General features: G+C 64.5%; 54 protein-coding genes (2 of these 54 cut by a window edge). 22 read left to right on the forward strand and 32 right to left on the reverse strand.

Going from position 1 to position 56,655, the window contains the following annotated elements:
- Window positions 1-470: the final stretch of a glycosyltransferase family 4 protein gene (locus tag ACQR1I_RS20520; RefSeq protein ID WP_434866361.1), read on the forward strand. The gene continues 715 nt to the left of window position 1, outside the view; 470 of the gene's 1,185 nt are visible here — the last part of the coding sequence; the start codon falls outside the window, past its left edge; the stop codon is at window positions 468-470.
- 3 nt (window positions 471-473) lie between these two features.
- Here ACQR1I_RS20520 and ACQR1I_RS20525 read toward each other — a convergent pair whose 3' ends face one another.
- From ACQR1I_RS20525 to ACQR1I_RS20565, 9 genes are all read right to left on the reverse strand, one after another.
- Window positions 474-1,649, reverse strand: a complete 1,176-nt coding sequence (locus ACQR1I_RS20525; protein WP_434866362.1) for a glycosyltransferase — start codon at window positions 1,647-1,649, stop codon at window positions 474-476.
- The gene (locus ACQR1I_RS20530) at window positions 1,642-2,664 is read right to left on the reverse strand and encodes a polysaccharide deacetylase family protein (RefSeq protein ID WP_434866363.1); all 1,023 of its coding nucleotides are present in this window, start codon (window positions 2,662-2,664) and stop codon (window positions 1,642-1,644) included. The genes ACQR1I_RS20525 and ACQR1I_RS20530 overlap by 8 nt, the downstream gene beginning before the upstream one ends.
- On the reverse strand, window positions 2,661-4,181 hold the full coding sequence (locus tag ACQR1I_RS20535) for a lipid II flippase MurJ (RefSeq protein WP_434866364.1): 1,521 nt from the start codon (window positions 4,179-4,181) through the stop codon (window positions 2,661-2,663). The genes ACQR1I_RS20530 and ACQR1I_RS20535 overlap by 4 nt, the downstream gene beginning before the upstream one ends.
- On the reverse strand, window positions 4,178-5,557 hold the full coding sequence (locus tag ACQR1I_RS20540; protein ID WP_434866365.1) for an O-antigen ligase family protein: 1,380 nt from the start codon (window positions 5,555-5,557) through the stop codon (window positions 4,178-4,180). Before ACQR1I_RS20540 ends, ACQR1I_RS20535 begins: the two co-directional genes overlap by 4 nt.
- A complete protein-coding gene (locus ACQR1I_RS20545) occupies window positions 5,554-6,711 on the reverse strand; it encodes a glycosyltransferase family 4 protein (RefSeq protein WP_434866366.1) in 1,158 nt (385 codons plus the stop codon). Before ACQR1I_RS20545 ends, ACQR1I_RS20540 begins: the two co-directional genes overlap by 4 nt.
- On the reverse strand, window positions 6,708-8,990 hold the full coding sequence (locus ACQR1I_RS20550) for an exopolysaccharide transport family protein (protein ID WP_434866367.1): 2,283 nt from the start codon (window positions 8,988-8,990) through the stop codon (window positions 6,708-6,710). Before ACQR1I_RS20550 ends, ACQR1I_RS20545 begins: the two co-directional genes overlap by 4 nt.
- A gap of 27 nt (window positions 8,991-9,017) precedes the next feature.
- Window positions 9,018-10,172: a glycosyltransferase gene (locus tag ACQR1I_RS20555; RefSeq protein ID WP_434866368.1), complete on the reverse strand. Its 1,155-nt coding sequence runs from the start codon at window positions 10,170-10,172 to the stop codon at window positions 9,018-9,020.
- 379 nt (window positions 10,173-10,551) lie between these two features.
- The gene (locus ACQR1I_RS20560; RefSeq protein WP_434866369.1) at window positions 10,552-11,244 is read right to left on the reverse strand and encodes a DUF2848 domain-containing protein; all 693 of its coding nucleotides are present in this window, start codon (window positions 11,242-11,244) and stop codon (window positions 10,552-10,554) included.
- Window positions 11,245-11,314: 70 nt separating this feature from the next.
- The gene (locus tag ACQR1I_RS20565) at window positions 11,315-12,640 is read right to left on the reverse strand and encodes a DUF3422 domain-containing protein (protein WP_434866370.1); all 1,326 of its coding nucleotides are present in this window, start codon (window positions 12,638-12,640) and stop codon (window positions 11,315-11,317) included.
- Between the two features lie 1,426 nt (window positions 12,641-14,066).
- Here ACQR1I_RS20565 and ACQR1I_RS20570 point away from each other — a divergent pair.
- A complete protein-coding gene (locus ACQR1I_RS20570; RefSeq protein WP_434866371.1) occupies window positions 14,067-15,371 on the forward strand; it encodes a PQQ-dependent sugar dehydrogenase in 1,305 nt (434 codons plus the stop codon).
- A gap of 252 nt (window positions 15,372-15,623) precedes the next feature.
- Here the strand turns inward: ACQR1I_RS20570 and ACQR1I_RS20575 are convergent, their stop codons facing one another.
- A complete protein-coding gene (locus tag ACQR1I_RS20575) occupies window positions 15,624-15,869 on the reverse strand; it encodes a hypothetical protein (protein WP_434866372.1) in 246 nt (81 codons plus the stop codon).
- 196 nt (window positions 15,870-16,065) lie between these two features.
- Here ACQR1I_RS20575 and ACQR1I_RS20580 point away from each other — a divergent pair, with 196 nt between their 5' ends.
- A complete protein-coding gene (locus ACQR1I_RS20580; RefSeq protein ID WP_434866373.1) occupies window positions 16,066-16,239 on the forward strand; it encodes a hypothetical protein in 174 nt (57 codons plus the stop codon).
- Window positions 16,240-16,352: 113 nt separating this feature from the next.
- Here ACQR1I_RS20580 and ACQR1I_RS20585 read toward each other — a convergent pair whose 3' ends face one another.
- A complete protein-coding gene (locus ACQR1I_RS20585; RefSeq protein ID WP_434866374.1) occupies window positions 16,353-17,168 on the reverse strand; it encodes an NAD-dependent protein deacetylase in 816 nt (271 codons plus the stop codon).
- Between the two features lie 110 nt (window positions 17,169-17,278).
- Between ACQR1I_RS20585 and ACQR1I_RS20590 the strand changes: the two genes are divergently transcribed.
- On the forward strand, window positions 17,279-17,425 hold the full coding sequence (locus tag ACQR1I_RS20590) for a hypothetical protein (protein WP_434866375.1): 147 nt from the start codon (window positions 17,279-17,281) through the stop codon (window positions 17,423-17,425).
- Between the two features lie 6 nt (window positions 17,426-17,431).
- Here the strand turns inward: ACQR1I_RS20590 and ACQR1I_RS20595 are convergent, their stop codons facing one another.
- The 5 genes from ACQR1I_RS20595 to ACQR1I_RS20615 are packed head-to-tail and all read right to left on the reverse strand — an operon-like array spanning window position 17,432 to window position 22,112.
- The gene (locus ACQR1I_RS20595; RefSeq protein ID WP_434866376.1) at window positions 17,432-18,337 is read right to left on the reverse strand and encodes a polysaccharide deacetylase family protein; all 906 of its coding nucleotides are present in this window, start codon (window positions 18,335-18,337) and stop codon (window positions 17,432-17,434) included.
- Between the two features lie 4 nt (window positions 18,338-18,341).
- Complete coding sequence (locus tag ACQR1I_RS20600; protein ID WP_434866377.1) at window positions 18,342-19,142, reverse strand: ABC transporter permease; 801 nt, start codon at window positions 19,140-19,142, stop codon at window positions 18,342-18,344.
- A complete protein-coding gene (locus ACQR1I_RS20605; RefSeq protein WP_434866378.1) occupies window positions 19,139-20,008 on the reverse strand; it encodes an ABC transporter permease in 870 nt (289 codons plus the stop codon). The genes ACQR1I_RS20600 and ACQR1I_RS20605 overlap by 4 nt, the downstream gene beginning before the upstream one ends.
- Window positions 20,005-21,081, reverse strand: coding sequence for an ABC transporter ATP-binding protein (locus ACQR1I_RS20610; protein WP_434866379.1), 1,077 nt, complete (start codon window positions 21,079-21,081; stop codon window positions 20,005-20,007). Before ACQR1I_RS20610 ends, ACQR1I_RS20605 begins: the two co-directional genes overlap by 4 nt.
- Window positions 21,078-22,112, reverse strand: a complete 1,035-nt coding sequence (locus ACQR1I_RS20615) for an extracellular solute-binding protein (RefSeq protein ID WP_434866380.1) — start codon at window positions 22,110-22,112, stop codon at window positions 21,078-21,080. Before ACQR1I_RS20615 ends, ACQR1I_RS20610 begins: the two co-directional genes overlap by 4 nt.
- Window positions 22,113-22,306: 194 nt before the next feature.
- Here ACQR1I_RS20615 and ACQR1I_RS20620 point away from each other — a divergent pair, with 194 nt between their 5' ends.
- A complete protein-coding gene (locus ACQR1I_RS20620; RefSeq protein WP_434866381.1) occupies window positions 22,307-23,041 on the forward strand; it encodes a GntR family transcriptional regulator in 735 nt (244 codons plus the stop codon).
- A gap of 15 nt (window positions 23,042-23,056) precedes the next feature.
- Here ACQR1I_RS20620 and ACQR1I_RS20625 read toward each other — a convergent pair whose 3' ends face one another.
- On the reverse strand, window positions 23,057-25,129 hold the full coding sequence (locus ACQR1I_RS20625) for an adenylate/guanylate cyclase domain-containing protein (RefSeq protein ID WP_434866382.1): 2,073 nt from the start codon (window positions 25,127-25,129) through the stop codon (window positions 23,057-23,059).
- Between the two features lie 273 nt (window positions 25,130-25,402).
- Between ACQR1I_RS20625 and ACQR1I_RS20630 the strand changes: the two genes are divergently transcribed.
- The 4 genes from ACQR1I_RS20630 to ACQR1I_RS20645 are packed head-to-tail and all read left to right on the forward strand — an operon-like array spanning window position 25,403 to window position 27,963.
- On the forward strand, window positions 25,403-25,708 hold the full coding sequence (locus tag ACQR1I_RS20630) for a BufA1 family periplasmic bufferin-type metallophore (protein ID WP_434866383.1): 306 nt from the start codon (window positions 25,403-25,405) through the stop codon (window positions 25,706-25,708).
- A gap of 35 nt (window positions 25,709-25,743) precedes the next feature.
- Window positions 25,744-26,664 carry an MNIO family bufferin maturase gene (bufB, locus tag ACQR1I_RS20635; protein ID WP_434866384.1) on the forward strand — a complete coding sequence of 307 codons (921 nt, stop codon included), beginning with the start codon at window positions 25,744-25,746 and terminating at the stop codon, window positions 26,662-26,664.
- Window positions 26,651-27,433: an HvfC/BufC family peptide modification chaperone gene (locus tag ACQR1I_RS20640; RefSeq protein WP_434866385.1), complete on the forward strand. Its 783-nt coding sequence runs from the start codon at window positions 26,651-26,653 to the stop codon at window positions 27,431-27,433. The genes bufB and ACQR1I_RS20640 overlap by 14 nt, the downstream gene beginning before the upstream one ends.
- Entirely contained in the window at window positions 27,430-27,963 is a 534-nt protein-coding gene (locus tag ACQR1I_RS20645) for a DoxX family protein (protein WP_434866386.1), read from the forward strand. Before ACQR1I_RS20640 ends, ACQR1I_RS20645 begins: the two co-directional genes overlap by 4 nt.
- Here the strand turns inward: ACQR1I_RS20645 and ACQR1I_RS20650 are convergent.
- Entirely contained in the window at window positions 27,903-29,501 is a 1,599-nt protein-coding gene (locus tag ACQR1I_RS20650) for a hypothetical protein (protein WP_434866387.1), read from the reverse strand. The genes ACQR1I_RS20645 and ACQR1I_RS20650 overlap by 61 nt on opposite strands.
- A 259-nt stretch (window positions 29,502-29,760) precedes the next feature.
- The gene (locus ACQR1I_RS20655) at window positions 29,761-31,284 is read right to left on the reverse strand and encodes a glycosyltransferase (protein ID WP_434866388.1); all 1,524 of its coding nucleotides are present in this window, start codon (window positions 31,282-31,284) and stop codon (window positions 29,761-29,763) included.
- Between the two features lie 290 nt (window positions 31,285-31,574).
- Here ACQR1I_RS20655 and ACQR1I_RS20660 point away from each other — a divergent pair, with 290 nt between their 5' ends.
- Window positions 31,575-31,856 (forward strand): type II toxin-antitoxin system Phd/YefM family antitoxin, encoded by a 282-nt coding sequence (locus ACQR1I_RS20660; protein ID WP_434866389.1) that lies wholly within the window; start codon window positions 31,575-31,577, stop codon window positions 31,854-31,856.
- Window positions 31,853-32,284, forward strand: coding sequence for a type II toxin-antitoxin system VapC family toxin (locus ACQR1I_RS20665; RefSeq protein ID WP_434866390.1), 432 nt, complete (start codon window positions 31,853-31,855; stop codon window positions 32,282-32,284). Before ACQR1I_RS20660 ends, ACQR1I_RS20665 begins: the two co-directional genes overlap by 4 nt.
- Window positions 32,285-32,308: 24 nt before the next feature.
- Here the strand turns inward: ACQR1I_RS20665 and ACQR1I_RS20670 are convergent, their stop codons facing one another.
- Window positions 32,309-32,806, reverse strand: coding sequence for a YchJ family protein (locus tag ACQR1I_RS20670; protein ID WP_434866391.1), 498 nt, complete (start codon window positions 32,804-32,806; stop codon window positions 32,309-32,311).
- A 26-nt stretch (window positions 32,807-32,832) separates the two neighbouring features.
- Here ACQR1I_RS20670 and ACQR1I_RS20675 point away from each other — a divergent pair, with 26 nt between their 5' ends.
- Together ACQR1I_RS20675 and ACQR1I_RS20680 are read left to right on the forward strand one after the other, a co-directional pair.
- Entirely contained in the window at window positions 32,833-33,117 is a 285-nt protein-coding gene (locus tag ACQR1I_RS20675; RefSeq protein ID WP_434866392.1) for a hypothetical protein, read from the forward strand.
- Between the two features lie 506 nt (window positions 33,118-33,623).
- Window positions 33,624-34,697 carry a hypothetical protein gene (locus tag ACQR1I_RS20680; protein ID WP_434866393.1) on the forward strand — a complete coding sequence of 358 codons (1,074 nt, stop codon included), beginning with the start codon at window positions 33,624-33,626 and terminating at the stop codon, window positions 34,695-34,697.
- Between the two features lie 43 nt (window positions 34,698-34,740).
- Here the strand turns inward: ACQR1I_RS20680 and ACQR1I_RS20685 are convergent, their stop codons facing one another.
- The 4 genes from ACQR1I_RS20685 to ACQR1I_RS20700 form a co-directional block, all read right to left on the reverse strand.
- Complete coding sequence (locus ACQR1I_RS20685) at window positions 34,741-35,088, reverse strand: MmcQ/YjbR family DNA-binding protein (protein WP_434866394.1); 348 nt, start codon at window positions 35,086-35,088, stop codon at window positions 34,741-34,743.
- A 50-nt stretch (window positions 35,089-35,138) separates the two neighbouring features.
- Window positions 35,139-36,089 (reverse strand): hypothetical protein, encoded by a 951-nt coding sequence (locus ACQR1I_RS20690; RefSeq protein ID WP_434866395.1) that lies wholly within the window; start codon window positions 36,087-36,089, stop codon window positions 35,139-35,141.
- A gap of 56 nt (window positions 36,090-36,145) precedes the next feature.
- Window positions 36,146-36,586 (reverse strand): hypothetical protein, encoded by a 441-nt coding sequence (locus ACQR1I_RS20695; protein ID WP_434866396.1) that lies wholly within the window; start codon window positions 36,584-36,586, stop codon window positions 36,146-36,148.
- Window positions 36,587-37,071: 485 nt separating this feature from the next.
- Complete coding sequence (locus ACQR1I_RS20700) at window positions 37,072-37,830, reverse strand: DUF7168 domain-containing protein (protein ID WP_434866397.1); 759 nt, start codon at window positions 37,828-37,830, stop codon at window positions 37,072-37,074.
- Between the two features lie 461 nt (window positions 37,831-38,291).
- Between ACQR1I_RS20700 and ACQR1I_RS20705 the strand changes: the two genes are divergently transcribed.
- Window positions 38,292-38,510, forward strand: coding sequence for a hypothetical protein (locus tag ACQR1I_RS20705; RefSeq protein WP_434866398.1), 219 nt, complete (start codon window positions 38,292-38,294; stop codon window positions 38,508-38,510).
- On the opposite strand, the gene ACQR1I_RS20710 is transcribed toward ACQR1I_RS20705, so the two are convergent.
- From ACQR1I_RS20710 to ACQR1I_RS20725, 4 genes are all read right to left on the reverse strand, one after another.
- Window positions 38,496-39,725, reverse strand: coding sequence for an O-antigen ligase family protein (locus ACQR1I_RS20710; protein ID WP_434866399.1), 1,230 nt, complete (start codon window positions 39,723-39,725; stop codon window positions 38,496-38,498). The two genes, ACQR1I_RS20705 and ACQR1I_RS20710, sit on opposite strands and share 15 nt — an antisense overlap.
- Before the next feature lie 157 nt (window positions 39,726-39,882).
- Complete coding sequence (locus ACQR1I_RS20715; RefSeq protein ID WP_434866400.1) at window positions 39,883-41,085, reverse strand: glycosyltransferase family 4 protein; 1,203 nt, start codon at window positions 41,083-41,085, stop codon at window positions 39,883-39,885.
- Between the two features lie 65 nt (window positions 41,086-41,150).
- Window positions 41,151-41,792: a NeuD/PglB/VioB family sugar acetyltransferase gene (locus ACQR1I_RS20720; RefSeq protein ID WP_434866401.1), complete on the reverse strand. Its 642-nt coding sequence runs from the start codon at window positions 41,790-41,792 to the stop codon at window positions 41,151-41,153.
- A gap of 8 nt (window positions 41,793-41,800) precedes the next feature.
- Window positions 41,801-42,883, reverse strand: coding sequence for a DegT/DnrJ/EryC1/StrS family aminotransferase (locus ACQR1I_RS20725; RefSeq protein ID WP_434888838.1), 1,083 nt, complete (start codon window positions 42,881-42,883; stop codon window positions 41,801-41,803).
- A gap of 281 nt (window positions 42,884-43,164) precedes the next feature.
- On the opposite strand from ACQR1I_RS20725, the gene gmd reads away from it, so the two are divergent.
- The 8 genes from gmd (at window position 43,165) to ACQR1I_RS20765 (ending at window position 52,771) form a co-directional block, all read left to right on the forward strand.
- Window positions 43,165-44,250 carry a GDP-mannose 4,6-dehydratase gene (gene gmd, locus ACQR1I_RS20730; protein WP_434866403.1) on the forward strand — a complete coding sequence of 362 codons (1,086 nt, stop codon included), beginning with the start codon at window positions 43,165-43,167 and terminating at the stop codon, window positions 44,248-44,250.
- A 61-nt stretch (window positions 44,251-44,311) separates the two neighbouring features.
- Window positions 44,312-44,725 carry a hypothetical protein gene (locus ACQR1I_RS20735; RefSeq protein ID WP_434866404.1) on the forward strand — a complete coding sequence of 138 codons (414 nt, stop codon included), beginning with the start codon at window positions 44,312-44,314 and terminating at the stop codon, window positions 44,723-44,725.
- Window positions 44,726-44,825: 100 nt separating this feature from the next.
- Window positions 44,826-45,608: an ABC transporter permease gene (locus tag ACQR1I_RS20740; RefSeq protein WP_434866645.1), complete on the forward strand. Its 783-nt coding sequence runs from the start codon at window positions 44,826-44,828 to the stop codon at window positions 45,606-45,608.
- Entirely contained in the window at window positions 45,605-46,348 is a 744-nt protein-coding gene (locus ACQR1I_RS20745) for an ABC transporter ATP-binding protein (RefSeq protein WP_434866646.1), read from the forward strand. Before ACQR1I_RS20740 ends, ACQR1I_RS20745 begins: the two co-directional genes overlap by 4 nt.
- A 117-nt stretch (window positions 46,349-46,465) precedes the next feature.
- A complete protein-coding gene (locus tag ACQR1I_RS20750; protein WP_434866405.1) occupies window positions 46,466-48,688 on the forward strand; it encodes a glycosyltransferase in 2,223 nt (740 codons plus the stop codon).
- Complete coding sequence (locus ACQR1I_RS20755) at window positions 48,685-50,340, forward strand: glycosyltransferase (protein WP_434866406.1); 1,656 nt, start codon at window positions 48,685-48,687, stop codon at window positions 50,338-50,340. Before ACQR1I_RS20750 ends, ACQR1I_RS20755 begins: the two co-directional genes overlap by 4 nt.
- A gap of 893 nt (window positions 50,341-51,233) precedes the next feature.
- Window positions 51,234-51,410 carry a hypothetical protein gene (locus tag ACQR1I_RS20760; protein ID WP_434866407.1) on the forward strand — a complete coding sequence of 59 codons (177 nt, stop codon included), beginning with the start codon at window positions 51,234-51,236 and terminating at the stop codon, window positions 51,408-51,410.
- Window positions 51,411-51,484: 74 nt separating this feature from the next.
- Window positions 51,485-52,771 (forward strand): hypothetical protein, encoded by a 1,287-nt coding sequence (locus ACQR1I_RS20765; protein WP_434866408.1) that lies wholly within the window; start codon window positions 51,485-51,487, stop codon window positions 52,769-52,771.
- Between the two features lie 14 nt (window positions 52,772-52,785).
- On the opposite strand, the gene ACQR1I_RS20770 is transcribed toward ACQR1I_RS20765, so the two are convergent.
- The 4 genes from ACQR1I_RS20770 to ACQR1I_RS20785 all read right to left on the reverse strand — a co-directional run.
- On the reverse strand, window positions 52,786-53,538 hold the full coding sequence (locus tag ACQR1I_RS20770) for an ABC transporter ATP-binding protein (protein WP_434866409.1): 753 nt from the start codon (window positions 53,536-53,538) through the stop codon (window positions 52,786-52,788).
- The gene (locus tag ACQR1I_RS20775; protein WP_434866410.1) at window positions 53,507-55,459 is read right to left on the reverse strand and encodes a branched-chain amino acid ABC transporter ATP-binding protein/permease; all 1,953 of its coding nucleotides are present in this window, start codon (window positions 55,457-55,459) and stop codon (window positions 53,507-53,509) included. The genes ACQR1I_RS20770 and ACQR1I_RS20775 overlap by 32 nt, the downstream gene beginning before the upstream one ends.
- A gap of 72 nt (window positions 55,460-55,531) precedes the next feature.
- Window positions 55,532-56,461 carry a branched-chain amino acid ABC transporter permease gene (locus ACQR1I_RS20780; protein WP_434866411.1) on the reverse strand — a complete coding sequence of 310 codons (930 nt, stop codon included), beginning with the start codon at window positions 56,459-56,461 and terminating at the stop codon, window positions 55,532-55,534.
- Between the two features lie 25 nt (window positions 56,462-56,486).
- A protein-coding gene (locus ACQR1I_RS20785; protein ID WP_434866412.1) for a branched-chain amino acid ABC transporter substrate-binding protein crosses the window boundary here: on the reverse strand, window positions 56,487-56,655 show its final stretch. Its footprint extends 1,058 nt past the window's final position; the window shows 169 of its 1,227 coding nt (coding positions 1,059-1,227); its start codon lies off the right edge, out of view; the stop codon is at window positions 56,487-56,489.

The following is a 56,655-nucleotide window of genomic DNA, read 5'->3' on the forward strand; positions in this document are numbered from 1 at the left end:
GGCTGCTGGTGGTGGGCTCCGACAATCCCGCGCCCTACCGCAAGCTGGCGCATAACGCCCAGGACCGCCTGGTCTTCGCGGGGGCGCGTTCGGACATGCCGGCGTTCTACGCCGCGGCAGACGGCTTCGTTCTGCCAACGAGCTACGAGACCTTCTCGCTGGTCTGCATGGAGGCGATGGCCTGCGCGGTGCCGGTGTTCGCCACGCCGGTCGGCGGCATCGAGGACTATCTTCACGACGGCATCAACGGCTTCCGCATCGACATGGATGCGGAGGACATCGCGAGCAAGATCGCGGCCGCCTTCGCCAATCCTGCGCTGATGCAGCGTCTCCGGGACGGCGCGCGGGCGACGGCGCAGAGCTATGGCTGGGACCAGGTCGGGCAGAAATACATCGAGCTGATCAGGCAGATCGATGCGGCCAAGCGCGCGACGCCACGGCCGGCCCTGCCGCTATCCGCCCAGGCCTGACGATCAGCTCGCCTGCAGCGGCTGCGTGCGGCTGCCGCGGGATGCGGAACGGGACTGCTCGGCGGCCCGGCACGCGGTTTCGATGGCACCCGCGACAGCCTCGTAGGTGAAACGCCGAAGCACGTTGGCGCGTGCGGCCTGCGATCGCGCCGTCAAGGCAGAACGATCCGCGCCGAGTTCGTTGAGCAGCTGTCGCAGGCGGTCGGGATCCTGCTCCGGCACGATCCAGCCGCCCTCGCCGACGACATCCGGAATAGCGCCGCAGGTCGAGCCGATCACCGGAATGCCGCAGGCCTGCGCCTCGATGATCACGCGCCCGAACTGCTCGCGCACCGCGCCCGTGGTCCGCGTCAGCAGCACCAGCGCATCCAGGCTGCGCAAGAACGCGGCCACGGCCGCCGGGGCGTCCCAGCCACGGATATCAACGCGGCCATGAAGGCCGAGCTCATCCGCTCGTCGGCGCAGATGTGCCTCGTGCGGCCCCTCGCCCATGACGCTCAGTGTCACCGCTGCGTCGCTGCGCGCGAGCGCCTCCAGCGCATCGTCAAGCCCTTTCTCGACCACGAGCCGGCCGACATAGCCGAGCCGGAGCGGTGCATCCGCGCTCGGCGTCGACGGCGCATCGGTGGGCGTGAAGGTCGCGAGGTCGACGCCATAGCCGATCGGCGTCACCGGCCCCGCGTAGCCGCGCGCACGCACGACCTCGGTGGCATCGGGGCTGCGCGACAGGACATGATCGGTCCGGGCAAGAACGAATTTGCGGATCGCCTCGAACGGCGGCGGCAGCCGCTTCAAGATGTTCTGGTCGACCTCCAGCACCAGCGCGGCGCGGCCGCGCAAAAGCTGTGCCTGCAGCGCCACGACGCTCCACGGCTCCTCCCAGAGATGGATGACGTCGGGATCGAGCTCGCGCAGCAGGCGTCGAAGCGCCGGATAGAAGTGCAGGTACCACTTCATCGGCCCCGCATCCGGCAACCGGATCGGCAGGCGATGGATCGGGAAGCCGTCGTCGGCCTGGGCGGCCTTGATGGTGCGGCCGAACTCCTTCCAGACCTCGGGCATCACCAGGTGCAGATCGACGTCCGGCCGGGACGCGAGATAGCGATAGCGCAGCCGGCCGGCCTCGCTGCTGGTCGCAGGATGCGCAATCGAGACGATCCGCAAGCGCCGGCTAGACACGGCCCATCATCCTGGCTGCGGTCCCGCTGAGACCGGTCAAGTGCAGCTCCATCGCAGCCAGGCTGCGATGGGCGCCATTCATGGTGTTGCGCGGAATCGAGAACGGATCCTGGCCGGCGTGGACGAGACCCTTGCGCGTGGTCGCGGCGCTGGTAAATCCCGCCTGCCGCGCCAGCGCGAAATCGCGCGGGCCGCAATCCGCTGCGCGGCCGTAGGGGAAGGCGAAGTGCTTGACGTCGATGCCGAGCCGCGCGTCCAGGCGCAGCCGCGCGTCGGCCAGTTCCTTCAGCGCGCCCTCGGGCGACAACGACGAGATGCGCGCATGCGAGACCGTGTGCGCGCCGATCTCCACCAGCGGGTCGCGCACGAGCGCATCGAGCATGTCCCAGGAGATCGCGTGCTTCCAATGCATCGCCTCGATGTCGATCTCGTTGGCAGCGCAGAAGGCGGCATAGCGACCGCCGGCCTGCGGCCCGTCCCAACGCGCCGCGACCTCCGCAAACACCGCGCGACGCTGCTCGGGGCTCGACAGCGAGAACTGTTCGCTGTCGAGCCAGACATGATCCCGGTTCAGCAGCGCATCTTCCAGTCCGGCGGCCCACAGCGGCAAGGTGCCGTCGGGAATGCCCGTGGTCACGAACAGCGTCACCGGCACGTTGTGGCGGCGGAACACCGGCACCAGCAGTTCGAACGTATCGCGATAGCAATCGTCGATCGAGAAGTTCACATAGCGGCCGACCGGTTCGTCGCTCGCAGCGCGGCGCAGCGCCTCCTCGATCGTGACGACATCCCAGCCCTGCGCGAGAACGTGGCCGAGGAACCGATCGAGGAAATCAGCGTCGACATAGAAGTCGCGATTCGGCAGGCGTTCCCACTGCTCCGCAGGCGCGGTGCGGTGGAAGGTCAGGCAGCAACCGCGCGGACCGAGCACGCGATCGGCGGCCTTGGCCAGCGGAAGGACGAATGCGCTCGAGGCCGTCATGGCCTTGGCTGCGGCGAGGGCCAATAGGGTCAACTCAGCTCTCCCTTCATCTTGAACGTGCGACGGAGGTGCCGGAACGCTGTGCCCACCATGGTCGGCAGCAGGATGCCGATAGCGAGCGACAGGCAGGCCAGATACGCGACACCGCCGGCGAACAGGCGCGGCAACAGGCCCGGCACGGCGTTCTGGATCATCATGCCGAGCACCGCCATCAGCGCGGTCGGCAACATCGCGAGGCCGATCACGAGCAGCAGCTTGCGCGCATCGCCGAGCACGAATACGACGCCGAGCAGCAGCACCAGGCTGCGGATCGCCTCGCCCACTCCGAGCAGCTGCATGCCGGCGGCCGGCGACGGATCGAACAGCGGCAGCAGCAGGTTGAAGCCCATATTGGCCAGATAGGCCGAGACGATGATCAGCGCCGCAACGCCGTTGCGGCCGGCGCCGTTGAGCAGGCGGATCAGGATCCAGCCGAGCGTCGCCGCCCAGACGCCACAGGCGATGCCCTTCAGGGCATGCGAGGTCAGGAGCAGCGCCTCGTCGCCGAAGGCGCCGCGGAAGTAGATCAGGCGCACGATCTCGGTCGAGAACACCAGCAGGAAGGCGGACGCCGGCAAGGTCAGCGCCAGCAGCGGCCGCAGCAGCGCCTCGGTCTGCGCGCGCGGATCGCTCGGCGCGTGCTGCGACAGCACGGCCATGCCGAGCGGCTGGCTGATCAGGAGCAGCGCGCTTTCCGTCAGCGACCGCGCGTAGTCCAGCGAGGCGACGGCGCCCGTGGTCAGCCGTGACGCGGTGAGGCGCTCGATCCAGACATTGCCCTGCTCAGCGAGCGGCAAGGCCAGCAGCACCCGCAGCCGGCGAAAGAACTCGATGCCCTTGTCGACCACCATGCCGAGGGTGAGACCCGAGAAGCTCAGCAGCCGCTCGCGCCACAGCGAGAACAGGCCCCACGCCGCGAGGCCGTTGAACGCGACGGTGAAGGCGCAGGCGAGCATATAGGCGTCGCCGGTCAGCACCAGCAGCCCGATGCCGCCGATCACGGCGACGTTGAGCAGGCTGGCGCGGATGTTGGTCAGACGCGTGCGGCCGAGCGCGATCTCGCCAGCGGCCAGCACGTTGAGCACGGCGGAGGCCGGCATGGCGAGCGACATCATGCGCACGAAATGCAGCGTCAGCACGCGCCCCTCATCCGAGAAGCCGCCGACGACAGCGTTCACCCAGATCTCGCCGAGCAGCAGGATCACGGCCATGACCACCGTCGACACCGCGCCGATCACGATCGTCAGCGCGCCCAGGCTGCGCGCCGCATCGGTCCGTTGCAGCGCCTCGCGATGCATCGGGATCATGATCGCCGGCACGCTTTCGTTCTGCAGGAAGGCGAGCGGGATCAGCACCGCAGCCATCGCGGCGCGGAAACCGTCCGCAATCAGCGTGGCGCCGAGCACATGGGCCATCAGCACCTCGCGCGCAAAGCCGAGCAGCTTGCTCGCCAGCGCGCCGCTGATCAGCAGCGCACTGAAGCGCTTCAACGAGGGGCTGGAGGCGCTCACGTCGCCTCCTCCCAGGTCGCCGCCGGCACCAGAAGGGCCGCTGACATCCAGAACAGGAAGCCGTTCTCGCCCGACGTGATGTTGGCGAGCGGCAGCTGAACCAGAGCGCCGAGCGCCAGCGCGCCGACGATCACGGCCTCCGCCGACCGGTCGGACCAGGCCGAGGCCAGCGCATTGCCGATCGCCCAGAGCAACCCGGCCAGGCAGAACCCGCCGACGACGATACCCATGATCAGCCAGCAGGCGATGATCATGCCATCGACCGGCATCGCGCCGGCGGCGCCGACATCGGTGATGGTGAAGCCGGTGCCGAACAGCGAGCTGTCCGGCAGATTCCACAGCGTCACGAATTCCTGCAGCCGTTCCTGCGCGCTGCCGTCCTTGGTACCCTCGCTCAGGGAGGAGAGACGATCGGCGACCACATCACCGAACGGCGTCAAGGTTGCGGCCAGCACCACGGCAACGGCGAGGCCGACCAGGATCAGGCCGGCACGGCGCCGCGTCTGCGAGAACAGCAGGCAGAACAGGAGGCCGACCGCGAGCGATATCCACGCCGTGCGATACATCGACAGCAGGAATCCCAGTCCCGCAGGCAGAGCCAGCAGCAGCGCCGGCCAGGAGCGGCGGCCGAAGGCGATGAGCAGGAGGCCAGCCGCAGTGAAGGTCGCATAGACGGCCGGCGCATTCATCGTGCTGAACGAACGCACGCCATAGGGAACGGGCTGGCCGATCGAGATGATCGGCGCGAACTCCATCCAGTAGCGATCCCAATCCGGCGGATCGATATATTGGTAGATCGCGTACAGGCCGGTGATTGGAAGGATGACGACGAAGGCCGAGGTGGCTGCGTCGATCAGTTCGCGCCGGTCGGCGCTCAGCATCAGCACGGCGGCATAGAGCAGCGGCGCCAGCCATTTCAACGGACCCGACGCGGCATTGGTCCAGTCCGCCTGCGCCAACGAGAGCAAGCCGGCATAGACGACGCTGGCCGCGACGATGCCGAGCGGCCACAGCCACCGCGCAGGGACCTGCCGCTCCGCGAGCAGTTTCGGCAAAGACAGCACCGGTGCGAGAATTGCGAACAGCGGCCCGATCAGCATCAGGCCGAGCTGATCGTAACCGGCCGAGAGATCGACGATGCGGCGCACGAACGGGGCGAAGCTGAACAGGATCAAAGAGGCCTGCAGATGCACCGCCGGCCCCTGCCGCCACGCGTACCAGCCGGCGCCGCCGCAGCCGAGCACGAACAGCGCACGCGAAGCGCCGCCGAGGAGGCTCGCGGCCGCGGCCGTTCCGACCAGCACGAGGATCGCAGCGGCCCAGCCGGGGACCTGCCAGTCCCGCTCGGCCGTGGCCGATGTGAGGATCGTGCTCACACCGCGGCTCCCGGACGCACGTTGCGGATCAGGAGCCCGATCGAGTCGAGCATGCGCCCAAGGCTGTAGTGGGTGCGAGCCCGGCGCGAGGCGTAGTCCAGCTGCGGCTTGAGGATCTCGGGCTCCGCCAGCACGGCGTCGAGAGCTTCCGCCAAAGCGCGCGCATCGCCGGGCGGCACCAGCATGCCGGCGCGGCCATGCTCGAGAATGTCGGGCGCGGCGCCCGCGTCGGTCGCGATCACCGGCACGCCGGCCAGCATCGCTTCCACCAGGGTGCGGCCGAACGGCTCCGGATCGATCGACGGGTGCACCATCGCATCGACCGCCTGCATCAGCAGCGGCACGTCGCCGCGATGACCGAGGAAGTGCACGCGGTCGCCGAGGCCGAGTTCGCCGACCTGCTTCCTGAGTTCGGCCGCGTAGTCCTGCTCACCGAACAGCGCATCGCCGACGATGATGCAATGCGCGCCCGGCAGCTTGGCGAGCGCCTCGATCAGGACGTGCTGGCCCTTCCAATGCGCGAGCCGGCTGAACACGCCGACCAGCGGTCCCGGCGGCAGGCCGAGCCGCTGCCTCAGTTCCTGCCGCGACATCGGTAGCGGCTCCACGGCAAGGCCATTGGGCACGACCTCGACCAGGGCGCGGCGGCCACCGGCCGCGATGAAGGCAGCGGCCGCCGCCTCGGACGGCACGATGACTTTCGCGGCGAAGCGATTGGCCAGACCGACCTGCAGGCGCCGCTGCAGCGCGCCGAAATGCGCCGGGCTGATGATGTCGTGCAGATGCCAGATCAGCGGCTTGCGCGCGACGATATTGGCGATGGCCGACAGCACAAACGCCTTCTGCGAGTTGGCATAGACGACGTCGTGCCTTCGCGCGACATGCGCAAGCTCGGCAGTGATCGCGGCCAACCCGCCGGCCAGCGGCAACGCCTTGAGCCATGAGCTGTCGCGTCGGAACCGCGACAGGCCGATCCCCCAGCGCGAGGTGCTCACGGACAGCCCGCGGTCGGACAGCGCCTTGGCCAGCGGCCCCTGTTCGAACAGGAACGCCGTCGACTCGCTGCGGCCCTGCACGACATCCATGAGGATCAGCTCGGCGCCGCCGATCTGTCCGGTATGGTCAACGAACAGGACCCGCTCGCGCGACATCATCCAGCCTCGGCATAGGCGGCAGCCGATGTCGGCTGCGGCGACAGGCGCCGCTCCGGCTCGGTCATCGTCACGACGATGCCGACGTCACCGGCGCCCAGCGCACGGCTGCGGTTGACGGTCGAAACGGCGGGCTCGATCAGCGAGCGGTCGCTGCGCACACAGACGATGGCCCAATCGATGCCGGCTAGAAAATCATCTCTCGCCGGCAGCGGCGTATCCACCAGGATGACGTCGTAGTCATCGAGGCCGGACAACAGTGTATCGAGATTGATGGCTTCCAGGATGTCGCCGACCGGACCGGTGGCGGCGCCGATCGGCAGCACGTCGAGATGCGGATGCTCGGTCGCGAAGATCTCTTCGTGCAGTGGTGTGCCGTGCTCGAGCGCGCGCAGCCAGCCGCTGCCCTGCGCCAACGTCATCACCTGGGCGAAGGCGGGATGGGCGAGATCGCACTCGACGAGCAACACGCGCGACCCAGCCGCAGCGAGATGCTCCGCCAGCGCGCAAATAGTGGTCGTCTTGCCATCTCCCGTGTCAGGCGAGGTGACGACGATGCGCTGCGGACGCGCCGACTGATCCAATCCGAGTTCGTGAACCAGATCGTGCAGCGAGTGCTGGAACTCGGCATCCTCGGATGCCAGGCGCAGGACGTGGGGGATGGCGAGGGGCTGATAGCCCTGCAGAATGGCGCCGACCGCCGACATCTGCCGCAGCGTCTTCAAGCGCGGCAGGCAGGCCAGGATCGAGACGTCGGCGACACTGGGGAGATGCGATTTCGGCGTCGGCGGCGAGGGCGGCGTGACGGGTGCGAATGCCGGTGCGGCCCTTATTGGCAGATCGGGAACGCTCGCCGGCACATCGTCGATCTCCGGCGCGACGACATCACGACTCGCCGACTCGGTCACGACCGCCTCCGTCACGACCGGCGCGGCCTCGGCGGCCGGCCTGAAGCGCGCGAACTGATCGGCGAGCAGCGCGGCGGCGACGCCGAAGATCATCGCAAGCGTCAGGCCCGCGGCGAGGAACGGGATCTTCTTCGGGAAGAACGGCCTGCTCGGCAGCTCGGCGAGACTGACGAGACGGGTGCTGCCGCGCAGGACGCGGCGCTCGGTCTCGAGCTCGCTCGCCTTCTTGTAGAGCTCGGCATATTGCTGGCGCTTGATCTCGGTGTCGCGCACCATGCTCTCGATCGAGGCTTCATCCAGCGTGGCCGAACCGGCCTCCGCCTTGGCGACGTCCATCTGCTTCTTGAGCGAGTTGACCAGCGCAGTGTTGGCATCGAACGTTTTCTGCGCGCTGGCTGCGATGGTCTGCATCTCGTCGACCAGCCGCTGCTGGATCGTCGCCTGCTCGCGCGTCAGCGCCAGGATCGAGGGATGCTTCGGTCCGAGCACGCCGGCGGCATTGGCGAGCTGCGCGCTCACGGTGGTCAGCTGCTGCTTGAGGTCGGCGATGGTCCGGCTCTGCAGCACGGACGGCGCGTCGGTCGGGCCACGCTCCTGCTCGGACTTGATCTCCTGTAGCCGCGCCGCCGCCTCGGCACGCGCGGCCTCGGCCTGCGACAGCTGCTGGCCGATGCTGGTCAGCCGCTCCGACGAGATCGGCGCATTGGCACCGCGCATCAGGCCCTTGGTGCGGCGGAACTTCTGGATCTTGTCGTCGGCTTCGCGCAGTTGCTGGTCGAGCTGCTTCAGCTCCTGCCAGAGCCAGGAGGTCGCGACCTCGCGGCTGTTGGCGCCTTCGGTGCGCTGATCCTCGAGAAAGGTCTGCGTCAGCGCGTTGGCGAGCTTTTGCGCAACCTCGGGACTGCCGGACTGATAGGAAATGTTGATGACGCGCGAGCGGCCGGCCGAGGCGATGCTGAAGCGGCTGTCGACGTGGTCGATGAACGCCCCGACGTCGGTCTTGAGGCGCTGGCAGGCCTCGGCCGAGCCCAGCAGCCGACCACGCTCGCATTCGCCGACCACGGCATCGACCACGCCGGGCACCGACATGATCTGGCGCAGCAGGCGCGGCGAACGGATCACCAGCAACTGGCTTTCCATGTCGGCGGGATCGCCGATCTTCTGCGCCCACGCCGCCGACGTATTGGCGCCGGGCTCCTGCTCGGCAATGATCACGGACGCGGTGGCGAGATAGCGCACCGGCAGCAGCACCAGCGCTGCCACCGCGACAGCGAGAACCGCGCCCGCGACGAGCGCGAACACGCCGCGGCGGCGCCAGATCCGGGCGACGGCATCAAAGCCGGACAAGGCCTCCGAGAGCGTCGCCTGCCTCATGATCTGCACTCGCACCACATAACTTCACTACGCAATCAAACGTGTCGCGCGGCCCTGATGGCCTGCACGGAAATGCTCGACCTCCTCGTTGACCGCCGCCACGAACTGGTTGCGGAAGCGGTCGGCGGAGAAGAAGCTCGCGCGCTGGCGACAATCGAGTCGCGAGATCGACTTCTCCTTCGCCACGAACGATCGCACGCAGGCGGCGATCGCCTCGGGCTCGGGCGTGTCGAAGAACATGCCGGTCGGACGCGATCCCGTCGTCAGGATCGATTCGCGCGCCCCGCCGCGGCCGAGCGCCAGCACCGGCGCGCCTTCTGACTGCGCCTCGACCGGGATGATGCCGAAATCCTCTTCCGCTGCGAACACGAAGGCGCGCGCGGTCGTCATCAGGTCGCGCAGCTGCCTGTCGGGCACGAAGCCGGCGAACTTGACGTTCGGCCCGGCGATCGACTTCAGCCGCGCCGCCTCCGGGCCATCGCCGGCCACCACCAGCTCGAGATCCGGCATGGTGTTGAAGGCGCGCACGATCGGCTCGATGCGCTTGTAGGGCACCAGCCGGCTCGCGGCGAGGAAGTGGTTGCCGACGGGCAGGATCGCATCGCGCTGCGCGATGGTCACCGGCGGATAGATCACCTTGGCGTCGCGGCCGTAGATCTTCTTGATGCGGCGGGCGACGAATTGCGAGTTGGTGAAGATGGCGTCCGGGCCGTGCGCGGTGCGCGCGTCCCAGATCCGCATCTTGTGCAGCAGGGTGCGGGCGATCAGGCCCTTGACGCCGGTCGCGTAGCCGCTCTCCTCGAGATATTGGTGCTGCAGGTCCCAGGCGTAGCGCATCGGCGAATGCACATAGGCGATGTGCAACTGCTCCGGCCCGGTCAGCACGCCCTTGGCCACGGCGCAGCTGCTCGAGATGACGAGATCGTAGCTCGAGAGGTCGAGCTGCTCGATCGCGAGCGGCATCAGCGGCAGATAGGAGCGGTGATACTTCCGCAGGCCCGGCATCTTCTGCAGGAAACTGGTATGCGACTTCGCGAATCCGAGCTTGGCGCGATCCTCGGGACGGAGCAGGTCGAACAGCGTGAAAACGTCGGCGCCGGGATAGCAGCGCAGGATCTCCTGCAGGACCTTCTCGGCGCCGCCGAGAACGTAAAGCCAATCATGGACGATCGCGACGCGCATCGCACTCTCCCAAACCCCGGGGTATTTGAACAAACCCTTAAGGGAGGTGTTCACGCGCACAAACCCAATCCTAAACTTCTAGTTAATCGCCGTTGTCCTCCGACCCGTCGAATCCGCTGCTAACAGGTAAGGATCGGTTAAGCATCGACAAGCCGCATCGCGTCTCATGTCGTGACATGAGCGTGCCGGACCAGAACGCGATACGAGGCCATGGTCCCGCTTCGGCACACTCGGACACCATAGGCCGCCTTGCTTAACAGGCCCTTGCCGCGCGCAACGCCTACGCGCAGAGCGCCATGCGCTCGACGGCCGCGACGCTGCGTCGCGGCTGTTCGTTAACGCTGTCGAGCCGCACGCGATCGTGATCGCGCGCAGCCGGTCAGCCGGCGATCGCGAGCTGATCGATCGCGTAGCCGTGGCGGATGACGCGGTTCAGCACCGGATCGACCAGCTCGAAGTCGAAGCGGTCGGCGGGGCGGATGCCCCCCAGGGCCGCGAAGGTGCCGCCGAACATCGCCGTGCCCTCGGGCAGGCCGGCCTCGCCATAGCGGCGCGCGATCAGGTCGGATGGCGGCAGCATGCCGCTCAGCGCGCCCTCCTGATACAGCACGCGCTCGCCGTTGATGGTGGCATAAGCGCGCAGCATCAGCTGATCCCAGTGCGCGGCGACGTCGTCGACCAGCCACAGCTCGGGCGCCACCGGCTTGTCGCACATCTGCTTCGAGACGGTGATGTTGTAGGTCTCGACCTTGCGGTCGGTATGATCGGAGCCGACGCCGACCAGCAGCCGGCCACCGGATTTGACCAGCACGAACTCGACCTCGCCGGAGGACTCCCCGCCGCTGACCTCGATCGTCCCGGCGGTGGTCAGCCGGCTGGCCGCGACCTCGTAGTAGATCGGCGTCGTCGCGGGCCTGGCAATGCCGAGCTCTTCCAGCTCGGCGATGTGCTTGTCGCGCGCGACCGGATCGCGCCCGGTCCAGCCGGCGATGACGAGGCGGTGCAGCGTGACCTTCTGCCGCGTTGCCGTACCATCAGCATGAACCAGAACCTCGATCGTCGTGCCGCTCATCGTCTCATCGCCCCTTCGTGACCAGCTTGCCGCTTAGCCGCACCGTCTGCCTCTGGCAAGCGCCCTGCCCTCACTCCTTGCCCGCCTTCTCCGCCTCGTGGTCCTCCTTGAGATGCCGCTTGCGGATCTGGTGCGTCGTGAACCAGATCAGCGCGATCGCGACCGGCACGAAGGCGGCGGTGGCGAAGGTCGGATCGACCGGCAGGCCGAAATCATGCGCGCCCTTGGCGAGATAGCCGAACAGGCTGACGACGTAGTAGCCGATTGCGGCCACGGACAGGCCTTCGACCGTGCTCTGCAGGCGCAGCTGCAGCTTGGTGCGCTCGTTCATCGAGCGCAAGAGGTCGCGGTTCTGCTCCTCCAGCTCGACGTCGACGCGGGTGCGCAGCAGGTCGGCGGCGCGCGCGAGTTTTCGCGACAGCTCCGACTGGCGGCCCTCCAGCGCATTCAGCGTACGCATCGCCGGCGCGATGCGGCGGGAGAGGAACGACGACCAGCTCGAATACGGCGTGATCGGCTCGCCCTCGATCACGGTGAGACGCGCCTGCACCAGGTCGTAATAGGCGCGGCTGGCGCCGAAGCGGAACAGCGTGCCGGTGGCGCCGCGCTCCAGCGAGGCGGCGAGCTCGGTCAGCTCGGTGAGCAGATGATTGTTGAGCTTGAGCGTCTCGGCGCCCTGCATCTCCACCAGCACCTCGCTGAGCCGCCGCTCGATGTGGTCGACCTGCGGCGCCAGCTCGAGCGCGGCGGGCAGGCCGAGCAGCGCCAGGGTGCGATAGGTCTCGAGCTCGAGCACGCGCTGCACCAGCGCGCCGAGCCGCTCCGGTGTCGGCCCCTCGATGCAGACCAGGATGCGGGTGAAGCCGTCCGCGTCGAGCCGGAAGTCGGACGCGACGGCGCCGATCGAGCCCTTCACCGCCACCAGCGCCAGGCTGCTCTTGTCGAACAGCGCTTCCGCTCGCTTGACCGGATCGGTGACGCTCTCGACGCCGAGCTTGACCGCGACCAGCAGCTCGCCAGCGAGCTTCAACGACGCGATCAGCGCCTGCAGCTCCGGCGCGATGTCGCCGAACGGCAGCCGCGGTGCGTCAGCCGGCGGACTCCAGATCCAGGTGAAGGTGGCGAACTCCGAATGCTGCTCCCAGCGCAGCCGCGCCGCGCCGATCACCACCTGATGGTGCTTGATGCCCGGCTCCGGCAGCGGCGCGCCATGCTTCGCACAGAACGCCGCGAGACTGTCGCGATCGGCGGCGGCGCTGTCTTCTTTCGCCATCACGGCCAGCCGGACCACGGACACCGGCTGCGTCAGCGGCGTGAAGGGACGCGCATGCACCTCGTTGAGCACGCTGTCGCGCAGCGCATGCTGGGTGAAGGCGGCGAGATCGAGCGCGGTCATCGGCGGGCTCCGCACACGGACGCGTCGCTATACGAGGCTGCCGCGCGCATGCTCGACGAACCCGCAACCGAGACACGCGACGCTTGCGAGACCGCACCCGAACCATTCACCCCCGTCATGCCGCACTCCGCCTCCCCTTGCTCCCGGACGCACGATTCGCGCACGCCGCACATGTCGGTGCCAGTGTAGCGCAATTCGATGATGACGCCACGGCTGCGGCGATGTGCGCGTCCAATGATGTCGCGGCGACCGCGCGACAACAACCGCCGTCGTCCCGGCGAACGCCGGGACCCTGACCCGCGTGATCTGTCGAGGGATGTCACTGCCAGTTGCCTGCCTCACGTCAGCCAGTGGCTATGGGTCCCGGCGTTCGCCGGGACGACAGCAGTGGGTTCACATCGCAGCACGATCGGACTCGCACGTTCGTGCTATGATGCATGCACCACCCGAGCGGCTGCCCCTCACCCCAACCCTCTCAGCGCGAGCGAAGCTCGTCGCGACCGGGCAAGAGCGGAGCGAGGGAGCGCACCGCCGACGCCACAAGACATCGAGTCACACGACTGGAGATCGCAACATCCATCTGCGTGCCTGCGCCTCGCATCGCCCATCATCCCTCCAGACACACCAAAACCTCCCGCGGCGCCCGCTGCACCCGAGATCATCATCACCAAAACCCTCATCAGATGCCGAGGGCGCAGGGAAGGCCGGACCTCGACTGAGGCCCGTGGCCCCCGTGCGGAAAAATTGCACGGGGCAGGAACCACAGGTCAGCCGGACAGCCCGGCCCTCCCTGCGCGATGGGTTTAACGTCTGCTCCGTGCTCTCCCCGGGGACCGGGCTTTCTTGCCCCCGTCATCCGCGCGACACGTCATGTCACGCGAACTTAGCGCCAGCGTCGGGGCGCCAGGACCACACGGCTTGAACGTCCGCGAGCTGCCAGTCGTCGTGCGCAAGCGCACCTGACAAACCCACGGCCACCGCTCCCCGCCTCAACGTATCGTGACGACGCGTACGCCCCTCTGCATGAGACGGGATGGGGGGAGGAGAACATGATTTCGGAAAATTAGCAAGTAATTTTTTGTGCACCTGGGCCTCATGACGTGGCAGCTGCGTATGGACGCCAGCGTGTGCCCGCCTTTCTCGGGACGTCATGGCCGGGCTCGTCCCGGCCATCCACGCCGGTCAGCGAGCGCCGACGGACGTGGACACCCGGGCCTTCGCCGCGCCGTAGCGGCTTCGGCCGCGCACGCGGGTCAAGCCAGGGCATGACGAGCAACTTATTGCGGCGCGCTCGCGGTTCCGCAGATCCCATCCGCGGCGCACGCAGTTGTCACGTCGGGCGTGGTAGATCATAACGACAGGGTCTTCCCGCCATCGCCCGATGGCTGCTCACCACATCGTCTGCCTTAAGCCTCACAGGACTCCCATGACAACGCTCTCCTCGATCGTCGCGCGCGGTGTCGCGCTGGTTGGCAATGCGGCGCTGCAGTGGCGCAAGCTGCAGGGGGAGACGCCGCAGCCGGCGTGGGGCGCGGCGCCGCAGATTCCGGTGGCGAAGCCGCAGGGCATTCTGCCGACCCTGAAAATGCCGACGGCGCGCGGCTGGCGCGACGGCGAGAAGCCGGTGGCGGCGGCGGGGCTGAAGGTGAATGCGTTCGCCACCGGGCTCGATCATCCGCGCTGGATCTATGCGATGCCGGACAAGTCGGTGCTGATCGCCGAGTCGACGCAGATCCCGAGCCCGGTGCGCAACATGTTCGGCTATGCGATGCAGGCGACGATGCGCCGCGCCGCGGCGCTCGGGGTCAGCGCCAACCGCATCACGAGGCTGGTCGACGCCGATGGCGACGGCACGGCGGAGAAGCGCAACGCGTTCATGGAGAATCTCAGCCAGCCGTTCGGCATGGCGCTGGTCGGCAACACCTTCTATGTCGGCAACACCGACGGCATCGTCGCGTTTCCCTATACTGATGGCGCCGAGCGCATCACCGCACAGGGAAAACGGCTCACCACCTTCAAGCCGGGCGGGCACTGGACGCGCAGCCTGCTGGTCAGCCCCGACGGGACCAAGATTTATGCCGGCGTCGGCTCGCTCACCAACATCGCCGAAATGGGGTTCGAGGTCGAGGAGGGCCGCGCCTGCGTCTATGAGCTGGACATCGCGAGCGGCGCGAGCCGCATCTTCGCGGCCGGCCTGCGCAATGCGGTGGGCCTGGCGTTCGAGCCGACCACGAAGGTGCTGTGGACCGTGGTCAACGAGCGCGACGGGCTCGGCGACGAGACGCCGCCGGACTATCTGACGTCGGTGCGCGAGGGCGGCTTCTATGGCTGGCCCTATTGCTACTGGGGCAAGACGGTCGACGACCGCGTGCCGCAGGACCCGGCGCTGGTGGCGACCGCGCTGACGCCGGACTACGCGCTCGGCGGCCACACCGCCTCGCTCGGCCTGTGCTGGCTGCCGGCGGGCACGCTCCCGGGTTTTCCGGATGGCATGGTGATCGGCCAGCACGGCTCGTGGAACCGCAGCACGCTGTCCGGCTACAAGGTGGTGTTCATCCCGTTCGAGAACGGCAAGCCGTCGGGCCCGGCGCGCGACATCCTCTCCGGCTTCCTGGCGCCCGACGAGAGTTTTTCCTACGGCCGACCGGTCGGCGTGACGCTCGGTCCCGATGGATCGCTGCTGGTGGCCGACGATGTCGGCAATTGCATCTGGCGCGTGACGGGCGCGTGAGCGCTAGCCGGTCATTGGAGCGAGCTGGGGTAACGATCGCGGCTCACCTGCCTCTCCAGGGCTATCGTCATGACGATTCAGAGTGGCGCGTTCGTCCATCTCCTCGTCGTCATGGCCGGGCTTGTCCCGGCCATCCACGTCGACCGGCATCCTTGGAACGGCATGGATGCCCGGGCCTTCGCCGCGCCGAAGCGGCTACGGCCGCGCAGGCGGGACAAGCCCGGGCATGACGGAGAGACTAATGGGCCTCGCTCAATCGTGGCCGTAATACTGTCGATTGCAGTAGCGGCGGCCGGCTTCGTGCTTCGCCGCGCGCTGCGCCGGGGTGGCGTTCGCAGGGATCAGGAAGTCGCCGTTCGCGAACAGCTGCAGACACCTGACGTAGTCCTTGTTGCCGAGCCAGCTCCAGTCGGCCTTGGCCGGCGAGGCCGGTGCCGAGGCAAGCAGGCTGGCGGCCGCGACTACGGCGGCGGCAAGAAGGCGAACTTTTGCAATCATGATCGTGTCCCCTGATGTTCGAGGCCGCACTGTGCAGCCGATGCGGGGATCATGTTCAAAGCAGCGCACGGCCTCCGTGATGGCGCGCACACAGCAGCGGGCGCGCTGCGATGACGTGGACGCCTGCGGCGAGCCGCCGCGGAACTTGGCTCGTGCAGCGCCGTTGTCGCCGGGATTAGTTCTTCAGGAGAGTCCCATGGCCGACAATGTCGATCCGAACCACAAGCAGCCCGGCGAGAAGCAGGAAGGGCAGTATCACTACAATCCGGGCAATCAGTCCGGCAAGACCATCGACGTGGTGAAGCCCGAAGACGAGCAGGTCAACAACAAGGACCGCATCGAGAATCGCGAGCGCCCGCAATCAAGGTGAGGCGCGTCGGATTTGTCGTCATGCCCGGACTTGACCCGGGCATCCATCTCCTTGCGAAGAGTGTTTTGGATGGCCGGGTCAAGCCCGGCCATGACGCCTGAGAGGGTGCGGCCCTACCCCTCCAGCAGAAACGCCAGCGCCTCATCACAAGGCGCCGCCAGTTTCAGCGACAGCAGGTCATCCGCGCGGGTGCGGCCGAGATTGATGGCGGCGATCGGGATGTTGCGGTCGGCGGCGGCGCGGACGAAGCGGAAGCCGGAATAGACCATCAGCGAGGAGCCGACGACCAGCATGGCATCGGCCTGCTCGACATGGTCGCGAGTGGTGGCGACGATGTCGCGCGGCACGGTCTCGCCGAAGAACACGACATCCGGCTTGAGGATGCCGCCGCACATCTGGCACGCAGGTACGGTGAACGCAGCGAAATCGACGCCGTCGAGATCCGCATCGCCGTCGGGGGCAGCAGCGGCGTCATGCGCCAGCCAGTGCGGATTGGCGCGGATCAGTTCATCCTGGAACTCAGCACGCGCGAGCGTCGCGCCGCAGCCGAGGCAGCGCACGCGATCGAGCCGGCCGTGCAGGTCGATGACGTTGCTGGTCCCCGCCGCCTGGTGCAGCCGGTCGACGTTCTGCGTCACCAGCAGCGAGCAGCGGCCCTGCGCTTCCAGCCGAGCCAGCGCGTGATGCGCGCCATTGGGCCGGGCCTGGCCGAAGCGGCGCCAGCCGACCATGCTGCGCGCCCAATAGCGGCGGCGCATGTCCTCGCTGCCCAGAAACGCCTGGATGGTGACTGGCGGCGTGCGCTTCCACTGTCCGTCGCTGTCGCGATAGTCGGGAATGCCGGAATTGGTGCTGCAGCCGGCTCCGGTGAGCACAACGATACGACTATGGCTGTCAAGAAAGGATCTGAGCGCTGAGGGATTGACCATGGCGTTGCACATGTAATCGCCGGAACCGCCCTGCGCCAGTCCGCCACAGCGCGCGCGGGACCGGGTGAACCATTGCGCGCGGAGGGGTTTATCCCGCGGGAGGATCCGGCATGACCCCACGCAACGGACACGACCGCGGACTGTGGCCGCTCGAGGAGACCGACGACGACGTCGAGGACGAGCGCGACCTCTCCACCGGCGAAGGCGGCAGCATCGAACTGCCGCTGTCGTCCGACGACATTACCGAGGACGACTGACGCGGCTCAGCGCGCCGGCGGCACCGTCGCGAGCCAATGCCGCGCGATGTCGGCGCGCGGTGCGATCCACGCGGCCCCGCTGCCAGTGATGTGCGCAAGGATGCGGTCGAGCGCGCCGATCCGGCCGGGGCGGCCGATCATGCGCAGATGCAGCCCGATCGAGAGCATCTTCGGTGCGGTGTCGCCCTCGCGGACCAGCCAGTCGAACGCGTCGATCACGTAGTCGGCGAAGTCGGCGCCGCGGAAGCGCGAGCCGTTGAAGAACTGCATGTCGTTGCTGTCGAAAGCGTAGGGCAGCACCAGATGCGGGCGGCCGGCGACGTCGACATAATAGGGCAGGTCGTCATTGTAGGCGTCGCTGTCGTAGAGGAAGCCGCCCTGCTCGACCAGCAGCCGCCGCGTGTTCGGCGAGCTCGCCGACCGCGTGTGCCAGCCTAGCGGCGGCTTGCCGGTGACGCGCCGGATCGTCTCGACCGTGCGCGCAATCACGCGGCGCTCCTCGGTCTCGCCCATGCCGGCATGGCTCTGCCAGCGCCAGCCATGCGCTGAGATCTCGTGGCCGCGCGCGACCGCGTCGCGGGCGAGCTCCGGCGAGCGCTCGACAGCGCGGCCGCAGGCGCTGACCGTGACCTTGACGCCATGCGCATCGAACAGGTCCATGATGCGCCACCAAGCGGCGCGCGTGCCATATTCGAAATGGCTGTCGATGCAGGGATCGGGACCGTCCAGACGATGCACGACCTCGTAGATCGCCTCGTTGCTCGCATCACCGTCGGATACGGAGAACTCCGAGCCCTCCTCGAAATTCACCACCAGCGACACCGCGACGCGCTTGTCATCAGGCCAGCCTGCGTGCGGCGGGCGGCCGGCATAGCCAACGAGATCGCGGCGGAAGACGGGCTGTGAGCTCATGACATCAATCCGCGGTTCCGGCCATGCGATGCAGGCCGACCAGGCGATCGCTGATCAGCAGCAGCACCAGGGTGCCGGCGAGAATGAGGGTGGAGAGAGCCGCGAGCGTCGGATCGGGCGCCTCCTCGATATATTGCAGCATGCGGATCGGTAGCGTCTTGGAGCGCACATCCGTCAGGAAGATCGACACTGGATAGTTGTCGAACGAGGCGAGCAGGCTGAACAGGCCGGAGATCAGGAACGACGGCGCCAGCGCCGGCACCATCACCCTGATAACACTGCCCGCATAGGTGCAGCCAAGCGTGCGCGCGGCCTCGATCAAGGTGAAGTCGAAGCGCGAGAGGCCGGCGATCATGGTGCGCGCGACATAGGGCAAGGTGACCACGAGATGCGCCACCAGCAGCGCGCTCCAGGTCGCGGTGAAGCCGATCATCCGGAAATATTGCAGCAGCGCGATGCCGAGCACGAGGCCGGGCATCATCAACGGCGACACCAAGAGCGTCCCCAGCGCGGTCGCGCCCGGCAGCCTGCCGCGCGCGATCGCAATCGCGGCGAGCGTGCCCGCGACCAGCGAGAGCGCCGTCGACAGCAGCGCAATCTGCAGCGAGAGCGACAGCGACGGCCAGAAGCCGTCGAGCCGGCCGATGCGGCCATACCAACGCAGCGAGGCGCCGGACAGCGGCAGGTCGAACACCGGCGTCGGCGAGAACGAGGCGGCGGCGATCACCGCCAGCGGCAGCACCAGGAACAGCGCGAGACCGATCGCGAGCATCCAGCAGACGATGATGGCGAGCCGCGTCATCATCTGGGCTCCCGCGACAACAGCGTGCTGAGCGCCACGACGATGACTGCGATCGCCAGCAACACGACGCCGGCGGCGGCGCCGAAGCCGGGCTCGCGCGCCAGCAGATAGGCCTTGGCGATGGTGGTGGCGAGGGTCGGGTATTTCTCGCCGATCAGCAGCGTCGGCACGACATAGGCCGACACCGACAGCGAGAACACCAGCGCGACGCCGGCAATGATACCGGGCAAGGTCAGCGGCAGGATGACGCGGAAGAACACCACGACAGGCGAGGCGCCGAGCGTCGCGGCGGCCTCGGCATAACGGCCATCGAGCTGCGCCACGACCGCGTAGATCGGCAGCACCATGAACGGCAGGAAAATGTTGACCGCACCGACGATCAGCGCCGTCTGGGTGAAGATCATCCGGATCGGATCCTCGACGATCCCGAGCGCGATCAGCACGGTGTTGATCAGTCCGTCGCTGCGCAACAGGATGGTCCAGGCGAACGCCTTCACGATCACTGAGGCTGCGAGCGGCAGGAACAATGTCGCCAGCAGCAGCGAGCGCAGCAGCCCGCGCGCCCGGGCCAGCGCGAAGGCGGCGGGATAGGAGACGACGAAGGCGATCAAGGTCGTGAGCAGGCCGAGCCGCAGCGAATTCCAGATCACGCCGAGATAATACGGCGTGCCCAGCAGCCTGGTGTAGTTCGCCGCGCTGACGCCGCCCTTGCCGTCGAGCACGCTGACGCCGAGCAGCAGCGCCAGCGGCAGCACGAACACCAGCGCGATGATCAGCAGCGAAGGCGCGACGAAGCCGAACGCGAGCATGCGCTCGCGATCCGGCGCGGATGCCTTGGTCATCGGTGCTGACAGCACGGCCTCGGTCATGGCGATGCCTCGGCGGCGAACGCGAAGGTCTCGGCCACCGGCCAGGCGAAGCGCACCTCGTCATGGACGCGCGGCAGCTCGGCCTCGCGCCCCGACAGCTCCGCCAGCAGGCTCGTGCCGGCGCCGGCATCGATGTCGACGAGCGTCCGCGAGCCCTGGAACACGACCGACCGGACGCGGCCGCTCGCCGCGTTCGCGCCCGCCTCGGCACCGAGCCGGAGCTGCTCCGGCCGCGTCGCCACGATGACTGAGGCCCCCGGCTGGAATGCACCGCGCGCCGACAGCCGGCCAACCGCTGTGATCACATCGACCATGCCGTCGCCGGCCCCGACCACCTGACCGGCGATGCGCGTCGACAGGCCGACGAAATTGAGCGCGAACAGGCTGGCCGGCCGCGCATATAATTCACGCGGCTCCGCCAGTTGCTCGATGCGGCCCTTGTTCATGACCGCGACGCGATCGGACATCGTCAGCGCCTCGTCCTGGTCGTGGGTCACGAAGATCGCGGTTGCCTTGACCTCCTGCAGCAGGCGGCGCAGCTCGACCTGCATCTCCTCGCGCAGCTTGCGATCGAGCGCCGACAGCGCCTCGTCGAACAGCAGCACGTCCGGCTCGACCGCGATTGCCCGCGCCAGCGCGACGCGCTGCTGCTGCCCGCCCGATAGCGCCGAGATGCGGCGGCCGGCGAGATGGCCGAGCTTGACCAGCGCGAGCGCCCGCTCCACCGCGCGATCGATCTCGGCCTTCGGCGCGCCGCGCACCTTCAGCCCGAACGCGACGTTGCCGGCGACGGTGAGGTGCGGGAACAGCGCGTAGCTCTGGAACACCACCCCGACATTGCGCCGGTGCGGCGACACGTGCGTGACGTCGCGTCCGGCGAGCTGGATCGTGCCCGTGTCGGGCGGCGCGAGACCCGCGATCGCCCGCAGCAAGGTGGTCTTGCCGCAGCCGGACGGACCGAGCAGAGTGACGAGCTCGCCGCGCAGGATCGTGAGATCGACGCGTTCGAGCACGGTCGCCGCGCCAAAGCGCTTGGAGACTCCGCTGATGACCAGATGCGGCGCCGCGCTCATGTCATCTCCTTGCTCCAGCGATCGACCCAGCCGGCACGGTTCTTGGCGATGAAGGCCCAGTCCGGCGCGAACAGGCTGGCGGGATCGGGATAGCCTGAAGGCAGCGGCGTCGCCTGGTTGGTCGGCGCGATGAACGCGGTCTTGGCCAGGATGCTCTGCGCCTCCGGGCTCAGATAGAAGTCGATCACGGCGTCGGCGAGATCGCCGGCCGGCGCGCCGCTGACCTTGGCGATGCCCGACGGCATCGAGAAGCCGCCGTCCTTCGGAACGGCCAGATCGACCGGCGAGCCGTCCGCCTTCCTGATCAGCGTGTAGGCCGAGAACTGGCCGCCGATCATCCAGGCCTCGCCCTGCTCCAGCAGATTGATGGCCTGCGGCGCGTTGGTGTAGACGTTCAGGAGGTTGGCCTTCAGGCTCTTCACCTTCTTGAAGGCGGCATCGATCTCGTATTGCGCCTCCTTGAACGGCTTGCCGGTCTCGAGATGCGCGGCGGCGAGCAAGGTCCAGAAGCCTTCGGTGTTGGACAGCGAGGGGATGACGATCTTCGAGTCGTATTTCGTGTCCCACAGCTCGGCCCAGCTGCTCGGTGCCGTCTTCATGCGCTTGGTCGAATAGGCGATGCCGACCCAGGGCTTCTGATAGTTGGCCCACATGCCGTCCTGGTGCACGCTGCCGTCGACCAGCTTGCCGAGATTGGGAATTGATGACGCCGACATCTTGGTGATCAGCCCTTCGGCGGCCGCCGGCAGCATCACCGGATCGTCCATGATCACGACCGAGATCTTCGGGCTCGCCTTGTCGGCCTGCATCTTCTGCAGATTGGTCAGCGAGTTGGTGCCCTCATAAAGCACCTTGCAGTCGAGCTTCTTCTCCAGCACCGGGAACAGGTCGGAATTGAAATATTTGGCGGCGCCGGCGGGACCGCCGATCACGATCTCTTTGGGAGCGGCGCGCACCAAAGCGGGCGCGGCGAAGGTGGCGGCGAAGGCCGCACCGGTCTTCAGGAGGCTGCGTCGGGAGAAGGGGTGCATGAGAGGATCCCGTGTGAGCTGTCGAGGGGTGCGGGATCAGATCAGCAAGCACCGTGCCAAATGTGCACATTTTCACGACGCAAGCTCGATCAGAGGCTTAGGCTGGAGGGCCTCCCGCCGCCTGCCCAGCCGCGGGCAGAATGTGCACATTTTTTGGAGGTGACCTGCCGCACCATTGGGCCTAGCAATCGGGCATGACGAAGCGCGCGCAGCGAATCGGGAAGGCCAATCCCGCCGAGGACGAGGCGGTGTATCAGGCCATCCTGCGTGCGTTGCTGGACGGCAAGCTGAAGGCCGGCACCAAGCTCGCGGAGACGCCGCTGGGGGCGATCTTCGGCGTGTCGCGGGAGCGCATCCGGAAAGTTCTGCATCGGCTTGGTGCCGAGCGGCGGCTGGAGATGATCCCGAACCGGGGCGCGCGGGTGCCGCGTCCGACCCTCGACGATGTCAGACGGGTCTATGAGGCGCATCGGGTGCTGGAGGCCGGCGTGCTCAGCCAGCTGGTTCTCAGGATGGACGAGGTGCTGCTCGCCCGGCTCGACGCGCATCTGGCGGAGGAGCGCGCCGCCGCGCAACGCGGCGATCGCGCCGCATCGGTCAGGCTGTCCGGGGCGTTTCATGTCCATCTCGTCGACGCGCTCGGCAATCCCGAACTGTCACGGATGCTCGGTGACCTGCTCAGCCGGTCCTCTGTCATGGTCTCCGTCTACGAGCCGGCGGCGCAGTCGATCTGTGCGGTCGATGAGCACGGCGCCATCGTGGCGGCGCTGCGCGACCGCGACCTGATGCGCGCGATCGCGGTGTCGCGCGAGCACTTCCTGCATGTCGAGGGCCGGCTGCGGCTCGAGGCCGACGAGGCGACACCGTCCCAGGATCTCGCCGCGGTGTTTGCGGGGCGGCGGCTGCGTGTCAGGGCGCGTTCGGCTTGAGCGGCAACGCGACCTTTATTTGCTCGTGAGCGCCGTCACCGCGAGCCAGCCGTGATCCGGCATGGCTTGCGTCAGCGAGCTGCAGCGCGCGATCATCAGCTCAGTGGCACGATCACCGGGCTTCAGCGCAAGGACGGCCTCAAACGATTCGATCGCGGCGTCGAACTTGCGCGCGCGATAGTGCTGCAGTCCGCGCGCATAGTCCGCGACCCAGCGCGGCCGCGGTGCGCTGAGCCCGAGCAGCTCGTGCACGGCCAGGCCCTCCTCGCGCCCGTAGACGGCGATGCGGTCGATCTCGCGGGTCAGCAAGCCATCGCCGGCCAGCCGCTGCGTGCCTTCGCCGATCAGGATGTCCGTGCCGTAGGTCTTGTTGGCGCCCTCCAGCCGGCTCGCCACGTTCACGGCGTCGCCGATCACCGTGTAGTTGAGTCGCAGCTCGGAGCCGATATTGCCGACCAGCATGGCACCGGAGTTGATGCCGATACGGATGGCGAGCGGACGGCCGTCATCGTCACAAATGTTGCTGCTCTCGACGGCGGCGCGGCAGGCCAGCGCGGCGCGGCAGCACGACAGCGCATGGTCCGGCTGCGCCATTGGCGCGCCCCAGAACGCCATCACGGCATCGCCGATGAACTTGTCGATCGTGCCGCCATGATCGACGATGACAGTCGAGATCAGGTCGAGGTAGCGCGACAACAGCGGCACGACGCGATCGCCCATGCGCTCGGACAGGCCGGTGAAGCCGGCGATGTCGATGAACATCACGCTGAGCTCCTGGATGTGGCCGCCCGGCCTGGCGTCGACGCCCTGCCGCAGCAATTGCCGCACCAGATCGGCCGGAATGAACTTGCCGAACGACGACAGCCCGCCGGCCATCTCGGCGATCGCGCCCGACAGGCTCGCGATCTCGCGCAGCCTTGAGGGATGACGCCGCACCTGTTCGAGCGCGAAGGCCTCGACGTGACGCAGCTCGGCCACCACGCGGCCGAGCGGCGCCGCGATGATCGTACGCGCCAGCGCGGCCGACACCAGCGCCGCGAGCACGGCGCCGATGCCGAGGCCGATGATCACGCGATGCAGCGCGGCCTCGACCGGCCCGAGAAATTCGGCCTCCGGAATCACCGTGACGAGCGACCAGCCGGGAAACGGCAGCGCCGTGCGCGCAACCTCGAAGGCACCATCGCCGCTCTGCACGCGGTCGCGCCAAGCGTCGTCACCGCCGGGCGCGGTGCGCATCGCCTGCTGCGCCACCGCCAACAGCGGCTGGCGGACCTCGCCGGCATTGACCTCGTCGGCGTGTTCGTCCGGTGCCGCCACCACGCCGCCGTCACGCTGCAGGATGAAGGCGCTGCCGGTGCGGCCGACCTGGAGCTGGGCGAGAAAGCGCGCGATCCGCGCATGCTCGATGATGATGGCGAGCACGCCCTGCCGCTCCTGATATACATCGATCGGCCCCGCCAGCGCGATCGCCGGGCGTTCCCCACCGGGATGACGATCGACGCTGAACCAGCGCGGCTCGTCGGCCGCGAGACTCTCCTTGAACCAGGGCTGCTCGGCAACCTTGTAGCTGGTCGGCTCGAAGCGGCGTGACGCGAACTCGATGTCGCCGGGCACCACGTCGTATTCGTCGACGCGGCGCTCGCCGGGATGATCGGTCAGCGAGATTTCCATCATCTCCAGGCGCCGGTCGCCGAGCTTGTGAGCGGCGAAGAACGAGCCGTCCGGCCAGCCGAACGCCGCCGATGAGATCGTCGCCTGCGACTGCAGTTGCGACAGAAACACGAACTCGCGCTTGTCGGCCTCGCGGGTGTCGAGCACGTTCTGCAGGAACAGCGTGCGTATCGCGGTGTGCGCGGCACGCGCCTCGCCGACGATCGCCGTCACCTCCTTGCGCACGGCGCCCGCGATCTGCGCGTTGATGGTGCTGGCGAGCTGACGGCTGATCGCCTCCGACGTTCGCCACCACAACAGGCTCGAGGCGAAAGCGGTCAGCAGGATCGCGGTCAGCACCAGTGCCGACACGGCGAAGCGGATGCTGACGGTGAGCCGCTCGTCGGCGGCTGTGCGGTTCGTTGCGCTGGCCATCATCGCAGGTCGACCTCCGATCGGCGCGGGGACGCGCGCAGCGGGAGCCGACAGAGTGCGCGTCTGTCTGGCGGGCCACAAATGCCCGCTGGCTAAGCCGATGATGCCCGCAAAGCATTGGCGCTCGGAGCCGGCCTGCGTTCGACTGGCGACAGCTCCGAAGCACACAATACCGCTCACACGCTCGTGAGCGGGATCGCCACGTAACTTTGTCGTGGCAACGGGCGAAGGAGAGATGCGCGTCGCCAAGCGATGCAAAACCCGAGAGGAGATATCATGTCCGCCAAGAAAGCCGTCACCACCCTGGCGCTCGCCGGCGCCGTCAGCACCGCGCTCGCCAGCCTCGCCATGGCCGGTCCCCTGACCAAGGCCGAAGCGGAAGCCGCTGTCGCCGCCAAGAAGGAGAAGTGCTTCGGCGTCGCGCTGAAGGGCCAGAACGATTGCGCCGCCGGTCCCGGCACCACCTGCCAGGGCACCTCGACGATCGACTTCCAGGGCAATGCGTGGAAGTTCGTCCAGGGCGGCACCTGCACCAGCATCGACGTGCCCGGCGGCAAGAAGGGCTCGCTGAAGCCGATCTGATCTCGTTCACCCCAAGCGGAAAGCGGAGACACCGCATGCGCATCGATGCCCCCCCTGCACCGTGCCCCACCATGCCGCTTCGCTTTCCGCCCCCTCTCGGCGGCGTCGCCGGGACCAGCTTCAAGCCGTCGCATCTCCAGGGGATCCTCGCAGAGGCGCCGCAGCGCGGCTTCTTCGAGGTGCATGCCGAGAACTACATGGGCGCCGGCGGCCCGCCGCATCGTCAGCTGGAGGCGATCCGCCGGGATCATCCGCTGTCGATCCACGGCGTCTGCATGTCGATAGGCGGCCCGCAGCCGCTCGATCGCGGCCACCTCGCGCACTTCCGCAACCTCGTCGCCCGCTATCAGCCGAGCCTCGTCTCCGAGCATCTGGCGTGGTCGACCCACGAGACGACCTATTTCAACGACCTGCTGCCGCTGCCCTACACCGCCGCTACCTTGACGCGCGTCTGCGACCACATCGACGAGGTGCAGAGCGCGATCCGGCGGCCGATCCTGCTGGAAAATCCATCGACCTACGTGGCCTTCCGCGACTCCACGATGAGCGAGACGGACTTCCTCCGCGCCATCGTCCGCCGCACCGGCTGTGGCCTGCTGCTCGACGTCAACAACGTATTCGTGTCCGCGGTCAATCATGGCTTCTCGCCGCAGCACTATCTGGCCGACGTCCCGCTCGCCGCGGTCGGCGAGATCCATCTCGCCGGTCACGCGGTGCAGGCCGATGACGAAGGCGCACCGCTGCTGATCGACAGCCATGATCGTCCGGTCGCCGATGACGTGTGGTCGCTGTTTGGCGACGTGATCGGGTTGACTGGCGCCGTGCCGACATTGATCGAATGGGACAGCAACATTCCGGAATGGCCGGTGCTGAAGGCGGAAGCGGCGGCGGCGCAGGCCATCCTCGATCGATCCACGGCGGGTAGTTCACGGGAGTTGCGCGATGTTGCAGCCTGACCAGACGTCCGACTACGCCGCCCAGTTCGCTGGAGCGCTGCTGACGCCGGACTGCGAGACCCCTGCTGCCGTCACGGGGCCACGGGCCAGGGCGGCCGGGCGCCGCTTCAACGTTTACCGCAACAACGTCACGGTGAGCCTGATCGAGTCGCTGATCGCGATCTATCCGGCCGTGCAGCGCATCACCGGGTCCGACTTCTTCCGCGCCATGGCGCGGGCGCATGTGCGCGAGACGCCGCCGACTTCGCCGCTGCTGTTCGACTATGGCCGCGACTTCCCCGCCTTCATTGCGAGCTACGCGCATTCCGCGGCGATGCCGTTTCTCGCCGACGTGGCGCGGCTCGAGCGGGCCTGGCTCGACGCCTATCATGCGGCGGATGCCGCGCCGCTCGACGGTCAGGCGCTCGCGCGCGTCGCGCCGGACCAACTGCCCGGGCTGCGCTTCACGGCTCATCCCGCCACCCGCATCATCCGGTCCGATTTCGCGGCGGTGACGATCTTCGCCGCCAACCGCAGCGACGACCCGGTGCCGCGCATCGACGGCTCCGTCCCGGAGGACGCGCTGATCACGCGGCCTACGCTCGACGTCGCCGTGCGCGGTCTGCCACCGGGCGGCGCTGTTTTCGCGAAGCTGTTGATCGCGCGGCAGCCGCTCGGCGCCGCGGCGGAAACGGCATTAGATGCCGCGCCCGAGTTCGATCTCTCCGCCAATCTTGCCGGCCTGATCGAGGCCGGCGCCTTCACCGAGATCCAGCTCGAGGACGCATGACGATGACCGATCAATCCATGGCGCCGGGCCCGGCGCTGTCGCTGCCCGCTCTGGCCGAGAGAGCCGTGCGGCTGCTGCAGGCTGCGACGCCGCTCAGCTTCGTCCAGCTCGTCACACGCGTGGCGCTGGCGGTGCCGTTCTGGCGCTCGGGTATTCTCAAATGGGACGGGTTTCTGAGATTGAGCGACACTGCGGTCACGCTGTTCAGCGACGAGTTCATGCTGCACCTGCCGGGCGGGCCGTATCACTTCCCGGTGCCGACGTTGATGGCCTTCCTGTCGGGCTGCGGCGAGGTGGGCTTTCCGGTGCTGCTCATTCTCGGCCTCGGCACGCGCTTTGCGGCGCTCGGCCTCTTGTTCATGACCTGCATCGTCGAGCTCACGGTGCCCGATGGCTGGCCGATTCATCTGACCTGGGCGGCGATGGCGCTCACGCTGATCGCGCATGGTGGGGGGAAACTCTCGCTCGATCACGTCCTCGGTGGATTGTTTGGCGGCGCGCACCAGGGCAAAGCCAGCCGCGGCATGTAGTAGCCATTCCACTCGCAGACGTTCTCGGGCCCCTGGCGCTTCAGCGCCATCTTCACCGGCTCGGCCTGGCCGATGCCGACGTGGAGCACGAGCAGCGTGGCGCCGATCGCATAGGCGAAGCGGGACAGGCGCAGGTCGATCAGGCGCTCCAGCAGCACCATGCCGGCGATGATGATCAGGGGATCGGTGAAGACGAAGTACTCGACCTTCAGCCCGCGGCGCACGCCGAGCGTGTCGATGCCGATCGCAGCGAGCATCAGCAGCGCGGCCTGCAGCGCCACCTGGCGCTCGCCGCGCCGGAGCGCGATGACGATGCCGGGGATGATCAGCCAGGTCAGGAACACGGTCGGCCGCGCCGACGGCTGCAGCACGAAGGTGTAGCGCCTGAACACGCCGAGGACACCGGACAGCAGCAGACCGATCGCGCCACTCAGGCTGCCGGCGGCGTCGGGCGCGTCGACATAGCTGATCATCTTCTCCAGCGGATTGAGCACGACCACGACGTCGTTGATGTCGTAGCTGACATCGAGGGCGAGCAGGCCCAGAGCGGCGCCGGCCATCGCTGTCAGTATCGCAGCGATTGTTTCAGCCGCGCTGACCCGCCACAGCCGCGCGAAGCCGAGCATGCAGGCTGCGATGCCGCCGAGCAGCGCGAGCTGGTAGACGCCGAAGCGTCCGAGCAGCAGCGGCTTCAGTCCCGCGGCCGCCGTGTTCGTGGCATCAAGGCCTGCGACGACGAGCGGCCAGGCGGTGATGGCCGCGGCGATAGCTGCGACGGCTGCGGCCAGCAAGGCCGCCCAGGCCCGCGGTGTCCGCCAGAACGACACGCTTGCGCTCGTCGCCGTTCCGAACGGCAGCACCAGCACGGGAAGGGCGGCGATCAGCAGGATCGCATGCACCTTGTTCTCGAGCCCGAGCATGCAGAGCAGCGCGGCGAGCCCGACGATCAGCGGCCGGCCGAGGCTGGCACGGCGCGCGGCCACGATAAGCAGCATCAAGGCGAGGATGCAGAACGAGGCGGCGATCATCTCGCTGCGCAGGATGCGCAGATGCATCTGGACGCCGCCGGAGAACGCGAAGGCCGCGACCGCGAGCATCGCCACGCGCCAGTCCGACACCAGCCGTCGCGCCGCCCAGGCGAAGGCCAGGATGATGCCGGACGCCGTGAGCAGCGCAGCGACGCGTCCGGCGTGAACCGCACTGACCATGGCCGCATCAAACGCCGCGCGGTCGGAGGCCGGTGGGATCCCCGACAACGTCCAGGCGTCGAGCAGGCCGAGCCGGTGCAGCAGCGCGAACCAGACCTTGACGAAAAGAATCGTGAGATAGGCCGGGTGATCGAAGAACGCCTGCGCGCCGCCGTCGTTCATGGCGAGCGCGTTGTAGATCACCATGAAGTCCATGTCGGCATTGCGCCAATAGACGGTGAAATAGCCGACCGCGACGAACGAGACGAGCGACAGCAGCAGCGCGACCAGGATGCCACCGCGCCAGCCGAACGGGGTGAGGCGGTCGAGCGGGTCGCCCTTCTTGGTCATGCGGGAGAAGCGCAAACGTCACGCTCCGCTCGCGGGACGCCAATCGGACAAGCGAACCCCGTTTTGTTTTCAGCTCTCTCCACGCCGTCATGGCCGGGCTTGTCCCGGCCATCCACGTCGTTCGGCATCCCGGGAAGGACGTGGATGCCCGGGCCTTCGCCGCGCCGAAGCGGCTTCGGCCGCGCAGGCGGGTCAAGCCCGGGCATGACGGAGCTAACCGGCAGGATCGTGCGTCGCGACAGCTCCGCCCTTGCCATCCTCAGATCGCCTTGATCTTGAAGAACGCGAAGACGACCATCTTCAGCAGCATCCAGCCGTGGCGGAAGCGGGAGATCTGGGTTTCGCCGTAGCTGCGCGCGGCGTAGCGGATCGGCAGGTCGATCGACTTCAGGTTCAGTTTCGACGCGCCGAAGATCAGGTCGAAATCGCCGAACGGATCGAAATCGCCGAAATAGGCCTTGCCCGCCTTGAGCCTGAGATAGTCGCTGCGGCGAAGTACCTTGGTGCCGCACAAGGTGTCCGTGTAGCGCTGGTTGAGCAGCCAGGAGAACAGGTAGGAGAAGGTCTTGTTGGCGATGAGGTTGAGGAAGCGCATCGCGCCCTCGTCCATCGGATAGACAAGCCGGGAGCCGTTGATGAACTCGCCCTTGCCCGAGCGCAGCGCCTCGAAGAACTTAGGCAGCTGCTCCGGCGGCATGGTGAGGTCGGCATCGAGGATCATCAGCGCGTCGCCGCGCGCCGCATCGAACGCAGTGAAGACGGCGTCGGCCTTGCCCTTGCCGGGCTGGCGCATCAGCTTGATGTCGTGGCCGGGGAACGCCGTGCGCACCCGCTCCATCTCCTCATAGGTGCCGTCCTTGCTGTGGCCCTCGATGAAGATGATCTCGATATCGGAACAGAACGCGGCGATGCGCTGCACCGCCGGCTCGATGTTGCCGCGCTCGTTGCGCGCGGGCACCACGACCGTCGCCGAGCGGACGTCGTCGCTGACGCAGCGCATCGAGCGCGAAACCAGATAGTGCCGCAGCGACAGCGCGCGCAGCCCCGGCAGCACGCTGAGGAAGCGGTTGGCAAAACGGCCGAGGCCCGCGAGCCGCAGCGGCGACAGCACGCGCTGCTCGGATTTCACCGGATCGAAATCGGCGAGCACCGCGAGGTTGCGCAGGTCGGCCGGCGACAGCACGTTCTGCTCCGGCTGCGGCATGCGCAGGCCCATCGCCTCCGCCGCCTTCAGCAGCGGATACCACAGGTGCGAGAAGTAGCCGATGACCAGCCGGGTCTCGCGCGTGCACAGCGGATGCAGCTGTTCGATGAACTGCTGGCAGTCGTCGAGCGAGCCGATCGTGTCCAGCACCAGGATGACGTCGAACGGGCCGGTCACGGCGGAAAGCGTCGCGGCATCCTCGGCGTCGCCGGCGACAAAGTTAAGGTTCGGATGTCGGGTGCGGGCGATCGCGATCTGCGCTTCGCTGAAATCGATGCCGACGCCGTAGGACGGCTGCAGCGCCGCCAGCGTATCGCCGAGGCCGCAGCCGATCTCCAGCACGCGGCTACCCGGCGGGATCAGGAAGCGCAGATAGCACTCGTCCTCGCCGTGGAAGAACGCGGCCTTGTCGCGCCAGCCGGCGCGCTCGGCGGCAAAACGGTTGGCATGGTCGAGGATCGCCGCCTTGCGCGGCGACAGGGGCCTTGGCGGCAGGGGTGTTGGCGCCGGCGCCCCGGTTGCCGCGACCTGCGGCCGCGCGTGCTCGTCCTGCCGGACCTGACTGTCCAATTCCGCCACCTGATACCGTCCTGGTTGAAAACCCCGCCCTCTAAGGCCAGCCGGGTTGGGCAGAGTCAAGGCCACCCGGGGAGGTTGGGCGGCCCCTGCGGCGCGATCCGTATTCCCAGTGGCGGATGGCAACGAGGCCACCGCCATCGTTCACGCGGCACGCGTTTGTTCAATTCATTAGCGGCCTCGCCGGCAGACGCACCGTGGCCGTCCTGGGAAGGCTGCGCGCGGTCAAGCTTGGCATCCGGCTACTGCTCGAGTATAGTCAAGATAGTCACTATAGTCAGATTTATTCTCTCATGAAGACACCGAAATCAAGCAAGGCCCCTCAACAGGACGGCGCCTGGACACTTGCCGGCGCCAAGGCGCGGCTGTCCGAGGTTGTCGAGCGCGCCCAGGCTGGTCCGCAGGTCATCACCCGAAACGGCAAGCCGACGGCCGTGGTCGTCTCAGTCGAGGAATGGTCGCGCAAGACCGAGCGCAAGGGCACGCTCGCGGAGTTCCTGCTGGCCTCGCCGCTCCGCGGGGCGGACCTCGACCTGCCACGCGCGACTGACAAGCCGCGTGATATCGAGCTGTGAATTTTCTGCTGGACACGAATGTGCTCTCGGAGGTTCGACGCCCCGCCCCCGAACGGCGCGTGATCGGCTGGCTCGATGCCGTCGACGAGGATCGGGTGTTCATCAGCACGGCTTCACTGGCTGAGCTGCGGCGAGGCGTCGAAATCATGGAGGCCGGCCGGCGCCGGACGGCTCTCGGGGCCTGGCTGAGTCATGACCTGCCGCAGCGCTTCGCAGGCCGCATTCTTGCAATTGATCAGGCGGTCGCGATGCGCTGGGGCGACTTGATGGCCGCGGGCCACCGGCGAGGCATCGCGCTGTCGGTGATGGACGGGTTCTTCGCGGCCACCGCCTCGGTGCACGGACTCACGCTCGTCACGCGGAACGTGAAAGACTTCGCTGCGACCGGAACGCCACTGTTCAACCCGTGGGATGAGCAGGCGCCGTGATCTCCTGCGCGTGCCGTCCCGCGCTCACCGCCCGCAGCAGAACTTGTATTTCTTGCCGCTGCCGCACGGGCACGGATCGTTGCGGCCGACCTTCGCCGCACCGGCGGCGCGCTTCGGCTCCGTGATCACGGCGCGCGTGTCACCCGCGACGAAGCGCCAGGCGCCGTCGTCGTCGCGGCGGAATTGCGAGACTTCATGATGCTCGATGGTCTGGCCACCCTCGCGATAGGTCGCGACGAAGCTGACGACACCGTCGGCATCGCTCTCCTGTCCACGCGTCGTCGAGACGATGCGCAGGCCGAGCCAGGTCGCCCGCGTGGCCCAGGTCTTCGCAACGGCGGCATCGAAGGCGCCACGCCGGTCGGCCGCGAGCGTCGCTGCGATGTAGCCGATGTCGCCGCGCGTATACGCCGTGTAGCGCGAGCGCATCAGCGCCTCGGCAGTCGGCGGCAAGGCATCGCCGAGCAGATAGGGACCGCAGCAGCGGTCGAAGGGCAGCGGTGATCCGCACGGGCATGGCATGCGGTGACCTCTAGCATCGATGCGCCGTGGTGAAAATCGACGGCGGGCCGCCGGACCCCGCGCACCGGCTCATCGCTTCCGCGTTCCTTGGACTGCAGCGCCGCGACGGCGACCTGCTCGCGCTTCGACATGACTGGCTGTACCAGATCGGTGAAGGCGACCGCGCGCAGCAGATCCCGTTTCCCACATTCAAGCTGGACGACAGGCTCGGCGTCAGCTTCGACCTGTCAGACGTCGTGCTGGTGGGGCTCATGGGCCCTCAACCCCCGCCGTTCGTGAACAACGGCGCACTGATGCTCGTCCCGCGCTAGGCGCGGCGAAGACGCGGGCGGCCTCGCAGACCGGGACGTTCAACTATCGCACGCTCAGCGCGCCCATTGCGCGCCGACTGGAGTCCGGCAACGCCTCTCACCTGCCGGTTGTGACTCCAAAGCCGCAGCGCACCACTCTTCACCGCTGCCGCCTCCACCACACGCGCCATGCGGTTTCGAATCCAGCGAATCCGTGTTAACCATTGGTTAAGAACAAGGGTGTTGGGCACTTTGCTGACCGGCCCGGCCCCGCGCGGACCAGAACCTTCCCGGCGCTGCCTCATTACGTGGCGCTCGTGACCGCAGCCCTCCGCATCATCGGCGGACGGGCGCGTGAGAGACCAACGATTTCTTCGCGCGACGCCAGCCAGGCCGCAAGAAACTAAGGCCCGCCTTCGATGCGGGCCAGCTCGATTCCCGATCATACGTGAACCCGGTGCCGGCGCGAATCAGCGTTGCGTGCAAACGCAGTCGCTTGCCCAGCACCATCGATTGGAGCAGCCCCGATGGCTGAGGAGTCTGTCGTCGCATCGATCATTCCCTGGCGGGAGCCGAAGACGGCCAAGCCGCGTCCGAAGCGCGCCAAGGTCGTCAAGCCGCGGCCGAAGCCGAAGGCCGAGCGAGCAGAGAAGACCAAGGCGGCCGCGCTCGACGACGAGATGCTGGCGTCCGAGACGCTGATCATGCCGGACTTCCTGGAGCTCGTGAACGAGCCGGCCAAGGCTCCGGGCAGGATAGCGAGCAAGCCTTCGGCGAAGGCTCCGGGCAAAGCTCCCGCCGCGACCGAGCTGCCGCGCACGGAAGCGGACGACGACTTGGTGATGCCGCTGCAGGTGTCGCCCGCCATGGCGGCGCCGCGCGAAACGTCGCTGGCTCTCGACGGCGAGATCGTTCCGGCTGCTGCGCCGGTCATCGCGGCCAAGACGGAGCGCGCGCGTCTCACCGCGTCCTCGGTGATGCTGCAGTTCGCGGCGCTGGCGCTCGCCGCCGTCGGCATGGCCATGAACGGCTGGTTCGCGCATTCGCTCGGCGCGAACAGCACGGCCGGCTGGATGTTTCTTGCGGTCGGCGTCACCGCCGACCTCGTCGCACTGGTCATGCCGACCTGCGCGGCACGGCTGTGGCAGGCGCGGCACCGCGCCTCGGCACTGGCCGGCTGGAGCGTGTGGGTGATGACCTTCGTGTTCGCGGTCACCGCCGGCATCGGCTTCGCCTCGACCAACATCAGCGACGTGACGCTGGCGCGCGCCTCACGGGTCACGCCGGCCGTGCAGACAGCGCAGACCGCGCTCTCCGATGCGATGAGCGCGCGCGACCGCGAGTGCAAGGGCGGCGTCGGCAAGTTCTGCAGGGAGCGCGAAGCGGCGGTCGCCGAGCGGCGCCAGGCCCTCGACGCCGCGATGGCCACCGTTAGCCAGACCGCCGACCCGCAGACCGAAGCCGCGATCAAGCTGGTGGCCTGGGTGTCGCGCGGCGTGGTGAAACCCTCCGCCGACGATTTCGTTATGCTCCGCCTGATCCTGCTGGCGCTGCTGCCGCAGATCGGCGGCATCCTGCTGATGGTGGGCCGGCGGGTGTGAGTTGCGCGCCGGCGGCGAGGGATTCGCGGGACGACGGACTCATTCAGCCGGGCTTTGAGCGCGCCTTGCCCGAGCGCCGCTTTGCGGGCGGATGAGCGGCGCGCCAGGCGCTTTCCAGCGCCATGCGCAGCAGGCCGGCGTCAGCCTCGGCCAGCGACACGGTGGTCCAGCCCTGGTCGCCCCATTTGTTCGGGACGCGGCGAAATACGCCCGGCGCCAGGCCGGCATAATGCTCCTGCTCGTCCGGGGTGAGCAGGATGTTGGCGGAGGCGCCGTCGCCGGCCAGCGTCGCGAACGTCCGGTGCAGCTTGAACGCCGTCCGATCGAAATGCGGCGCGGCCGTCGTTCCCGCCAACGACAGCGCGAGCTTGCGAAATTCGACTGCCTTCATGTCGGCCGCACTGTCCTGCCCATGTTCGTCCGTGCCGCCTGCGCGACCCGCTAGTTCAGCGGCAGGATAACCGTTGGCGCGCCGTCCGTCCCGTTCGACGAGATGGCGTTGGTTTTGAAGGAGCCGATCTGGCCGCCGCTGGCGAGCAGGCCGGTCGTGTTGTTGTGAACGTTGGAATTGTTGAGGATCGCCGCCGCCGCCGCCACGCCGGTCGCAGCGATGCCGGCTCCGCCGTTGTGCGAGGAGTTGGTGCGGTCCACGAAGACCACCGAGGAGACCGCGCCCGCCGATGTCGCCGTAATGCCGTTGCCGGTGTTTCCGGTCGCTACGCTGTCGCGCACGGTGATCTCCGAGATGCCGCCGCCGCCGGTGCCGTCGATCACGAACCCGGTCGCATTGTTGGCGAGCAGCGTGCGGTTGACCACGCCGGAAATCGAGGTCGCCCCGGCGCGCCCGATCACCTTGACGCCGCCAAAGCTCGCCGTGCTGCCGTTGTTGGTGATCACGGTGTCGGTGACCGACAGCTTGCCGGGCGTGGTCGGCGTGAACAGGATGCCCCATTGCGTGAAGCCGAATATCTTGCAGTTCTGCACCACCAGCGAGCCGCCGCTGTTGAACAGGACGCCGTTGAGACCGGTGCCGACGCCATCGATCACCAGGCCCTCGAGATAGACGGTGTCGGCGGCTGCAGCGGAGACGACGATGCCGTTGGTGCCGGAGACGAGTACGCCGGCGACGCCCGATTCGGCGACGATGCGGATCGATTTGGTGATCGTGACGGCGCCGAACCCGCCGGGATCCATCGTATTGATCTCGCCGCCCGCGGCGGTTTTCGATATCGCGCCGGCAAACGTCTTGCAAGGCGCGGTCCGGCTGCACGGGTTGGCGTCGTCACCGACGCCCGACACCCAGGTGCGCGTCGCCTGCGCCTGTGCCCCGCTCGCCCCGAGCAGCAGCCAGATCGCACACAGCATCATCGTCACGACACGAATTGTCTTCACGGCGCATCCTCGCATTTGATCGAAGTGAAACATGGGACAGGTCACACCGGGACAGGTCACGGCTGCTTGACCGGCGTGCTCTGGAATTTCTGGCCGGCCGGCGCACCCTCCGGGTACATGTCGAAGGTCAGAACCGGCTTCGCGTCGGCCGGCAGCTCGAACTCCGCCGTCGCCTCGCCTTCATCCTCGGTCTTGAGGTCGCCGAGCGGCCGCACGCATTTGAGAAAGAGATGATAGACGGTGTTCGGCGCCGCTGTTATCGCGACCTTGGCGTGCAGCCGTCCGTCGGCCTGCCGCGCAATCAGGATCGTGCCGCCGATCCGCGCCGGATCATCCGCTTTCACGTCGGAATTGCCGCAGTCGGAAAAGTCCTGCCGGACGAGGAGTGCTTCGGCCGTGCGGTCCCCGCCCTGTGCCTCGGCGCACACGGCCGCGACGGGCGCAATGAAAGCGATCAGCGGAAGCAGTAGTCGGCACCGGCGCGGCAGGCGGCACATCTGGATCTCTCCACGTCGTCGGGTAATGTCGTCGGGTCGTTTGTGATCTGGATCAGACGTCGGTCAGACAGGCATCAGCATCGCAATCGGATCATTCCGGCCGGGTGGTCGGGCCGGCGACCATGACGATCGATCGCCGCGCATTCGCATCGAAATAGATTCAAGACATCAAATTGACGGCGCTGCCGGCGCCGTCGCTTCAGCAATCCGTCCGTCGCGAACGGCAACTCACCGTACATCCGGACACCAAGAGTATGGCGCATACGCCCTCAACTTGGAATAGAAATCTTTGCTGCAGCGCGTAATGGCGCGAGGTAACAGCGCCCTCAGGCAGAGGCACGATTCGACTCGCGTGGCGCAGATACCACGCACAGCGGAGACAACGTCATGCGCAGGTCATTGTTTGAAGTAGTGCGAACGATGAATGCATCATGACGCATCAACTCATGCGTACGATGGCGTAGCTCGCTCACCTCCGGATCGCATCATCCGCGTTTCGAAGGATCCCGCGGCTGCGCATGATCGACACCCGGACTGATCGCCACCGTCGCGCCCGCGGCGCCGCCGGCTTCGTAGGCTGTCATCGACACCATGCGGCTCGCACTGCGCTGCGTCCGCAGGTTCAGATCCAGCTTGTCGAACTCGGCATCGACGACCGAGGTCTTGAGCACGACGAGGCCGCGGCTGGTGGTTGCTTTCACCTGATCGCGATCGGCCTTCATCGCCACCAGCCGTTCCCCGATCGAGGCGACCATGCCGAGCGCAAACGACGCGTTGGCGAGATGCCGGTCCTGGTGGCGGAAACGGCGATAGTCGGCCGAGGTCTTGAAGCGGCCGAGCTCGGCGCGCACGGCGTTGTCGATCAGCTCGGCCAGGTAGTGCGCGACCTCGACATCGGCCGAGAGGCCGAAGAACACGTAGACATTGTCGCCGGCGGCGTTCTTCCCGCGCCACACCCGGCAGTCGCAGAACAGCGCGATGGCGCCGATGCAGTCGTCGAGCGGAATGCGCTTCTTGCGATAGGTCTCGTAGACCTTGCGCTCGCAGGCCGAGGCCCGCAACTCGACGTCCGACAGCGACAGATCGTGGCGGTCGAGCAGCTCGGCGACCTTGGCGGCGGCCGACAGCGCCTCGTGCTCGGTGCAGCCATTGGCAATGGTCTTGGCCCGCAGCGCCTGGATGCGCGACTTCAGCTTGTCGAGCGCGGCCGGATCGGCGGCGGCAGAATCGAACGTCTGGTTCACGGGTCAATGCTCATGGGTGTCCGGGCCGGCGCATCACAGACGGGGGCATGTGGCAGAGGGTATCCGGGAAGACCACTAATTGAGCCTTTTGATTTCAACCAAGTTGATGGAATTTCATCTCTGCTGCCCGTGGGGTCACGTCGATCGGAATGGCAGACTGTAGCGGAGCGAGGCGAGCGATGCCCCAGCAACTCACAGGGATCACTGACGCCGATCAGATGGCGTCGAAGCCTCGATACCCGCCCGTCCAACCGAGCTTGCCGCTCGGCCTCACTCCAGCTTCAAGTTCTTTCAGGCTCCATGGATTGCGGAACCGGACGAGCCCTCGGAACCTTGCAAGTATTATTACGGACTCGTCCGGATTTCGTCGTCCAAGTATGGTTGTGATGACAAGTTCAGCAACATTCTGGAAAGGGAGCGCGTCCGTGACAAACGAGAGACGCCAGGATGTGTATTCCCGAATGGTGGAGATGGCCTTCAAGGCCGACGTACCTGGAGCAACAGCCTTCGACCGGCTGAAATATCTTCGGGATCTGCTGCATGAATTCGGATTGGACATCGTTGAGCGCAATTTCGCGCCCGACCATCAGCCTGAACTCAGCAATATCAAGACCGGCGCGGTCAGGCCCCTGGTTTTCGGAAATTCATGGGACGAATCGCCGTCGTCAGCGGTCGTCTGATCCTTCACTCCTCATGCGCCGCATCTGTCCCCCGACAAGCGTGACGCTGAGCACATACAGCCAGCCCTCGTAGAAATCGAACAGATGCGAGTTGAACACGGAACTTGTGACGTTCTGTACAACCGCAAGGCAACCAATCAACGCAAGAAGCCTGAACCGGGGCGGTCCCACGCTCCTGTGGAACATGTAAAAGTGGGCGCACCACATGGCGTACAGCAACACACATCCGACGCCCCCCCACTGAACCCCTGTGGCCAGTGTCTGATTGTGAGGATTCTCGACGACCTCCCCCCTAAGACCGGTCTTACCCTCGGCTGCGGCGGCGAACAGTGTCCTTGTCGAGCCGGTCCCATGCCCGATGATCGGAGCCGAGCGCATGAAGCCGATCGATTTGCGCCACATCTCCAGACGCTCGGCGCCACCGGCCGTGTAGTCGCCGACCATTACATTGTTCGTCTGAAAGGCATCGAACTCCCTCAGAAGCCGTGACATCTTCATTTGCAGATTGGGCGACGTCGCCCAAAGGCCGGCAGCCAGGATGCAAGATCCCGACACTGCGAGTACGAGCTGCCATCCGCGCGCATATCGCGTTCCGATGACCAGAAGCATCGCCGGGACGTAGAAGAATGCTGTTCGCGCGACATTCACGACAACCAGATTCCCGATGAAGGCGGCGGAGGTGGCGCCCCATGCAATCGCCTCCCGCATCCGCGCCCCTGTGATGCACTCGGCGGCGAACGCGACACACACCAGGGCGATGAACGAAAAGCCCTGGCTCTGGTCGATGTAGTTCTTCACGGGAACGCCGACCTCCTTCCCCGTCACGGCGCCCCAGAGGCTCGGATCGGCGAACATCACGAAAGAGACGGCGAGCAGGACAAGATTCGATCCGACGTAGGTGGCAAAGATCAGTCGCGCGCGACGAGTCTTCTGAAAATGGAGAAAGAGCGGGGCGAACCACAGCAGCTTCGCGACCTTCTCGATGGCGTGGACCCGCTGCGACCAGGGCACACCCTCGGCCCATGCCACTCCGGCGATCGCGATGACCACGAGCGCCAGCGGTAGAGCACAGGCCGGACGCCTGAGTTGTTCGATGATTTCCCGATAGCCGTGCGTGACGCACAGCATCGGTAGAATGGCGACCAGCAGTCCGGTCGCAACTGCCGTCGACCACGGAAATGTCGCGGCCAGGACCACGATCAGGAAGTCGATCAATCCACTCCGGACATGCCTCGCGCTCGGCTCGTGGGGGCCGCTCCAGACCAGCAACAGCAGCCTAGTCCAAGCCAGGAGTCGGGCCGCGCGTGCCGGAATACGGGGCCACACCGGTGCGCTGCCGGAGACGGACATACGTCGATGTGCTTCGATCATTCTATCCACCACCGCCCCCGATGGCGCTGCGTCCCGCTCGATGACTTCGGGCGATCTTCACTGGCGTCCCGCCACCCGGACCGGCGCCGCAATGAGCGAACAGAAGCTCTTGATAGAGCGCGAGGTAGCTATCCACCATCCGATCAGCCGTGAAGTAGCGCGCGTAGCGAAGGCGCGCATTGGCGCCCATCTGCTCCGCGAGACCGGGGTTGTCCTGCATGGTGACGAGCGCTTGACGCAAGGCGTCGGGATCGTTCGGCGCAACCACCAGCCCGGTTTCGTTGTGAATGTTGACAAAGCTGGTGCCGGTGCCGATCTCGCTGGAGATCATGGGCTTGCCGAACATGGCGCCTTCAAGAAGCGAAATCCCGAAGGCTTCCGATCGCAAGTGCGAGGGGAACACTACCGATTGGGAGAGTTCGAGAAGGGCCACCTTGTCCTCGTCGGACACGGCCCCCAGAAAGCGGACGTTCGAGAGACCCAGCCGCTTCGCATGACTTTGCAGCGGCTGCTCGATGGGTCCGGCACCGACGATGACCGTCAGGTAGTCGGTTCCCCTCAGCGCTTCGAGCAGCACATGGAGTCCCTTGTAATAGCGGAGAACTCCCACGAATAGAAAGAACCTGCCGGGAAACATGGCACGCCATTTCGCGAGCCGCGCCCGGTCGGGTTTCGGATAGGTCGTGCGATCGAGACCAATGGGGATGACTGTGGTTCGGTCCCTGTGACGCCTCAACGTGTCGCTGGATTCGAGATAGTTCGGCGATGTCGCGACGATCTTGTCCACGCTCCTGAGGAAGCGCTCCTGTAACGGCGCATAAAGCTTGGCGAGCCATCGCTGGCGAATGATGTCCGAATGATACGTCAGAACCGTGGGCTTCGACACGGCAGCCAAGAGGTGGACCAGGTCTCCGAATGGCCAGGGATAGTGAAGATGAATGACATCGGCGTCTGCAGCGAGACTCCTGAACCTGCCAAACGCAGCGAGCGACATGCCGGTCGATGCAATCTCGGCATCCCGCCTGATCCGGTGGCCCCTGTGATTGTCAACCTGTCTGGTGTCGTCACGGACGGTCTTGCTCAGCGAGAGCACCTCGACGTCGATTCCGCGGTTTACACAGCCATGTGCGAGCTGAAAAATGAACTGTTCAGTCCCTCCGACGGTGTCGGGAAAATAGGTCTTGTAGAAGTGCAAAATGCGCAAGACTTGACTCAATCTGTGTTCGGAGGACGCATCGACGTTCGCAACGTTACGAATTGCTCCGCATGTCAGCGGGGCGCTGCGGGCTCGGCAGCGGCTGTGAGTCTGGCGGGAGAGCCCACGTAGGTACCCGGCACGTCCAAGGACTTGATCACCGTGGCGCCAGCCCCGATCGTAATCCGGTCGCCGACCGAAACGCCATCGATCACGACTGCACCGGCGCCCAGGAATACGAAGCTGCCCAGCCGCGACCGCCCTGCCACGACCGCGTTGACCGATACATGCGAAAAATTTCCCACCGTCGACTCGTGTTCGACGATCGCACCGGTGTTGATGATGCAACCTTCACCGACCCGCGCGGACGGGCCGACGTGAGCATGGTGGCCGACGAAACATCCGGGACCAATGCTGTCGTAGGAATGTATGCTCGCGTCTGTTGCAATGACCTTGGCGAGAGGCCAGCCCATGGACCGCGCGAACTCGAACTGCGCGGTCCGCAGCGTACCATCCCCGATCGCAGGCATGCACGACCAGCCCATCGGCATTGCATGCTCCAGTGCCCGCACCGCTGGAAACCCCAGGAAGTTCTCGCCTTCCCTCGCATTGTCGTCCACGAACATAAGCGACCTGACGCCGCCCGTGAGCGCGACTTCAGCAACGCTGCGGGCGTGCCCGCCAAACCCGAGTATGATCAGCCCGTCGGGCAGCATCGATCGGTTTACCTGGCGAAGAAGGCTCGGATGGAGCTGCAGATTGATCGAACATTCTCGTGCGACAAGTCTGGAAAGCTCGGCAGATTGATGCCGCTAGCACTCAGCATTTCAGCGACTGGAAAACGGTCATGGGTCTTGCAGTGGGGCAAGGTGTGGGCCGGATAGAACACCGGCCGCGTCTCCACATTGTCATTCTTCAACCAGCCGCGAAGATCCTGGCGGGCATCCGGATCGTGGAGAACGATCGAGCACATCCAGAACGAACTCTGTCCATCGACCGGCTCACCGAGCATGGTCAACGGCAGGCCATGGAGTTCTTCCTTGTACCAGGCCGCAATTTGCCGCTTTCTTGCGATCACCGTGTGCGGATTCTCCAGCTGAGCCAATCCGATCGCCGCGCAGACGTTGGTCATGCGGTAATTGTAGCCGACCGCATCGTGCCAATATTCCCGATCCGGCGAAACCGCCTGCGTCTTGAGATGGAATGCGCGGTCAAGCGTCTCCTTCGTTCTGGCGACGACCATTCCGCCCTCTCCGGTGGTGATCGTCTTGTTCCCGAAGAAGCTGAAGGTCGCCACATCACCGAACGTCCCGGCGTGCCGGCCCTTGTAGTAGGTGCCGAACGCCTCCGCACAGTCCTCGATCAAATAAAGGCCATGTTCGTCGCAGACGGCAACGAGCTCATCCATGTCGCAGGGATAGCCATAGAGATGAACGGCCATCACGGCCTTGGTGCGGGGCGTAATTCGACGTCGCACATCGTCAGGATCGAGTTGCCACGTCTGCTCGAGCGAATCTACGAAAACCGGGGCCGCCCCGGTCTGCAGGATCGTATTCACGGATGCAATGTAGGTCAGGGCGGGGACGATGACCTCGTCTCCGGCACTAAGGCCCAACGCCTCCATCGCCAAATGCAACGCGACGGTTCCGTTGCAGACCGACGTTGCATGGCGAGATCCTACGAACTCGCCGAAGGCGCTCTCGAAGCGCTCGACGAATACGCCCCGGGAGGAGATCCAGGACGAGTCGATGCACTGATTTACATAATCCTTCTCTCTACCCTTGAGCGAAGGACGGTACAAAGGAATGAATTCCTTCGCGGAGGCCGTCGTCGCGGTCGAAGCATCCCTCCTCTGCACGTTACCCCCTTCACTTGGTAGTTTAATGCTCGGGACTGGTATTATGAGACTTTGCTTTCCATTTCAACGTGCGTATAGAGCGTTTCTATGGACGCCATAGAAATAATACGACATCGTTAAGCACTGTCGGAAACGCGCAACAGTAATTGCTCGGTATGGTTGTAGCGGACGATTGTGCGACGGAACGATCGTGCGCCGTATGAACAGACTCGAAAGGAGGATCTTGAGGCATGGAGTTGGGTAATCCGAAGCGGCGCGTCGCGCTGATTACAGGCGTGACCGGGCAGGACGGAGCATACCTTGCCGAGTATCTCCTGGGCCTTGGCTACACGGTGCACGGCATCAAGCGGCGCTCGTCCTCCTTCAACACCGCGCGGGTCGATCATCTCTATGCCGATCCGCATACTGGCAACGTGCCGTTCCTGATGCACTACGGCGACATGACGGATTCAACCAACCTGATCCGGCTGATTCAGCACATCAGGCCCACGGAAATCTACAATCTCGCCGCGCAGAGTCACGTCGCGGTCAGTTTCGAAAGTCCGGAATACACGGCAAATGCCGACGCGCTGGGCGTGCTGCGGCTGCTGGAAGCGATCCGCATCCTCGGCATGGAAAAGGAAGCGCGTTTCTATCAGGCCTCCACATCCGAGCTCTATGGGCTCGTGCAGGAGGTTCCGCAGCGGGAAACGACCCCTTTCTATCCACGTTCGCCTTACGGCGTCGCGAAGCTCTATGGCTACTGGATCACAGTGAACTACCGCGAAGCCTATGGCATGTTCGCTTCGAACGGCATCCTGTTCAACCATGAGAGCCCGATCCGGGGCGAGACCTTCGTCACGCGCAAGGTCACGCGCGGCGTGGCTCGCATCGAAGTCGGTCTCGACGACGTGCTTTATCTGGGCAATCTCGACGCCAAGCGGGACTGGGGCCACGCCCGGGACTACGTCGAAGGCATGCACATGATCCTGCAGGCCGACAAGCCGGACGACTTCGTGCTAGCGACGGGCGAAACCCGCTCGGTTCGCGAATTCGTCGAATTGGCCTTCGCCGAGGTCGGGCGCACGATCGCTTGGCGCGGCGAGGGTGTCGAGGAAACCGGTATCGACCGAACCAGCGGTAAGACTATCATACGGATCGACCCGACCTATTTCCGCCCCACCGAAGTCGACCTGCTGATCGGGGATGCCACCAAGGTGCAGGCCAAGCTTGGCTGGAAAACCAGGACCAGCTTCTCACAGCTCGTCAAGGAAATGGTCGCGGGCGATCTCGAGATCGCGCGGCGCGAGGTTTCCAACGGCAGCAACGCCGGCTGAGCCGAGGAGCACATGGCCGCACCATCGAAACCGGCCGGGTATGGCTTGAAGGCGATGCGTCATGTTCAGACTGGTCGGCTACGTGGGCGTGCTGCTCGCCTCGTTCTTCGCGGCGTTTTGGCTGATGGATCGGCACGCCGACCAACATTCTCCGCTGCTTGGCACCCATGTCCTCTACGAGCTGACTGCCGAGCAACGCCCGGAGGTCTGTGCCACTCAACGAAGCACGATACGTTTCAAAGGCAGCATCTGCGACGTGAGCGGCGACAACCTGTCCGTACTCTGGACATCGTTGGCCAATATCACCAACGCCCAACCGTCTTGCGGTCCCCAGCGCGTTGTAAGCTGGGCGCGCAGAGATGGAGAACCAGCCTACAACGGAAGATTCCTGGGCAGTTGCGGGCGGCGCCCGGATTATTTCGACGCGATGCCATCGACCTTCGCACCGAACGAGCTGCGCGCCTCGCGTGACTAGCCGACCTGGAGAACCAGTTGCGATGAACTCTGTCTCGACCCGCCAGATCGCAGCCGGCCTGTCGCCCGGCGCCACGGGCGGACCCGACGCGCCAGGGGCCATCTCTGCATATGCCCTCGGCATATGGCGAGCTCGCTATTTCTGGATCCACCTCGCACTTTCCGACCTGCGCTCCCGCTGGCGCAGATCCTACTTGGGCATCCTCTGGACGATCATCCAACCGCTGGGCCTGACGCTGCTCGTCTCGATCGTATTCGGAAAGATCTTCCACACGGATATCGGCGCCTACGCTCCCTACATCCTGTCAGGCCTGATCGTGTGGGAATTCGTCGTCGCCTCGGCAACCGGAGGATCTCTCACCTTCGTGCAGGCCGACGCCTACATCAAGCAATGCGCCCACCCGCTCGCCATCTACAGCCTGAGGACCGTGCTGACCAACCTGATCTGCCTCACGGTCGCCAGCATCGCTCTGATCGCGTGGGTCGGAATCTCTATGCCGTCGAACTTCGGATGGTGCTGGCTTTCGGCGATCACGCTGCTTCCGATCCTGCTGCTGATCGGCTGGCCGCTCGCGACGACCCTCGGTTACATCGGCGCGCGCTTTCGTGATCTTCCCCATGCACTCGGGCTTGTACTCCAGGCTTTCTGGTTCGTCTCGCCCATCTACTTCGAATCCAAGGTCTTCAGGAACGGGGGCCTTTCAGTCCTGGTCGACATGAATCCGATCTATCATCTTCTGCAGATCGTTCGTGCACCGCTTCTGCACGGCGAATGGCCGACGCTCGAGAATTACGCGTTCTGCCTGGGATCCATCATCGTCCTGACCGTCGTCGCCGTGGCGACCGGCCGACGCGCCGAGAAAACAGTGATTTACTATCTATGAGCGCCATTTTCCTGAAAGAAGTCGACCTTCACTACCAGTCGGTCGCCTTCAAGGAGCGCTCGCTGAAGAGCCTCCTGACCGGCGTCCTGCGTCCAGGGACGAAACCAGGCATCGATGACATCTACGCCTTGAAAAAGATCTCCGTCGAGATCCGGGCGGGTGACAAGGTCGGTCTGCTCGGCCATAACGGCGCCGGCAAGACGACATTCCTCAAGATGGTTGCGGGCCTGTATCCGATTTCCGGCGGCGTGAGGTCGATCGAAGGCAAAATCCGCGCTCTTTTCGATTTGAGTCTCGGCTTCGAGCCGGATGCCTCGGGAAGGGAAAACATCCTCTATCGTGGACTTCTGCTGGGCATGACACCGCGATCGATGCGCGAGATGGAGAGCGAGATCGTCGAGTTCGCAGGTCTTGGCGAGTTCATCGACTACCCGGTCAAGACCTATTCGGCCGGGATGCAGGTGCGGCTGGCCTTCGCCATATCGACCGCCGTGAGCGGCGACCTGCTTCTGCTCGACGAGGTCATCGGCGCCGGCGACGCCGCGTTCATGGCAAAGGCCAGGAAGCGGATCGCCTCGCTGATCGATCGCTCCGAGATCCTGGTTCTCGCATCGCATGACATGGGGGCACTGAAGACGCTCTGCGAGCGCGGCCTCGTCTTTCACCGTGGCGAGCTCGCCTTTGACGGGCCAATCGACAACGCAATTGCCGAATACCAGCGGCTCAATGGCTTGAGCTGACGTCCGGTCGGCGGACCCGCTCGATGTGACACAAGGTGGAGCACTCCAGTGAACAAACGCCCTCTTCGCGCAATGTGGTTGCTCAACCATACGACAGCGCGACGATTCGAGGTGCCGATGCTGAAGCGGCTGGGCGTGAAGGAAATCTTTCTGCCCAAGAGCTATCCGTCGGATCCCTCGTTTCGATCTGCTTCCGTGGATTGGACGGAAGATGATGATCTCACCATCCCCAAGGATGACCTGGCGATCTTGAACGCGACCGATTGGTACGAAGAACCCGGGTTCGAGGCATGGGAAATCGCCAGCAGGCATTTCGACGTCGCCTTCTTCATCGTCTGGAAGAGCAGCTTCCTCAAATCGATCACGCGTCATTTTGGCGGGGCCAAGATCTGGCGGGCATATGGCCTTCCAAGTCCGTACACCTACGATGGTGTGGTCGCCGCCGCGGCGGCCGGACGTGGCGGGCCGATTTGGACGACGCAGACCACGTCAGACCTGTGGTTTGGCCAAGCCTACCAGCATTTGGCCAAAAACGAGCCACGACACATCGCGGAGCGCGCCGTGTTCCTGCCGGCGGGACTGCCTGAGACGGCCATCGATGACCAATGGACCGGCGAGGACAAGCGCATTCTGTTCGTCTGCCCAGACGTTGGTTTCAATCCATATTACCAGCGCATCTATGAAGAGTTCAAAAGGACGTTCGCCGGCTTCCCGTACGCGGTCGGTGGAGCGCAGTCGATCCGTCTTGACGACGACCGCGTCCTCGGCTTCGTGTCCAGCGAGCAGCACCGGCAGAACATGCGCCGATTGGCGCTGATGTTCTATCATGGCACCGAGCCGAACCACGTTCACTATCACCCTTTCGAGGCGGTGCGGACCGGAATGCCGCTGGTCTTCATGGCGGGAGGACTCCTCGACAGGATGGGCGGCTTAAAGCTGCCGGGCCGGTGCGAGACGCCGGCAGAAGCTCGCGACAAGGTCAAACGCATCTTGGCCGGCGATCGGCGGCTCATCGGCGACATCCGCCAGAGCCAGACGCGCCTTCTCGATGCGATGACGGCGCAATATTGCGAGCCGTTCTGGCGGACCGGGCTCGACCAGGTCCTACGCAAGCACGCGGAAGCGCGACCGGCGCTTCGCGCCGCGAACGAGAAGCGGATCGCGATCATCCTGCCCGTCGGATACCGCGGTGGCTCGTTGCGAGGAGCCAAGCTGCTGGCGCAGGCCATCCGAATCGGCAGCGAGCAGCACGGCCAGCCGGTCAGGGTGGTGTTCGGCCATATTGACGATCCCACGTGTTATCCCGACGAGGAGTTTGCCGACCTACCCGAGCAGATCGAGCGGCGTCCCTATCGTTGGAGGACCATGACACGGCAAGAGGCGTCACACGCCTGCGCCTACGCAGGCGTGGTGGTGACTCTCGACTGCCCGGCCTACTCCGTGCCGGATGATGGCATCAATCAGTTCCTTGACTGCGATCTTTGGCTGATCGTGCCCGACCGGCTAAGCGCCCCCCTTCTCCCTGTGCGCCCCTACGTCCTCATGGTATATGACTATCTGCAGCGTTACATGCCGATGTTGGACGAGGCGAATAATCAGCAATACATCAGCGCCGCCCTTGCGGCCGAAGCGGTCCTGGTCACCACCGAATTCACCGCCGCTGATGCACGCCAGTATGCCGGCGTTCCGGCCAGCAGGGTCAAGAAAGTCCCGCTTCTCGCTCCCGATTTCAATTCTGAGCGTAGCGTCGTGCAGGCCAACCTGTCGCCCGGCGATTATTTCATCTGGACGTCCAATCTCGCCCCTCACAAGAATCATCAGAATGCCTTGAAGGGCCTTCGACTGTACTACGAGAAGTACGACGGAAAGCTCGATTGTCATGTGACCGGCGTCGACACCAAGGAGATGTTCAAACGCGACGCTCCTCACCTCAAGCAGGTGTCGCAGATTCGGCATGACAGCAAAGCAATCCGAAAGCGGCTGATCGTCAGGGGCGAACTCCCGGACCAAAACTATCGGCACGCGCTGCGCGAGGCGGCATTCCTCTGGCATCCGGCCACGATCGACAATGGGACGTTCTCGGTCGTCGAAGCCGCTTGTTTCGGCGTTCCCTCGCTGTCCAGCGACTATCCCGCGATGCGCGAGATCGATAAGCAGTTTCGCCTCAACCTGGCCTGGTTCGATCCGAACGATCCCGGCGACATCGGACGGAAGCTGAAGGACATGGAGCTCGTTCATGAAGAAGCGCGCCGTGCTCTGCCGGCACGCGAAATCCTTGCGAACCAGTCCACTGATCGGTTCGCGGGCGCATATTGGAAGGCGATCAGAGAGTATTTATGAGAAAGTTTGGCATCTATCTCTGCTATCCGCCCAAGGTCGAGCTGCGAGCCGAAGGACTGGGGCGTTATCTGGCCGAATTCCTGCGGGAAGCGCGGCACCATACGGAGGTTCGCTTCGTCATCGCCTGTCCGAGCTGGATGAGAGACTCCCTCCGCGAGGTCCTCGAATCGGCTCACATCGCTCCGGACACGTTCGAGATCATCGGACCGAAGAACATTCCCGTGTTTTTGCGCCTCCATGGATGGTACGAGGCATACAGGCGGGGACCACGAAAGCGGCGGTTCGCGCAGCTCCTCGCGTCTTTCTCCCGCTTTACACGATCGATCGCGGAATGGTTCGCACGCAAGCTCGTTACGACACGAAGCCTTGGCTTGGTAGCGTTCGTGGCAATCCCAGCACTGCCGCTGATGGTCTTTGGATACGTGATAAGACTCTTTGCTCGCCTACTTTGGCAGACGGTCGCCCTCGGCGCCTCCCACTCGCTCGTTCGTCGCGTACGAACGAAAGTCCTCCAGCTTGCCGTTCCTTTGACCACGCTGCGGCCGCAGGATGACATCCTCACGCGTCGTCTGTACGACTTCATGGAAGAGTCCGAGGCAAACCTGATGTGCCGCGAGATCAACCGTCAGGACGATATTGCAGCCTGGTATGCGCCGACGGCATTCTGGCCGCACTTCAACAACATCAGTGCTCCGCGGCTTACCTGTGTTCCCGATGTGGTGCTCAACCAGTTTCCGGTGGGGTTTTCATCCGGGGGCCGAGAACGTACTCTCGACGTATTTCGGCTGGTCGAGAAGACGATCAGGAATGGCGACCGCTTCGTTACATACAGTCACGATGTTAAGCAGCGCACGCTGGTCGCTCGCTACGGACTATCGCCCGAAGCAACCACGGTCATCCCCCACGGCGCCCATAGTTTGAACGAGGCCATCAGCGTCGCCGGATTTGGCGATGATGGCCAGGCAACGGACGCATTTTGCAAGAGCTTGTTCGACGAGGCTCTCGGCAAGGCGATCGGAACCACCAACGCGAAGCGCTTCGCTACGGGAGATGTCCGCTTCCTGTTCTATGCCAGCCAGTTTCGTCCGAACAAGAACGTGCTCAGCCTCCTCAAGGCGTATGATCACCTGTTGAGACGACGATTCACCGGCCACAAGCTCGTTCTGACTGGCAACCCGCACCAGCTGCCCGAGATCGCCGAATTCATCCGGCGTCATGACCTGCAGAATGACGTCCTATGCCTTCACGGCTTGACTGATCGGCAACTGGCGGCCTGCTACCGGCTTGCGGACCTGGCCGTCAATCCGAGCCTCAGCGAAGGCGGCTGCCCGTTCACACTGACGGAGGCGCTTTCGGTCGGCACACCGGTCGTGATGGCGCGGATCGCCGTCACGGAAGAGGTCGTGAGCGACCCAGACCTTCAAGATCTGATGTTGTTCGACCCGTACGATTGGAAGGACATGGCTCAACGGATCGATTGGGCGCTCAACAACAAAGATGAGCTCCTGAAACGACAATCCGTTCTCTATGAGACGCTATCGAAGCGATCCTGGCGCGATGTGGTCGACGAGCATATCGCGCTATTGGACCAGATCGCGAAGCGGGATGATCCGTCGAGGGCGACTGACGGAAATCGCGTTCTGCCAACATAAGACGCACGGCCCAGCATTTGACGGCGACACGCCCTGGTTGAGTCGGCGCCATGAATGCACGCGACCAGCCTGCGACTCACCCGCGCGGACGACGGGGGCATCGAAAACCAGGAGCGGGCTCCCGTTACGGGCTCGCAGACGGCAGCGATCGAATTGGAAGCGCTGGGGTGGCGGAGAGGGAGGGATTCTCGTTCCAGCCCATAAATTGTGTTCAATATCAATAACTTACGGAAGATGCTCTCACCCCGTTTGGGGGGGCAAGCTTTTGCATAGTTTGGATCACGCAACCAGTCTCCAGTTCAACCGTAGTCCAGCTTGACCTAGCATCGACTCGGCTTGGCTATTCAGCATATGGCGGTCATCCTGCCGCGATCAGATATCTCTCGGCCAGAAATCGCCGCTAGGGATCGGCAGCAACATCGGACATTTTGCCTTAAGCCGCGAGATGATCCGGATGTGCGTTGGCTCAAGCGAGTGACCTGCGTTGAGGAAGTCGTCTTTTCCGCTTGAACAGCGTCAAGAGCTTGGGGCCGTCGTGTTGCAGATGTTGCATCGGCCGGCCGGTGGCATGGTGAGTCTCCCTGCCTTTTCGCAGAACGCGATCCTGCACCAAATGCCCTCGCGCAATCTCCTTTCCCGACCCCGCGCGCCCTCAACGGCCGCACCGACTCGAGGCCCGGATAAAACTCGGGGTTCGATCTTGGATGATTCGACACTGATGTCCTTGGTGTTGTCGCAACGACGGTAATGCCTCACTCCAATCTCCAGAGTGCTTCGCCAGTGTAAGCCGCTAGAGTCGCATCATATGTTTGCGCAACCTAAAGCTTGCACAAACGAAGCTTGGGGAGTACGATCAGGTGCTTTTGCCACACTTCTGCTATAGGAGCCCTCATATGAGCCAGAGCGTGGATGCCGAAGTTAAGAAGCTTGCCGAGCAATACCGCAAAGCCCAGAAGGCCGGCGATAGATCGCTTGCCGATCTCACGAAGGAAGCGGCGCACGTTTTGGCGCGAAAGTCTGCGGCGACGGAAGAACTAAGAGTCATCATGTCTTTTGCCAATGATGCTTAGTTTCCGATGATCGAGTAGGCATGACGCGCTTGCTGGCAACCACTGAGGGTTGCCAGCGCACGAATTAGTGCACAATGACAAGCCGATCCCTCGAAACAAGTCGGGATGCCTTACAGCAGTTTCACGCCGCGTTGTTCGAGCAGACGCTTAGAAATGCTCGAAGAGCACCATTCTACGACGAGAGCCTTACAGGATTCGCCAACGATATTCCTTTATCTTTGATTCACACGCTTCCGCTGTCATTTAGGCAAGATATCATTCGTGAAGGCCCCCGGGCGCAGGTCAGAGAAGCGATTTGGGACGTCAAGTTTACGGGGGGCTCATCTGGCGCACCTTTCCCGCATATCATCAGCCTACAAGAGCAAGATTTCCTCCACCGATTTTTCACCACGGTCCATGAACTACCTGGACGGCGCTACCGACGCGGAATCCTATTCCAAAACACGCACGTTACTTACGAGCGGGCTATCGCGACCCCGATTCGGTTCCATAGACTGAACATCAACGCTACTGGAAGCTTCAGGTACCTGATTGACACCCTGTTGGCGGAGCGCTTCGAAGAAGAGCAGGTTGAGCCCTATTGCACGATACTTTGTGGAGGACAACGAGCTCTGTGGGCATTGACGGAAGCCGCGCGTCAATGGCGGAAGCCAGGGTTCGACAATCCGCTGAGGGACATCTTTACCTACGGGGCATACCTACGCCCAAACTTAAAAGACTCATTCGCATCGTTCTGGTCTGCGACGGTGACAGATCGTTACGGACTGTCGGAGATCATCGGAGGAGCAACCGAGGATGCCAATACGGGTTGGTACTATTTCGACCCGGTTTCAATTCCAGAAGTTCTTTCGGTAAAGACAAGGCAGCCGCTTCGCGAGGGTATCGGCGTAGTCGTACTTACCGCGCTTGCACCGTTCCAAACCGCGCAGCCACTCATTCGCTATTGGACGGACGATCTTGCGATCGTCACCCATAAGAGCGAAAGTTTCCCCGGGCGACTTGCAATTCGACCGCTTGGCCGTCTAGCTGAGTCAATTCCCGATCCAGACTCCGACGGATGGCTACTCACACCGGACGTTCTCTTCTCTGCCCTGGATGAGCGACGCGACATAGGCCGAAAGTCCCTATTCCAGGATACCACCCAAGTGCTGGATCACCATAAAATCGGTTATCCGCTTTATAAGCTTGAATTCCTCAACGAGCGTCATGTCCAATTGATTCTGGCATCGTCGAAAACTTCTCAATGGCACGGCCATCCCGAAGCAATCACCGAAGCTCTTTTGGACTGCTGTCCGTCGCTCACTAGCGCTATTCGGGAAAAGCGAATCCAGTTCAGCGTAAAGATCGCTTCCCAGACCTGAGATCAGAATGAGCGCTAGACGTCGCCAAGGTATGCTCGTTGCACTAGCGGGTCCTCGCGGAGCGCAGATGCTGGACCATGCAAGACTACTTCTCCCAACTTGAGCACGTAGCCATAATCCGATATGGACAGAGCCTGTTTTGCATTTTGTTCAACCATAAATATGCTAGTACCTCGCCTGTTTATGGCTACAAGAGTCTCGAACAACTGATCAACAAGTTGCGGAGATAGACCCATTGAGGGTTCGTCGAGACAAAGCAGACGTGGGCGCGACATGAGCGCTCGTCCAATGGCCACCATTTGCTGCTCTCCGCCCGAGAGTGTGCCAGCCAACTGCGAAAGCCGCTCTTTGATACGAGGAAATAATTGAATAACCCAACGTAAGTCGTCTTCGATCTCGGCTTTATCCCTGCGAGTAAACGCGCCCATCTCAAGGTTTTCCAGTACTGTCATATTGGGGAAAAGCCGGCGGGCCTCTGGCACGGTCGCAATCCCTCGTTTTATGCGCTGCGCCGTCGTGAGTGCGTTGATAACCTCGCCGTTGTAGATCACCTTCCCACTTGTCGCAGAAATCAGCCCGATGACGATCTTCATCGTGGTTGACTTGCCCGAGGCGTTGGCTCCCAGGAGACTGACAATCTCGCCCTGTCCGACCAAGTAGTCTACACCTTGAAGGACATGAAGATCGCCATAGTGCGCGTGAATGCTCTCGAACTGGAGCACAGACCTCTTGCGACTATGTGGTGCCGGCTCTTCCAAGATAGGCACTCAACGTCTCCTTGTCGCGTTGAACTTCACGAGGTCCTCCCTCGGCGACCTTCCTGCCCTGATCCAGCACGATTACTCTGCTTGCAATTTCGAAAACAACGCCGAGCTTGTGTTCGATCAAGAGAATAGTGATGCCGGCCGCCGCGATCCGTTGAACCAGCGCTGCCAGCTCTGCCGTCTCGGTCGGATTCATGCCCGCTGTCGGCTCGTCAAGTAACAACAAGCGCGGCTGCGACATCAGCGCACGCGCAATTTCAAGACGACGTCGGTTCGCATACGATAACGAGCTCGCCAAGTCGTCCCGGCGCGGGGTTAGGCGCCGGTCGAAGAACCCCATTGCACTCGCCGCGGCGCGGACCATAGCCGCCTCCTCTTGCCTCGCGCGCCGCGTTCGCAAAATGCTGGGAACTACGCCTGATCGGGTTCTTGAATGAGCCCCGATCATAACATTGGTTAAAAGCGACAGGTTGTCGAACAAACGAATGCTTTGAAACGTCCGAGAAATACCACGCTTCGCCAAATGGTGGGAGGCAAGCCCCGTAATCTCGCGACCGAGATACCGTATTTCTCCGCGATCCGGATCAACTAGTCCGGTAATGACATCAAACAAAGTCGTTTTGCCCGAACCATTCGGGCCGATGAGCGCGACGATCTCCCCTGGCATTACGGTCAATTGAAAGGAGCTAAGCGCCTCAAGACCGCCGAACGACTTGTCGAGCCCAACTATCTCGAGTAGGGGGCGATCCGGATCGACGGGATCCAAGGAGCGGGAGAGAAGCGCTCCGGGCGAATTCTCTAGTCCAGAACTCCACTCCTTTTGAAGGCCAAGAGCCGGCACATGCTCCGGCACCAGACCTTGACGACGATACAGCATCATCACCACCAAGATAACGCCCAGGATGAGTTCACTGGCTTGAACTAGATCGAGAGCATCCAAGCTTAAGCCAACCGACCGACCTACTAAGTGAATGGTCTGCGTCAGCTCCTTCAGAAACCACGATTGCAAGAGCGTAAGAAGCAACGCACCGCACACGACCCCCGCAACACTTCCGACTCCTCCTAGCACGACGACTGCGAGTATCATTATCGACACTGGGAAACCAAACATTTCGGGAGTCGCAGTTTGGAGCTTCGCAACATAGAACGTACCGGCCGCGCCCGCAAAAGCCGCTCCGATAGCGAACGCAAGAAGTCTATATCTTACTCGGTCGACTCCCATGACCTGGGCGACCGTTTCGTCCTCCCTGATTGCCATCCAGGCGCGACCGATACGGCTGTCGCGCAGCCGGATGCTGAGCAGGATCAATCCGATCAGCATGGCCAAACCCAAATAGTAATATGGCAATGACTTAATGCCGAAGTTGTACTCAAAAATTCTGGGAGGAGCGACGCCGTTCAGACCCATGGCGCCATTTGTAAAGTAGGGAGAGTTGCGTACTAATATTGGCACGATCTCACCAAAGCCGAGAGTGACGATCGCTAGATAATCGCCACTCAATCGCAAAGTTGGGGCGCCGAAGGCAATGCCCGAAATGGCTGCGAATATCGCAGCTATTGGAACCATCAACCAGAACGAAACAGTAAAGTGCACACGCAGTATGCTTCCATCGTTGAATTTCTCCACCAAGCCCAGGTACCGGAATGGCTCCCACATTGCAGACCATTCTGGCTGCACTTGGTGTGAAGCGAATACTCCATAGCCGTAAGCTCCGATGGCGAAGAAAGCTGCGAAGCCCAGATCGAGCATTCCCGCAAATCCGACAATTATATTTAGGCCTAGCGCCAGCATCGCGAGCGCCATGGCATTGGACAGCACATCTATGTTGCCTTCGTTGGCGTCCATGACCGGATAGACGATTGCGGCTGCAACCAAAGCGAAGGCTAACGCGTTCTTGCCGCGAGCTGACCACCACTCACGCATGAGCGGTCCAAAGCAGTTCGGAACAACGTCGAGAAATCGAATATATGATTGAATCTCGCATCGATGATGCTTTCATGACCTTCTGGGGGTAGGACGCCCGAGAATGCCATGTGGCCGGAACACCAATAGCAAGATGAGGCTCGAGAATACTATCACCTCTGTCCATTGGGACGACACGATTTGACTACTGGCTGCTTCCATCAATCCCAAAAGAAGGCCACCAAGCATCGCTCCTGGGATACTTCCAATGCCCCCTAGTACGGCCGCTGTAAATGCATGAAGTCCCGCGCTATGTCCGATAGCGAAGCTAGTATAGTTGTAGTAGAGGCCAAAGATCATTCCGGCGACTCCGGCGAGAGCTGAACTTATAAAGAATGCGACGGCGATGACCCGGTCGACATCCACGCCCACGATGCGAGCACCGTCTCTATCCTGCGCCGTAGCCCGGAGCGCCTTTCCCAATTTAGAGTGTCGAATAAAGTAGTGGAGGGACGCCATTAGGGCGACAGTCACCGCCCAGAGAATCGCTTCACGCAGCCGAATTGTAGCTTCCCCGATCGACCAACGAACGTTGGGCAGTGGATTGGCAAAATTTTTTGTGTCAGCGCCACTACTGATCAGAACAAGGTTCAAGATGATATAGGAAATTCCGATCGTCGTTATCATTGCGGCGACGCCGCGAATGCTGCGCAATGGCCTTAAAGCAATTCGCTCAATCGCGACGCCAAGCAGGCCACTAATCATCATTGTAGAGACGAGCACGGAGCCGATTACACCAACCAATCGCCAGCCGTGCAACTGTATCGACTGACCTTGTAGTCCAAAAGCCTCGAGAGACCACAGCGCGATGAACGAACCGAGCATAAATATATTGAAATGCGCGAAATTGATTAAGCCGATGATGCCATAGACAACACTGAAGCCCACAGCCAGCAACGCATACATCGAGCCGAGGCTCAACCCGTTGACCGCCTGCTGTACGACCAAATCTATCGTGTTCATCTACGACGTCATATCCGAAGGCGAGTCACTGTTGGGGAGCGGTTCCTAGATACTGCTGCTGATTTATTATGTCGTCGTCTGGATATTTCGGATTGTGCTTGTACTGAAACACGCTGATGGTTCGATCTTTGATGTCTCCATGCTCGTCGAAGGACACGGTACCTTGCAGCGTTATCACATTGGCCGATTGGATG

The organism is Bradyrhizobium sp. HKCCYLS2038 (assembly GCF_051167655.1).
Lineage (GTDB): Bacteria > Pseudomonadota > Alphaproteobacteria > Rhizobiales > Xanthobacteraceae > Bradyrhizobium.

Excerpts from the sequence above, each read along its gene's own strand:
- ACQR1I_RS20735 (WP_434866404.1), top strand. The coding sequence starts at position 44,312 with ATGTTCAGACTGGTCGGCTACGTGGGCGTGCTGCTCGCCTCGTTCTTC.
- ACQR1I_RS20640 (WP_434866385.1), top strand. The coding sequence starts at position 26,651 with ATGTTGCAGCCTGACCAGACGTCCGACTACGCCGCCCAGTTCGCTGGA.
- ACQR1I_RS20685 (WP_434866394.1), bottom strand. The coding sequence starts at position 35,088 with ATGAAGGCAGTCGAATTTCGCAAGCTCGCGCTGTCGTTGGCGGGAACG.
- ACQR1I_RS20585 (WP_434866374.1), bottom strand. The coding sequence starts at position 17,168 with ATGGTCAATCCCTCAGCGCTCAGATCCTTTCTTGACAGCCATAGTCGT.
- ACQR1I_RS20615 (WP_434866380.1), bottom strand. The coding sequence starts at position 22,112 with ATGCACCCCTTCTCCCGACGCAGCCTCCTGAAGACCGGTGCGGCCTTC.
- ACQR1I_RS20580 (WP_434866373.1), top strand. The coding sequence starts at position 16,066 with ATGGCCGACAATGTCGATCCGAACCACAAGCAGCCCGGCGAGAAGCAG.
- ACQR1I_RS20760 (WP_434866407.1), top strand. The coding sequence starts at position 51,234 with ATGAGCCAGAGCGTGGATGCCGAAGTTAAGAAGCTTGCCGAGCAATAC.
- ACQR1I_RS20645 (WP_434866386.1), top strand. The coding sequence starts at position 27,430 with ATGACGATGACCGATCAATCCATGGCGCCGGGCCCGGCGCTGTCGCTG.
- ACQR1I_RS20620 (WP_434866381.1), top strand. The coding sequence starts at position 22,307 with ATGACGAAGCGCGCGCAGCGAATCGGGAAGGCCAATCCCGCCGAGGAC.
- ACQR1I_RS20695 (WP_434866396.1), bottom strand. The coding sequence starts at position 36,586 with ATGTGCCGCCTGCCGCGCCGGTGCCGACTACTGCTTCCGCTGATCGCT.
- ACQR1I_RS20565 (WP_434866370.1), bottom strand. The coding sequence starts at position 12,640 with ATGACCGCGCTCGATCTCGCCGCCTTCACCCAGCATGCGCTGCGCGAC.
- ACQR1I_RS20720 (WP_434866401.1), bottom strand. The coding sequence starts at position 41,792 with ATGCTGCCCGACGGGCTGATCATACTCGGGTTTGGCGGGCACGCCCGC.
- ACQR1I_RS20705 (WP_434866398.1), top strand. The coding sequence starts at position 38,292 with ATGGTGGAGATGGCCTTCAAGGCCGACGTACCTGGAGCAACAGCCTTC.
- ACQR1I_RS20555 (WP_434866368.1), bottom strand. The coding sequence starts at position 10,172 with ATGCGCGTCGCGATCGTCCATGATTGGCTTTACGTTCTCGGCGGCGCC.
- ACQR1I_RS20775 (WP_434866410.1), bottom strand. The coding sequence starts at position 55,459 with ATGCGTGAGTGGTGGTCAGCTCGCGGCAAGAACGCGTTAGCCTTCGCT.
- gmd (WP_434866403.1), top strand. The coding sequence starts at position 43,165 with ATGGAGTTGGGTAATCCGAAGCGGCGCGTCGCGCTGATTACAGGCGTG.
- ACQR1I_RS20575 (WP_434866372.1), bottom strand. The coding sequence starts at position 15,869 with ATGATTGCAAAAGTTCGCCTTCTTGCCGCCGCCGTAGTCGCGGCCGCC.
- ACQR1I_RS20590 (WP_434866375.1), top strand. The coding sequence starts at position 17,279 with ATGACCCCACGCAACGGACACGACCGCGGACTGTGGCCGCTCGAGGAG.
- ACQR1I_RS20570 (WP_434866371.1), top strand. The coding sequence starts at position 14,067 with ATGACAACGCTCTCCTCGATCGTCGCGCGCGGTGTCGCGCTGGTTGGC.
- ACQR1I_RS20625 (WP_434866382.1), bottom strand. The coding sequence starts at position 25,129 with ATGATGGCCAGCGCAACGAACCGCACAGCCGCCGACGAGCGGCTCACC.
- ACQR1I_RS20755 (WP_434866406.1), top strand. The coding sequence starts at position 48,685 with ATGAGAAAGTTTGGCATCTATCTCTGCTATCCGCCCAAGGTCGAGCTG.
- ACQR1I_RS20660 (WP_434866389.1), top strand. The coding sequence starts at position 31,575 with ATGAAGACACCGAAATCAAGCAAGGCCCCTCAACAGGACGGCGCCTGG.
- ACQR1I_RS20595 (WP_434866376.1), bottom strand. The coding sequence starts at position 18,337 with ATGAGCTCACAGCCCGTCTTCCGCCGCGATCTCGTTGGCTATGCCGGC.
- ACQR1I_RS20600 (WP_434866377.1), bottom strand. The coding sequence starts at position 19,142 with ATGATGACGCGGCTCGCCATCATCGTCTGCTGGATGCTCGCGATCGGT.
- ACQR1I_RS20745 (WP_434866646.1), top strand. The coding sequence starts at position 45,605 with ATGAGCGCCATTTTCCTGAAAGAAGTCGACCTTCACTACCAGTCGGTC.
- ACQR1I_RS20610 (WP_434866379.1), bottom strand. The coding sequence starts at position 21,081 with ATGAGCGCGGCGCCGCATCTGGTCATCAGCGGAGTCTCCAAGCGCTTT.
- ACQR1I_RS20560 (WP_434866369.1), bottom strand. The coding sequence starts at position 11,244 with ATGAGCGGCACGACGATCGAGGTTCTGGTTCATGCTGATGGTACGGCA.
- ACQR1I_RS20550 (WP_434866367.1), bottom strand. The coding sequence starts at position 8,990 with ATGAGGCAGGCGACGCTCTCGGAGGCCTTGTCCGGCTTTGATGCCGTC.
- ACQR1I_RS20750 (WP_434866405.1), top strand. The coding sequence starts at position 46,466 with ATGCTGAAGCGGCTGGGCGTGAAGGAAATCTTTCTGCCCAAGAGCTAT.
- ACQR1I_RS20545 (WP_434866366.1), bottom strand. The coding sequence starts at position 6,711 with ATGATGTCGCGCGAGCGGGTCCTGTTCGTTGACCATACCGGACAGATC.
- ACQR1I_RS20605 (WP_434866378.1), bottom strand. The coding sequence starts at position 20,008 with ATGACCGAGGCCGTGCTGTCAGCACCGATGACCAAGGCATCCGCGCCG.
- ACQR1I_RS20670 (WP_434866391.1), bottom strand. The coding sequence starts at position 32,806 with ATGCCATGCCCGTGCGGATCACCGCTGCCCTTCGACCGCTGCTGCGGT.
- bufB (WP_434866384.1), top strand. The coding sequence starts at position 25,744 with ATGCGCATCGATGCCCCCCCTGCACCGTGCCCCACCATGCCGCTTCGC.
- ACQR1I_RS20680 (WP_434866393.1), top strand. The coding sequence starts at position 33,624 with ATGGCTGAGGAGTCTGTCGTCGCATCGATCATTCCCTGGCGGGAGCCG.
- ACQR1I_RS20780 (WP_434866411.1), bottom strand. The coding sequence starts at position 56,461 with ATGAACACGATAGATTTGGTCGTACAGCAGGCGGTCAACGGGTTGAGC.
- ACQR1I_RS20650 (WP_434866387.1), bottom strand. The coding sequence starts at position 29,501 with ATGACCAAGAAGGGCGACCCGCTCGACCGCCTCACCCCGTTCGGCTGG.
- ACQR1I_RS20630 (WP_434866383.1), top strand. The coding sequence starts at position 25,403 with ATGTCCGCCAAGAAAGCCGTCACCACCCTGGCGCTCGCCGGCGCCGTC.
- ACQR1I_RS20765 (WP_434866408.1), top strand. The coding sequence starts at position 51,485 with ATGACAAGCCGATCCCTCGAAACAAGTCGGGATGCCTTACAGCAGTTT.